Raw genomic sequence first — 57,671 nt, 5'->3', positions numbered from 1 at the left:
CTTGGCAGGCCCATATGGCGGGTCGACCCTTTGCGATCTGGACCGACCGGGTGGAATCTGAGGTAACCCGCCGCACAGCGTCTAGTAACCCGCTCTGGCATCGCCGGATCAGAGCGCGGTTAGAACATCGGCCCATGTGGGAATGGGAAAAATTTATCATCCGACGCGCGGCTCTGGGCCTGTTTCACGGCAAGGAAACCTATGAGACCTATGCCCCCTATTGCCGCCAACCACAACTCGTGCACGACATCCACATCAAGGCCTCGGAACATCTCCCTCCCGAAGCTCTGAAGGCTAAGGTTGTCGCTGCGAACAATGGGCCCCTGAAGATCGTCTATACAGGAAGGGCGAGCGCGATGAAGGGTCCGCAAGACTGGGTGGAGGTTCTTGAGACACTTGCCAAGCGACAAGTGGATTTCCAAGCCACATGGCTGGGTGATGGACCGAATCTAGCAGACATGAGGGCGCGCGTCGCCAACGCAGGCCTTGAGAGCCACGTCACCTTCACAGGTTTCGTGAATGACCGCGCTGCGGTTTTCGACCACTTGCGACAGGCCCATATTTTCCTTTTCTGCCACAAGACGCCGGAATCCCCGCGATGCCTAATCGAAGCGCTGGTCTCTGGTACGCCGATCGTCGGCTATAGCAGCGCCTATCCCGAGGATCTGATTTCGACTCATGGTGGAGGACAACTCGTTTCACTGAACAATGTCGCTGCCCTGAGTGAAACAGTGCAGTCGATTGCTGGAGATCGGTTACTACTCGGAGACATGATGGCCCGAGCCTTGCGGGATGGAGAGGGTTATACCGACGATGCGGTCTTCCAGCACCGCTGCGAGGTCATTAAGAAGTATCTTTAAACAACGGATTGCCCGGGAAGGTCGTCTTGTGGTGACCTTCCCCCGCAGCCCGGATCAATGGGTAGCTTCACCGGGTTTGTGCGACAAAGCCACGAACATGTTTCATGCAAACATATCATAAGGGTTCGATATGAAGTATCTTTTATTCAATACGTTGATGAGTATGAAGAAGCCATTTTCCGATGCGGCTCGCGAACGTCGCCAAGCTCAGTTTTTGAAGCGTATGAAAATTAAAGGCGGCGAACGCATCATCGACTTAGGGGGAACGGTAGAATTTTGGAGAGGTTTCCCTGTCCCTCTGAAACTGACAATCGTAAATCTGCCAGATCCTGAGAAGACGGTTGATGCAAGTCACGAGTTGCATGAGATTGAAATTTTGGACGGAGACGCATGTGACGTAAACTTTGCCAATGACTTGTCTTATGACATAGTTTTTTCCAATAGTGTGATTGAGCATGTTGGTGCGATCGACAAGCGTAGAGCGATGGCTGAAGAGGTCTTGAGACTGGCGCCAAGCTACTGGGTTCAAACTCCTTCTATTTGGTTTCCAATTGAAGCTCATTGCAACATGCCGTTTTGGTGGGCCTATCCTGAGTGGTTAAAACGCCGATTAATTTCTCGTTGGTATAAGAAATTGCCTGCTTGGACGGACATGGTGGCCGGGACAACTGTCTTACTGAGAGCTGAAATTTTGTCTTTGTTCCCTAATTGCATACTGTGGACGGAATGGAAGTTTGGGTTCCCCAAGAGTTACGTGGCCTACAAACCTCCGTCTAACAGCAAGGGCCGGGTTTCAGAGCAGATGTAGGCGCCGAAAGCCAGTCCATTCATTGCAGCCTAGCTTGAGCTCGTACCGAGACGGAACTCAAATGGTGAAAAACGCGCTTTGGGTTAGAGTTGTGCTGGGGAAAAAGCCCGTTCGCTTAGTCGTAGTCGCCTTGGCAATCAAAATTGCTCGAACCGTTTGGGCTATATTGGCGCACGGGCGAACTTATCATCCATATCGTTCAGAATCGAACTAAATCCAGAAATTTAGAATGACAAAATAGGATTTGAGACGATGCGTCCAAAACCCGGAACATCCCTCGTTGTTCATTTCACTCCGGGGTGCGTCAAGAGTTTAGACCCAGTTTATCCCGCCGGTGCAAACCGAGGCAATGGCGGTTCAATCGCCATCAGCGCATCCAGCAGCCTTTCTTCCGCTGCTGCATCACTTTCACCTGGTCTAATCGGCGTGCTCAACCGGATGAGTGCCCCATCTGTCCGCCCTTCTCGGATGCCGTCCACCATCAGCCAGAACTTTGCTGCTAGATCCCATGCTACCTTTCGGCCTTTTTGGTCGAACCAGTAGAAAACCATCATCCGCGCCTCGCCGTGCTGAACGATTGCGCGGTTGATCATGAAGGGCGTCGCGCTGCCGACTTCTGCAGCGATGTCGGTTCGTTCTAGCCAGGCGATCTCCCAGCCGCTACCGGGCAGGCATATCTCAGGCGAATGAACGCCACCCCGACCCTGATCCGCATACCAGGCCATGAAAAGTCCGACCTCAGCGCCATCCGCTCGGGTCATATTGACCTGGCGGTAGTCGTCGGCGCCAAGCGTCTCCTCCACAACTGGGTCAAGCCGCTGATGGGGGGTTGTGCGCCAGTCGCCGAGGGTTCGGGGAAAAAGTGCAAAGCGTTCACGGGCCACTTCGATCTGGCCGCGTTCGGGGATCATCTGCCATGTTGCGACGGCCCCGACGGCCAGAATGGCGGCCGTGATTAGTGCGGCTGAAGGCTGAACCAAACGTATGCGTTTGGCTTGAGTCCAAAGCCCGTCCGTTTCCAGATCCAGAGCTTCGGTAAGGCTCATCTTCACGGGGTTAAAGAACAGCATGATCCGGGCAAGAACAAACAGAAGCAACACACAGGCAACAAAGATCACCCATCCTTCGAAGAAATGGGTAAACCCGTCCAACCAGTCGAGCCCGTAGTAGTTGACGACGGTTCCCGCGATGGCGATGCGGACCGAGTTCATGATGACGGTGATCGGCGCGGCCGCGATCAACAGTATAGCTTTGTGCCACATCGGGCCCTTGTAAAGGATGGCAAAGATGTAGCTGAAGCTGAGGATCGGAAAGAGGTATCTGAGCCCAGAGCAGGCCTCGGCCACATGCAGTTTGGTGACGCCCAAATCAATGATGTTGCCGTCAAGAAAGACCGGTACGGACAGAAGCCCTAGCATCCATACGCCCAATTCGGATGAGATCAGTTGCAGCCAGGTAGACATCTTGTAATAGAGCGTGTCGGGCAGCGGTAGCATGTAGACAAGATGCAGTACCGGCGGCCAGAAGTGTTTTCCGGTGGACCAGCCAAAGCTGATCAAAAGAATGCCGCCGACCCAAAGGATCAGCGCATAGGCGGCCATGTCGTCGATATTAGCCAGCCGTGCCAACGCACCAAAAACGAGTGCCAATGCCACGACTGCCACTCCGACCCAACGATCACCAATGGGTCCGGGCCGTTCGGGGTAGTCTTTGAGTTGGCGGAGGAAAAGAAGCCCGGACAGAACCGGGATCAACGGAGCGTGTGAGTACTCTGGCAGGCCCCAGGCAATGCGCAGCGCATCAAGTCCTGGTGATAGAAATATGAACGCCCCCACCGTCGCCACCAAAAGCCATAAAAGGCCCAAGTGCAGGCTTTTACCTACACGGTGGTTCAGAACGGTTTGGGCTGCGGATTCAGTCATGAGGATCTGTTTATCTGGTCGGGCCGGGTTGCCGTATCTTGCGGAAGCTATGTCATCCTAAGCGTAGTCATTAAAGCTTTTCAAACGCCCACCAGACAAAATCATGTCATAGATCTTCATCGTCTAGGCGGCTTTTGTGTTAGAAGTACATAGATTGACAGCATAGCCTTCGCGGCGGTGGAGAAATGTTTCAATGGCCTTGAGCTTGGTTCGAGGCTACGATTTACTCAGCACATGGCGAAATTTGTTCCTCATTGCCGGAGAGGTCACCATTGCGCGCGAGTATTTGTATCCGACCGCCGGTAATGAAGGCCATATAAAGTTACAGTCTCCTGCAAGGATCAGAACACGGGGGCGAGATATAAAAGATTTAATAAACCTATATACCTCACACATTATGGATAGGCCGGACAAAACGCTGAAAGATTTTGCAAACTGCCTGATTGTTTATGACTGACCGCACCTATGTCCTGATCTCTCCATGCCGGAACGAAGCGGCCTATATGCGGCGCACGCTCGGCAGTGTGGTGGCGCAAACCGAGACGCCGTCGCTCTGGGTGATCGTCGATGACGGCTCAACCGATGGGTCGATGGATATTCTTACCGAATATGCCGCAAAGCATGACTGGATACGCATCGTCTCCGCGTCCGACCGCGGGCATCGGGCCGTTGGTCCTGGTGTGATTGACGCGTTTTATGCAGGGTTAGACACTGTTTCGCTGGAAAATTATGCCTATCTTTGCAAGCTCGACGTCGATCTGGACCTGCCGCCGCGCTATTTCGAATTGCTGATCGAACGGATGGAGACTGACCCGCGGCTCGGCACCTGTTCGGGCAAGCCCTATATTCGTCAGGATGGCAAGCTGATCTCGGAGCGCCGTGGTGACGAGATGAGTGTCGGTATGACCAAGTTCTACCGCCGTGAATGCTTCTCCGATATCGGCGGCTTCGTACGCGAGGTCATGTGGGACGCCATCGACTGTCATAAGGCGCGCCAGTTGGGTTGGATTGCGCGTTCGTGGGATGACCCCGACCTGAGGTTTGAACATCTGAGGCCCATGGGGTCGAGCCAAACCTCAATCTATACCGGTCGCCGCCGCCACGGGTTCGGGCAGTATTTCATGGGGTCCGACCCGCTTTTCTTTTTGGCGACGGCAATCTTTCGGATGACCGACAGGCCATATGTGCTGGGCGGGTTAGCCACAGTGCGGGGTTATCTGGGGGCCTGGTTTCGGAGGGAAAAGCAGCTCGATGACCCCGAGCTGCGCGCTTTCATTCGGGCCTATCAGCGTCGGGCGTTGTTCAAAGGCAAAGCTCGGGCGATTGCAGAGCAGGAGGCCGCAAAAGCCCGGGCGTGGTCGCTCGGCTCAACTTAGTCCGCATACATCTCCAGCCAGCTCTGGAACATCAGCACATTCCACAGCTGATGACCCCAATTGTGGGTCCCAGCTTGGTGTTGGGACCAAAGCTGCCCGATCAGGACGGGGTCCAGGTATCCTTCTCGGGCCAAGCGCTCGGGGGCCAGCAGGGCAGCGGCCCAGTCCTTGAGCCCTCCGCGCAACCATAGGCCGATGGGAACTTCGAAACCCATCTTCGGGCGCTCGATCAATTCTCGGGGGACGTATCGGTGGAGCACCTGTCTGAGCAGCCATTTCGATTGGCCGCCGCGGACCTTCATGTGAAGGGGCAGCCCCCAGGCAAACTCGGCCACTCGATGATCGAGCAGGGGCGCGCGGCTTTCCAGTGCCACAGCCATGGTCGCCCGATCGACCTTGGTCAGGATGTCGTCAGGCATATAGGCCAACATATCCAACTGCATCATCCGTTCGATCACACCCAGATCGCCACGCGGAGGGAGATGATCAGCCAGGATCGAAGGCGGGTTGGAACCGCCAATGACTGCGGCCTCTGGGAAGCGCCAAACCGATACCATCTTGCGGTGCAGTTCATCTACGTTGTGGCTCGCGGCATAATTGGCCAAGCGATGCAGACGCTGACCGTTGGGTTCCTTGCCTTGCGGAGTTGCGCGGATGGGCTCGATCAACTGGTTCAGAAGCGTTGCGGGGAGAGCGCGAACGGCCCCCGCCCCAAGACGACGTAATTGGGAGGGCATCAATGCCAGCTTTCTGAGCAGCGCCGCGCCTTGCTGATAGCGGTCGTAACCGCCGAAAAGCTCATCTCCACCGTCGCCAGAAAGCGCCACCGTAACGTGTTGGCGCGCCAGTTCGGCAATTAGGAACGTCGGAATTTGAGAACTGTCGGCGAAAGGTTCGTCATAGATAGTAGGCAATCGAGGGATCACGTCGCGCAGGTCTGTGTCGCCTACATAAAGTTCTGTGTGGTGCGTGCCTAGATGTTTCGCCACATCGGCGGCGAATACGGCCTCATTATAGCGGGCTTCGTGGAAACCGATGGAAAAGGTATGTACCGGCTTGTTTGATAGGTGCTGCATCAGCGCCACGATGGTCGAACTGTCGATGCCGCCCGACAAGAAGGCTCCAAGCGGCACGTCTGACATCATCTCGTTGCCGACAGCATCCAGCAGGAGTGCTTCAAGCTGGTTGATGGCCTCAGCATCAGTTGGCACCGGGCCGCGGGGAGCGGCAGCAATGGCACCCCCGTTCCAGTAAAACTTGCGGGCGAAGCCGGGGGCTGTCAGCGAGACTTCGGCCATCTCGCCCGGACGCAGCTTCATCAGCCCTTCATAGATCGTCAGGTCTTCGGGGACATGACCGTGGCGCAGCATCGCCACCAGCGCGTCGCGGCGCACTTTGGCGCGGAACGCGGGATGCGTGCGCAGTGCTTTGAGTTCTGACCCGAACAGGAATAGTGCGTCTTTTCCAGTGCCCTGCCAGCCATAGTAAAGCGGTTTTTCCCCCAAACGGTCGCGCGCCAGCAGAAGCTTCCTCTCCTCGCGGTCCCACAGCGCGATGGCAAACATGCCTTGGGTACGCCGGATCGTTTCTTCGAACCCCCAGACCTCGAAGCCACGCAGCATGACTTCGGTATCGGATGTACCGCGCCATTCCGGCGCCTTACCTGTGTCTTCCAATTCGGTTCGCAGGGCTCGGTGGTTGTAGATCTCGCCATTGTAGACCAGTTGGTAACGCCCGGTTGACGACACCATCGGTTGGTGTCCCGCAGGTGACAGATCGACGATGGCCAGTCGCAGATGGCCCAGGGCAACGCCTACCTCCTCATCGACCCAATGGCCCTGGCTGTCAGGACCGCGATGAGCAATGGCACTCATCATCGCCTGAACGCAGGTCGGAGCGTCCTGTACCTGAGGGCGACCCGGAGGCCAGAGAAAACCGGTGATACCGCACATAACGTGGTCTTAATACCTTAACAAATTTCCCTAGTCTTAATGCCGGGGCGGAGAACATGAGGCAAGCGTACAGTCTCTTGCGCGGAAAAACTGTTTTTATGATGCTTCTTGCGCGCCGCGAGACGGGTATTGTGGTCGCTGGTTGCCAAAAAAATCATCATAAGCGATAGGTTGGGTTTCATCGGCGTCACCAAGCGCCGAGGAGCCGGGCAGGGGGGCATAAGTATCAAACATACCGGGGGTATTTAGTGTGGCCGTTTGTGCGCGAAGATCGACTGTAGATGTCTGATAGCCCCTTTCGCGAGGGCTGAAAAAGAGATTTGTGGAACTGGACAGCGGGGCGTCACCGATCATTGGGTCATCAGTTCCCGTTTGATAGACAACATTGTTGGCGACCGTGATGTTATTGAAATGGTCCTGCCAGTTCACAAATATTGCCATATTGTCAGCAACATCCCATTGATATGCGTCTCGTCGGAGCCGGTTCACGAACGTATTATTTAGAATAGAAATCGGAGCGGAGTTGTTGTCTGGGGATGTGGAAGAACCGCCATTATGTCCGTCCAATAAAATAAATGCATGAGGGTTCGTGGTTCCAAGAGATTGTTCAGAATCCGGCAGAACAAAAACGTTGTTTCGGATGGTGGTGCCCCCAAAACCGAAATTTACGAGATTGGCAGTTTGATACCCTCCAACCACGTAATTTTTTTCAAACAAAGCATTTATGGGAAGCTTTTTCTGACCTTCACCCGGCCCCATTGTCACAACATTGTAACCTCCCTCAAAGGCATTCGCCTGGCAGTTGATTTTGGCGCCTTCGAAAGAGCTTGCATTCAATCGTAAGCACGGCTGCGTCGCAATAATTTTGCCATTTCCAGACCATCCTTGTCGAATAAAGAAATCAGAATTTTGAATGATCGAAACAACAGCATTTCCCGCCAATCGAGCCCCCCATCCTCCATTGCCGGTTGAATCGATCAGAGCATTGACATCAGATATGATTGAAGAGCCGGTGATGGCAAACCCTTCAAAGCTGGCGTCTAGAATCGCCGTACCAAAGTTGGTGACAACCGTATCGTTCAAAACGACAGAATGACCACCTTCGGTTTGGCCTACAATAATTGCAGCCAGGAGACCTGAAACGGAGCACCCATCCAACAATGCCAAATGCGGTGGGTTATTAAACCAAGTGAACAGGATGGGGTGCTCTCCGCCCAGAACCGAGGTTGAATCAAACCCGGACTCAAGAACCACATTTTGCCAAACCATATCTTTGGAAGGGTTTGGGATTCTTGGGGCGATGTCGTTCCAGAAAACCCCTCCTGTACAAAAAACCAGCGGCCTGTCAGCATTGCCGTCTCCTGCGACAATATGGAAGGATGGGGTATGTCCGCCAAACCCAGGCGAAATGCCGGAGAAGGTATATTCTTCGCCCCGATTTAACACGATCCTTTTGGGTGCCGCTTCTTGCCCTGCAATATTGTCGTTAAAAACGCTGCTGATATCGCCAGTTTTAAGGCGCCGAGCCCGAGGCGGAGAATGTTCGAAATTGCCGGAGGGGCTGAGAAAAAGCGTGTTTCGGGCTGGAAATACGGCGCCAGGGTCTTCGATCACGATATCGGTTGATGCTGTGGCTGTCTTTCCCGAAGCTGGTTCGATGACGAAAACCGAAACGCGATAGCTGCCCGGAGTGCGAAACGTATGTGAGACCCAAGGGCCATATGCGACACCGGCGTTTAGGTGTTTACCAGGCAGGTTCTCTGGCGCCTGGAAATCGTATGGATCATCAAAGTCCCAAAAATAGTATAAGTCATGAAACCGGCTGTCATAGATTTGACCAGCGGTTGGCGCCACAGCGTCAAAGCCATCGACCGTCACTTCAAAAAAGACGGCATCGGGGGACACCTGCCAAACTGAGCGACGCATAACGGTAATTTCAGCTGTAGCACCTTCAGACATGTAGGGGACTCCCGGCTGGAAATTTTACCTTGTTAGCAAGCGTTAATCTGATGAGAAACACAACCCTATTTAAGTTGCGGGCTCGTATGAAGCATTTTAAGTGATCGTGTTTCTTGACGGCGCCAGTGCCTGAAATTGTGTCACAAGTTGGATTGGTGACAGACAGGATTGGTGACAGTGTCAAAATCTTCGTGTACCCACTGGGCGTTGCTTTTGAATGCTGGGCGCGGGGCGGCTCCAAAATGTTCGGATATATCGTCCTGTATACTTGGCCGCTAGTCGTATTCGCCTTTTTCCGCGTCTGGTCTCCGGCCGTCGCGTTATTGGCGGCAATCATCGGTGGATATCTGTTCCTACCGACGGGATTGTCTCTTGACTTGCCCGGCTTACCAGCCCTGAACAAAGATACGATACCAGCAACTGCGGCTTTTATAGCTGCAATGATAACTTCAGGAACGACTACACCAACGAGCCTGCCGGGCTGGCTCCCCAAAAAACGTTTGCCAATACTTTTGATCGTTATTCTGATTTTGGGTACATGCTTGACAGTTTTAGCCAACAGACACCCATTGTTCTATGGGCCTCTCGTCTTTCCGGCTCTCCGAGTCTGGGACATTCTTTCGACATTGCTTTCAGCTGTAATGATGCTTCTACCTTTCATTCTCGGACGGAAATACTTAGCACATCCGGAGAAGCAATGGCTTTTTCTGAAGGCGCTTGTCATTGCTGGAACTGGATATTCGCTACTGGCTCTATATGAAATTCGGATGTCGCCGCAGCTTAATTTCATGATTTATGGGTATTTCCCGCACGCATGGGAACAACATATTCGCCCGGGCGGTTATCGCCCACTTGTTTTCGTGCAGCACGGCCTTTGGTTGGCGATGTTCTTCGCTATGTGTGTCTTGGCTGCCGGCGGACTTGCCAAATACGTCAAAGAGAAAAGAGGGCGTGTCTACCTCCTGCTTTGCGTTTGGTTATTGATGACGTTGTTTCTATCAAATTCTCTTGGGGCGTTTTTAATCGCAGCGATCCTGATAGTTGTGATGTTTGTTCTGAACGTCAGATTGCACTTTGCGATTGCTGCAGTGTTTTCTGGCATTGCTCTGCTTTATCCGATGCTTCGTGGTGCTGATCTTGTACCTGTCAATACTATCATTGAATGGGTTACAACCTTGAGCGTTGATCGAGCAGATTCCTTGGAATTTCGGGTAGTTAACGAAAATTATCTGTTGGAGAAGGCGCGCGAACGACCGCTGTTTGGATGGGGCGGGTGGGGTCGCAGTTTTGTGTATGATCCAGCCACCGGTGAAGGCATCAGTCTAATTGCTGATGGGTATTGGGTGGGGGTAATTGGTGTAGGTGGATGGGCGCGATACTTATCCGAGTTTGGATTGCTTTGTCTCCCGGCCCTAGTACTTTTTTTCAGAGCCCGGAGATTGGGTCTGGGACCAGAGACGGCTATTCTTTCGTTGGTTTTGGTCGCAAATGTGATCGACTTGCTTCCCAATGCGACAGTAACGCCAATTACCTGGCTTATAACCGGGGCGCTGTGGGGTAGACTAGAACTCGGCCGTGTCGCAACATCCGACACTGAAATGGCACCAGTAGCTGAGCCCAAGCATGCCCTTGCCCGTGCCCGCCCACGGGCACCCCTGCCACCATCATCACCTGTGCCGGGACCGTCGGCCATGAAATCACGACCTACCAGCCGCTACACCCGGCAAACCAACCGGATCATCCGGAACGGTCGCGGAAGGAAAGGAACTGACGCATGACAGGGCAACCGACGGTTGGGGCCGTCGTCATAGGCCGTAATGAAGGGGATCGATTGGTGCGGTGCCTGGCCTCAGCCACTGAACAAGCAGATAGGGTTGTTTATGTGGACAGCGGTTCAACTGATGGCAGTCAACAGGCCGCGAAAGCCGTAGGCGCAACATGTGTCGAATTGGACCAAAGCCAACCCTTCACAGCGGCGCGCGCACGTAATGCCGGGTTCGATATCTTGCAAAAAGACCCGGTGCCGGTGCAATTTGTGCAATTCATCGACGGAGATTGCGAATTGCAACCAAGTTGGATCGAAGCCGCACGATCCTTTCTGGCGGAAACGCCGACTGCGGCCGTCGCCTGTGGTCGCCGCCGTGAACGCTTTCCCGAAGCGTCGGTTTACAATCGGCTTATTGACCAGGAGTGGGATACGCCGGTGGGACAGACCAGAGCCTGTGGTGGAGATGCGCTGATGCGCAGCAAAGCCTTGTCGGCTGTTGGCGGTTTTGATCCGGCCCTCATAGCGGGGGAAGAGCCTGAATTATGTGTCCGCCTGCGCGCAGCGGGTTGGTCGATCTGGCGGCTTGATGAGGAAATGACGTTGCACGACGCGGCTCTGACCCGGTTTGCGCAATGGTGGAATCGGAACCGGCGTGCGGGCCACGCATATGGGGAAGGGGCGGCCATGCACGGGTCTCCGCCCGAACGCCACTGTGTGCGGGAGACCCGATCAGCTCTCGCCTGGGGGGCTGTGTTTCCCCTGCTTGTTGTGACGGGTACACTTGTGACATCTTGGTCGCTCGCGTTACTTTTAGTCTGGCCCGCTCAGGTGCTGCGCCTGGTATCGCGTGGTATGGACCCGACCCGTGCCCTGTTTATAACACTGGGTAAGATCCCTGAGGCACAAGGTGTCCTGGGCTATTGGTGGGACCGGTTCCGCGGACGCCGGGCAAAGTTGATAGAGTACAAATAGGATCTTACCGCCCGGCAAAGGGCAGAATGTCAAAAACGCTTGGGTTCATCCAGATTGTAGCCATTACAATTCCACAGGAAGCAATCAGAAAAGCGAGGTCTTGTTTGGGGTACCACCCACTGTAAGGCCGGATAAAATAGACCAGAAATGGATAGGAAAAAATATCAACGATAACAGGAGCCAAAGCTGCACCGATCAGACCAAACTTGCTGACCATAGGCAACAACACCAAGATACGAGCAATTGCGGTGCCTGTTGTAAATATGGTGAAATCGCGCGAGTTTCCATTCGCCAATAGTATCTTATCGTAGCTCATGATGACCTGCCTTGGGATCATCGCCAGACTAAGAAGCACCAGAATTGGCCCTGCAGCGTGGTAACGGGGATCATAGAGAAAAGTTACAGCTAAAACGCCAACCATAGCCAATACTGCAGCCATTCCAAGTGTTCCCATGGTCAGTAGCATTCGCGCACGTCCAATACTCTTTCGGTTTGCGTCATTGTCTGCGGGCGGTCGGGTACGATAAAGCGGGAACAATATCCGCTCTAGCAATTGCGTGCTGAGTGTGAGCGGGACAGCGGCGAGCATGAAAGCGATGGTGTAGACTGCAAGATCTTCAAGGCTTACATATTTCCCGAGTACCATTCGGTCACCTTGCTGCACAAAGAAGCCTGCAGCAGTCCCAAGGATAATATACTTTCCGAAATGAAAGATTTCCCTAAAAGCGTCGCGCTCCCAAGCAAGTCTGTTTGCGGGCCCGGGCAAGATTGTATGTGAAAGAACAACACGAACGCTGACCCCAACAAGTGCGCCCATTACAAGCGCCCAAACCGAGTTTAGCCAAAGCGCCATAACAATCATGAATACTGTACCAGAAGTTTGTGACGCTAGTTCCATCGCCGTCAAACGGCCTAACGTGAGATGTCGATTAGCGAGATACATTTTCGTCGACTGGAAACCCTGGATGAATGTTGACATCGCCAAAACCGGAATGATGAGACCAAGTTCAGGTTGTTCATAAAATGCGGCAATCGGATTTGAGATAAGACACGCCACAACCCAAAGCACAGCACCTCGAATGACTTGTAACGTCCAGGCGGTGTTCAGGTACTTGGGATCATCGCCTCGCGGACTCCGTACAACGGACGCACCTATGGCCACGTCAGAAAACATTTCGAGCCCGGCGATGACAACCTGCACCAGGGCCATCAGGCCGAACGCTTCAGGAAAAAGAATGCGCGTCAGGATCAGGTTCGACCCCAGGCGGATCAACTGGCTGCTGCCGAAGCCCATGACACTCAGGGCTGTTCCGCGGATTGCCCGCACCTTCAAACCATCACCGCTGAGAACGGACCGGAGCGCTGCTTTCATGATGGCAGCATCCGGAAATCGGGTTGATTTACCATGCCTTAACCGGTTAGCCGTGTCAGATTGATGGATTCCATGAACCGCAGGTCCAGCGCCTGTTCATACTTTTGTGCAGCCTCTGGCAGCACCTGCCCTGAGTGCAGAAGCACCCAATCTGCAAAGGTTAGCTCGTTGCGGGTCCAGATTGTGTCATAGATGTTGATGAACTCGCGGAAAGTTCCTGTCTGTACTTTGTGCCAGAAGAAATCCGTTGTTGCGTAATCGACGAAGGCAAAGCAGTCGCGATAAGCCGTCCAGCTGTCTTCCAGCGTCCAGTTCAACGGACGTCCAATACGTGTGAGGAACGTTGAAGCGATGTAGCTCTCCGCAGCTCCAATCTGGCAAAGCTCACCGATGGGGATTTGGGCATAGATGTCCGACAACGCCTCGGGCCAGTGTTTGGGCAATGGGTCGGTTCGCAGACCGGGCGTCCAGTAGCGCAACATATCCTCCGCATGACCAAAGACGGTCTGATCTGTGACGTGATAGGGCGCGAATTTGAGCGTTCCGTGACCTACGCCGATGATCCGGTGCAGCTGTTCAAATCCGCCTCCGGCCGGAAAGCTGCGCGCAATGGCCGCGAGGAATCCCATGACATTGGGCCGGTACAGCCGCTGATCAGTGCGGGTTTTCATGATCCAGATTGCACCATTCTTATGCGCCTGGATGATCCCGGCACCGGCGCTGACCAGTTGCATGTTGATGTTGAAGAGCCCCGGGGCCGCGGGCTTTTCGGATAACACCACATCGACCCCTTCGGCACGGATGGGGGCAAGATCGGCCTCAGGCGTGTCGTTCCAGGTCGACAGGATTAGCCGCACACCAGGCATGTTGCGGCGATAAATCCGCAGGGTTTCGACAGTGAAATCATCCTGTATGGAGATCGGCCCCTGCATGACGATTGCCATCGGTTCATCCGTGGATTCAGGTTCGGACTGATTGGCGATCTGCCGGCTCAGCTTGGGGCGCTGCGTATATGTCAGAAAATGATCTGATGACCGGGTGATTTGCTCCAGGCTCCACATCAGCAGGCGCCGGGCGACTTTGACCATCACGGTATCGGTCGTATCCATGATGTTTATCCCGCTAGGCCATTGATGGCCTTTTGCGACACTGGTGCCGCGAGGAAGGCATCAAGATCATCCGGTACGCCGATGCCGTGCATCCCGGCGCCAACTCGACCAATGGAATGACAGGCAATCGCCGCACCTTGTTCGATCATTTTCGTGTAAGCAGGAGCCACATAGAACTCTCCGTTCACGCGGATATTGGCGGCGATCATCGCATCTGCGGCAGCCACAAAATCGCGGCCGTGCGCAAAGTTATATATGCCTACCGTCGCCTCGTTCGAAACGACTTCCTTTTCGACCACCTCGGTAACGCGACCGCTGTCATCTCGGCGTATGAAGGACCATTTGTCATCATCAGCCCACATCGTCATAATCAGCCCATCGGCTGTGCCCATATCGACCAAATAGGCATCAATGTCGGCATCAATGTATTGGTCACAATTGGCGATCATCAGCGCATCGTCATTGTTGATGGCAGCACGATTGAGAAGAACGGTGCAGGCCGCCCCTTCAGTCACCGCATCGACATAGGTGATCGTGCAGCCCGGTGCCCAGCCCCGCAGTTTGCCGGCCAAACCATATTCGCTGTCGTGCTCGCGCAGGATCAGGAAATGGAACTGGTGTGGCACAGACGGCGTCAAGTTGGCGATCACAACCTGGATCATTGGAAACCCGTGGATTGGGATCAGGGGCTTGGGCAGATCATAGCCTACATCAGCAAACCGGCTTCCCCGACCGGCCATTGGGACTACAATGTTCAGCATTCGTATTTGTCTCCGGTCACGCTTGGGGTCTTGACGACAACGGTGGTCACATCGGTGAGAGCCTCAAAATCGGTCGCCTCACCCGGTTCGATCAGGATGATGTCGCCAGCGCCGTATTCTATGCCGTTCATTCGGACCCGACCTGTGGCAATCAACGTCACCTCGGGGGCAATCTTGTGCATATGACGAGCTTCTTTCGCGCCTGCTTCGTAGGATTTCATTGCCACTTCGGCATCTCGAGTACGCAGCACCACAGGATCAAAATCGCCGACAAACCACCCCTTGGTCATGTTTTCCAGACGAAATATCTTCATGAAGCTGCCTCTCGCCGGCGGGCGATCAGTTCCTGTTCATAGTCTTCGACCGCCTGCGGTGTTGCCAACGAAATGTATTGCGCGCGATCGACCTGATAGGTGCCGACCGATTTCTGTAACAGGATCAGCTCGTTAAAGGTTGGGCAGACGAAATAGCCTCCGTTCACATCGGCTCCTTTCATGATCATGGTCTGCGCTGCATCCACGAAATCCTGTCCGCGCCTGAAATAATACACCCCCGCCGTGGCATTGCGGCTGATCGGGCGTTTTTCCGCCGCTTCAATGACCATGCCGTTTTCATCGGTTTTCACGAAAGACCAACGGGGATGAACACTGTCGAACACGACCGTCCCGGCGTCCAGCTTGCGCTTGCGGAAATCAGAGATTGCAGCGGCCACGTCGAATGCCAGTATCTGGTCGGCATTGGCGATCAGAAGCTCATCATCATTGGCCACGTGCTCAACCGCCAGCAGTGCCGTGCAAGCCGCTCCAGCGGTGTCACCTTCCGTGCGGACGATATGACAATTGGAGTGCAAAAGCTGCAAAACCTCGCGCAAGTGAAAGCGCAGATCATCTTCCTTGCGAACGATAAAGACAAACTCCACGCCATCGATCACATTCAGGCAGTCAGTGGCATGTTCGATCATCGGGCGTCCGTCGATCTCGATCACCGGCTTGGCAAAAGGAAAACCGTGATTGCGAAACCGCTCATCGCTGCCGGCCATGGGAACCACGATTTTCATACCTCGCCCTCCTCTACACGAGCAATGGCATCCAGGATGCGATCCAGTTGTACATCATAGACGCTTTGTACCACCAGCAGATGGCAACCTGCATCCTCGGCTGCTTTGATGCCGTTTTGATTGTCCTCAACCACTAAACACTGGTCGGGGTGCAGTCCCAACTTGGCAGAAGCCGTCAAATACATGTCAGGATCGGGTTTCGGCTTGGAGACATCTTCGTTCGAAAGCATCACATCAAGATAACCGTCCAGTGCGCTTTTCTGCATCATCAATTCGACGCTGTTCCGCACCGAATTCGAGGCCAGACCCAGTTTGTAGCCACGGGCTTTGAGGTTTGATAGCGCATATTCATGCACAAAGACCGGATGGCAGTTTACATGCACCTGATCGACGGTAAATTTCTGCTTCAGCGTGTTCAGAAACCCGTGCAGTCCTCGCGGCAAACCACGTTCTTTGGACAGCATCTCCAGCTTGGTACGCGTTGGCAATCCGTCAAAGGTCGACAGGTGATCGGCCCGTGAAATCGTGTAGCCAAAATGCTCTAGCGCGCGGTTTAAAGCATGATAATGCCATTCTTTAGCGTCTATCAACACGCCATCCATATCAAATATAACCGCCTCAATTTTCATGATTAAAATACTCCTTGGCCGCTTCCGGGTAATCAGTGCAAATCAGAACATCTTCATGTCTGGAGACATCCCATACTGCGAGGCGCTCCCATACTGGTTCATAGGTGCGTTTGTGTAAGTCAGGTGAAACAACACACACGCGTTTTCCCGCATCCAAATGTCGTGAGATGTCATCGCGATCCCACCAGTCGGTCCAGAATGCGTCCAGCCAGACGCCTGCGGCCTCTGAATAAAGAGGTGGTTCCGGTTCGGCATCAGAATGGCGGGTGAAAACCGGGACCCCGGCGTTGAGCCAGTGCAGCGTGTCCGGTACCGACATGTCGAAGACGAAAGCATCGCGCACTTCAAATTGATCCAGTAGATCCCGGACCATCACCTGCAGACCGTCCGCCTTAATGTTTAGCGCCAGTGTCAGTCTCGGGTCTGCCTTAGCGTGGATCGCGAACATCTCTTCGGCCTGCATGGCACCGGCCTTTGGCGGATCGTGCGCAATGGCCAGATCGCCGCCCAAATCGCGGAGGTCGGTTTCGGTACCGAATCCCAGTTCGAATGATCGGGTGAAGGCCACCGGTGCATTCTTTTCCGCCTCGGTCTTCCAATAACCTCTATGACTTAAAATTTGCATGTCCTACTCGGATTTCACATGAAAACAAGTCTCTGTCTCGACCTGCGTGGGAGGGGACGCGTTTTTCAGACCAGCGCGCCGTAGCATCCGTGTCATTGCACTCCTTCCTGGGTAAATCGGGCGAGAGGTGGAAAATCTGTTGCGCGCTGGCACAACCCGCTGCCCCAGCCAGGAATAGCTCAGCGTGTTAAGCGTCGTAATCGTCAGACCTTTCAGCTTTCTCGGATTGGAGGGAAGCTCTGCGACAGTTCCAAAGAAATAAGACCAAAGCGTGCCCCCAATGATGATGGCCTCTCCACTGGAAGCTAGCACACGGTTGATCTCGGCAAAAGCTGGCGCCAGATCGAAATATTGATGGGCCGACACGCACAGGACGAGGTCGAACTCACCATCATCAAATGGTAAAGCCTCGGCCGAACCCTGTTGCACTTCCGGCGGGTCCATACCTTCGCGTTCACAGAAGATGGCACCCATCTGAACATAAGCCTCGATAGGTTCGACGCCCATTACCTTGGCCCCCTGCAATGCAAAGGACATCAGGTTTGTCCCCATGCCGGACCCAATCTCGAGCACGCGGCGCCCGCGAAAGCGCTCAATGGCAAGCTGAGGAGCGACCCCTTCGAAAGGCAGTGCCCTTTGGCGTTCGGTCCAAAATTGGTATTCGCGACAAGAATCTTCAGCGCAAATGCCAAGCTCTGTCCTGTGCCCGTCCGATCCGACCCATTCTAACTCACGGGCCTTGGCCCGGGACTCTGCCCCGTGATCCTCTGAGGCCTTTCCGAGCGCGAGATCGTGCATAAAGCGGATCAGATCATCGCCCTCGTGACCCAAAAGTGCTTCGCGGATATTTTCAATCGCTTGCACGTCGAATTTCATTTGATACGCCCCAGAACACCCAAGTTTAGGGCTGTATCGTGCACGAGCACCTCAAAAGTATAGGAAAAGGTCGTGGCTCCCTGATTTTCGATTTCCAGCCAGGTCAATATTCCCTGCCAATCTGCCAATACTTCAATTGGGCTCTCAAGTACGTAGTTTAGCACATGGCCTTCTGTCAGGATCGCCTGAAGTGCCGCAGGATTGACCTTGCCATCCAGATTGATCGTTCGATCGTGCCAGTATCCCAGTGTCCCTGTTTGCACCGCGCCAACCCATGTTTCGGCATGCACGTTTGCAGTCACCCAGTCGACAACCTGAAAATGCCCCTGATCGCGCACTCCCGGTACAAGGGCACGGCCCAGAAGGCCTAAGCAAAGTGCCAAAGCTGCCAAGCAAAAAAAACTGAACATTGAAGCATGCCGCTCAGGAGTAATACGTCCCACCACTGTCAACAGAACTGATGCCGCAGCGATAATCGTGAAAGGCGCAAAAGGAGCCAGATAGCGACTTAAAAACCAGCCTGCACCGAAATATAGTCCGTAATAGATGCTGAGTACGGTGGCGAATATTAGGAATGCCACGGTCACATACCGCGCCGGACCTCCGCGTTTCCAGGTTTGGATCACAAACACTGCAACGATGAGCAACACCAACAGCAACGCAATGACTTGAAACGCCGGTATAGATTGCAATACCGCCGGGATTGGAAACATCGGAAAAGTATTTTCAAACAGGATAGCGGGCAACAAATCAACGTTCTTGGCAAAGCCGCCACTCAGAGCCTGCGCAGTGCCGCTGACAGGCACGATGGAACCGAAGTTGACATAGTTGTTGATCAGCCACGGTGCCGCAATGATCAGGCTCAGCACACCGGGTGGAAGCAGGTCGGCGACAACTTTAACGAACCTGTCTCGCTGCACGATCAGGTTATGCAGGCCCCAGACAAGGAAGATAGCAGTCACCAGGAAGGCACCGTCATTACGGGCCAGGAAAGTCACGCCGCAGGCCGCGCCCAAGATCATTCGGTCCGCAAAGGTTGCTCCCGGACCCTTTGCCAACACTTCGCCGAACAGAACGAGCGTCAGCGCAATCATAGCGGTGTAAAGTCCGGTCTCCAGCCCGTTCATCGTATGAAACAGCAACAATGGCCCGAGAAACCAAAGGGCCGCCACGAACCAGGGCCAAAGTGGATTGTCGTCTTGCCCCCGCAACAGATCTCGCGCCAATGCGCGAACTGCAAAAAGTCCACCTACCGATATGGCTGCCGCGATCAGGTGCACGCCAGTCAATCCCAAAACCTTGTCGCCGTTGGTCAGCAGATAAGGAACCGAAAACAGGAACGTGGCCAAAGGCTGCACACCATTGCTCGCGGTTGTGCCGTCTGAGACCGACATCCCCAGGCCGATCGCCATATTGCGGGCGATGGTCAGCATCAGATAGCCGTCTTCAGTCATGAAGAATTGGGCCAGCGCTGGGGTGCCCGCCACAACCGGCCACAATCTATAGGCCGTGCCCAGGATCAGAGACGCCACAATAAGGCGAAATGTGGTTTTTTCGGTTAGAATAGTCATGGCCTAGCGCTATTGCCTGAAAAATGTGTCATCAATATTGCTATTGCTTATAACAAACCCAATTTGCGCGAAACCTCACATCCCCACCATCCGCAATCGAAATCTAGCTGCCCCATCATACCGGCCTATACCGATCCGGGGCAGAGCCTGCTGCGGATCGTCAGGCGTCATATGCCTATCCTCCAGGATCGTGGCGCTGACAAAACCCAGATCATAAAGCATTTTCATTAAGTCGGGCGTGTAATTGCCATTGGGGTAGGCGAAATGACGGATCTCTTGCCCGGTCCAGCCCTGCAGCAGATCGCGCGATCGCGCGACGCTGGCGCCTGCGTCATCAAGTGATATCTGGTCCAGCAATTCATGGCTGTGGGTGTGTGATCCGATGGTTACGAGAGGTTCCGCCGAAAGTTCCTGCAACTGTGGGAGGCTCATGGGTTGAAGCGGAGTGAAGCCTTTGGTCTCCTGACCTGTCTGCGCGATAATTTTGTCGGCTAACGCGTTTCTGTCTCTGGTATTTACCGCCTTCAAAGCTTCTAATACCGGGCCGATCTGAGCCCAACGCAGCTTACTGCGGTCAGGTCCGATCTGCCAGGATCCAATGCCATCCAGTTTGATCTTTGTGGTGCCCGCACTCTGCAATGCATTCATCACACGATCGAACCAGAAGGCCCGGCCGGTTTCGATCTGTTTGGTGGCAACATAGACAGTCACCGGCAGGGCTTCAGCTCGGACAATCGGCAACAGGTGCTCGTAGAGCCCCAATTCCCCGTCATCGAAAGTCAGCACCACACGGCAGCGGTCGCTAGTGGTAGGAGCCAATGCATCGTCCAGAGATACGATATCATAGTCCTGCCGCAGCAGATCGATTTGCGCACGAAACGCATCAACCGACAGCGCAGTCCATGCATCCAACTTCTCGCTGGCCGGCCGGAGTGTGTGATAGCACAGGATTGTCACGGGATTTCCGTGAAACGCCCGACGACGTAGCAACCCATAGACTGGTGGCGTGGTCAGCGCCCAAAGCGCTCCCCGTTTCAAAACCGCCTTCATGACCCGAGGGCCTTGAACAAGGCTTTCAACTTGGCAGCTTCGACAGACGCATCGTGGCGCGCACGCACCCGGTCGAATCCGGCTTGACCCATTGCCTCAAGCTTTTCAGCGGGCATGTCTGCGCAGGCCAGCATCGCCATGGTTAGATCCTTCACTTGCCCGGCCGGTACCAACCAACCTGTTTGCCCATCCTGAACCAGTTCCGGAATGCCCGCTATATAAGTCGAAATGACTGGTCGGTACTCGGCCATGGCTTCCATGATCACAACGGGCAAGCCCTCGGTAAAGCTTGGATGCACCAACGCACGGGCACCGCGCAATTCCGCACGCACCTGATCTGATGTCACCCAGCCGGTGATCCTCACCGCTTGCTCAAGGTTCAGCTGTGCAATGTGATCTTCCAGCATCGCGCGCATCGGCCCGTCGCCTGCCAACACCAGCCGCGCCCCGGGGTGAGCGGCATGTACAGCGGCAAAGGCTTCAATCAGCAGTAAATGTCCCTTTTCAGGGCTGAAACGTCCGACGCTCAGGAAAATCGGCGCATCCGGCAAAGGTGTTGCATCGTTGGCAAAGGCCGTGGCCGCCAACCCGCAATGCACAACATTAACTTTTGACCAGAGCGCGGGTGGCACATTGTACATCATCTGGCTGCCAATGTATGCGCAAGAAGTCACCGCAAACCGCGCCCGGTCTACTTTCAGCGGTAGGGCATGGCGTTTGGGATCATCAAAAACTTCTGACCCGTGCGTTGTGAAGCTGAAGCCCGGGCCGCTCAAAGCCTCTACTAAGGCGGCGATTTCCGCTGAATTAGAGCCGAAATGCGCATGCAAATGGCTCACTTCCTTCCCCTCGAGCCAGGTCATGATTCGGCAAGCATGGGCGAGGTAGATCAGGTGATAGGGCCAGGGGCGAATGGCCCCCTTCGACATCAAAAACGCCAACTTCAGGCCGCGCAAGAATGCCTGCGGATGACGCAGGCCCCAGACAAGCGCCCCCAGTATCAGCCGGGCGGTTCCATCTTTCAGTGTGTGACGGGTCCGGGCCATCTCTTCGCGGTCCAGCGTATCAACAACATCGCTGTCCCAGCCCCTGAGCGCAAAACGTTCGACCTCGACTCCCATGTCCTCCAGGGCCCGGATCTCGCGACGGATGAAGGTATGGCTGATCGCAGGGTATTGGTTAATCAGGTAGGCTACGCGCATCTGGGACTACACCTTGCCGTGGCCGGAAAGGCCCCGAATGCTTTTGCTTATGGACCGAAACCCATGCTTCATTGCGAATTCCAGGAGCTCCCAGGTTGGGGAGAAGTCAGCAAAGGATACCGTAGCTCTACCTGACCGACTGTAGATACGCTTTGCCAAAGGTCTTCGTACGGGCATTGGTGTGCAAGTCCAAAACCTGTTCCCCTAATTAAAAGAATGTGTCTGTTCATGATCTATTGTCTTCAAAAATTGCCGGCAAAGCCTGGCGTTGGACCATGCATAGAATGAAGCCTCTGAATCCAGAACCCTTTCAAGACAGAAATTTTGCAACTGATGTTACCTTGCTTTGCAAAGCCTCTGCCATTGCGTCAAAATTGGTCACGACACCGGCCCGAATTCGATCCTCGCACAAAGGTCCTCGCTTGATCCGCTCCAGTCAATTTGATTTCTGTCTATGTGGATGTGAAAATGACCGCTATTTGATGTTTAGGTTAGGTCATGAAACCACCAGCTGATTCCCCTTATGTCGATATCACTATTATTAGTATCGCCGTGCGCATCCCGGGAGTGATCTCGATTGACACCTATTGACAAACCCGCAAGGCGGGATCGAGCCGAGCACGTGTTAGATGAAAAGGTTAGCGGCACTACATGACTGATTTGACTGAATTTAAGCCGCTGAGCTGGGGCCTGTTGATTGCAACTAACAAACGCCCTGATATTCTCCGGACATGTATAGAGTTGGCGCTGGCGCAAACACGGGCGCCATGTGAAATCATTGTCATTGACACCAGCCCTGACTGGGAAACCCACGCAAGTGCAATCAAAGCATTGATCGAACCAGATTCAGGCATCCGGATGGTTTATAGGACATGTGACATTGGCTCGACAGCGGTGCAACGTAACACAGCAGTATCAGAGGCGCGGGCCGACATTGTGTTTCTTATTGACGACGACTCCCTGATGTATCCGACTTGTGCTTCAGAAATCATGAAGATCTATGAGGCGGATACAAAGGAGCAGATAGGCGGCGTGCAGGCCGCGCTGTCAGACGCGCCTCCTCATCTAATGGAGAGTAGGGGTCCGCAAAAGCAAGACAATCGACAGGAAGCAATAAAAAGCCGCTGGTTCTGGGTGGGGCGGATAAAGTACTTCATCTGGCGTAAGGTCTTCCTGATGCATCAGGAAGAAGTATTCATTCCATATGAAGGAAAATTTCCTGACCTACCGATACCTGTTGAGGTTCAGGGAATGTCGGTTTGGCCCGAGCGGCTCTTTCACGGCTGTCGCATGACCTTCCGTCGTGAAAGCATTCTTCGTGAACCTTTTGAGAACCTGTTGCGTTCTTATAGCCCCGGCGAGGATCTTGATGCGAGCTACCGGATTTCCCGAACGCAAAGTCTGGTCACGGCAGAAAAGGCGCTTCTTAATCATTATAATATCGCGACGGGGCGAATTGACCGCTACAAGACAACTGTTCTGAGCAATATGAACCAGGCATTGCTGGTCACAAAACACGGAAACGCATTGGCAAAACGGCGCTTCCGCCCACTTCTCCGACGAAAACTGCTGGCCGAGTTCTTGAAAGATATTCTTCAAAAGCGGCTGACCCTCCCGCAGGCCAGAGGTATCCTGAGCGCAATACGCCAGTCCCGCCAAATTCCGAATATGCCCCCTGGTGAACTGGAAGCATGGTATCCGGTGTGTCAACAGCGCATACTCGAGACTTAAATTTGCTGTGGCCTCTTGCTAGAAATTTGGAACGCAACCTAGATTGCTCTCTGTTCTGAAGTTCATAACTCGGATTTTCTGCCCGAGTTTTCCGCCGTCAGTTTTTCGGAAAGCTGAGGCTGTTTCCTGACGGACACCTCGGCTTGAATCCGGGAATGTCTGCCACCAGCTTTCGAACTGATATATTAGGCAACTTAAATTAGAAGAGCATTAAAGGTCGTAAGCCATCGCCTCCAAATTCCCGGTCAAAATGTACGAGTCATCGGGACCATTGAGAAAGCCATTCTATAAACTGGAAAACGACAGCGTCTATAGCACTGAAAGCAAACGTCTGATATATGTAACATCCTGAAAACAAATAAATCATAGCGCCCAATGACAGAAAAAGTGGTTAGCCTCCAATGGCTTCGAGCTCTAGCAGCCTGGATGGTCGTTTTTCATCATTACATTCAGGTATATCGAGACTTTGAGCCTGAAAACAAAATAGAGGCGTTCTTTACTTATCACGGAAGCCTCGGCGTCGACATTTTTTTTGTTCTCAGCGGTTTAGTTATGGCCATGTCCATTTCTCGCGGCCATGTCTCAGCGGCACGGTTTTGTCGGGATAGAGCGACCCGCATCATACCGGCCTATTGGCTGGCGACAGTGGTCTTTTTGGCGGTTCTCCCGTTCGCGAATTGGGACGCCGTAAGTTTCCTGCATGGGTCAACCTTGAGGGACGTTTTGTTTTCAATGCTCTTTATCCCTCATGAACACGCATCTGGGATAGGTTACATCCCAGTTCTTACAGTGGGCTGGACACTTAATTTCGAGATGTTTTTTTACGCAATCCTGGCCGTTGCCTTATTGATTAACAAAAAATGGTCTTTGGTGATCGCCGTAGCTGTAGTTTTAGCGTTGCCAATTGGCGGCCGTTTCGGACTTCCAGTCGGACCAATTGCATCTAACATCGTACTCTTTAATTTTGCTTTTGGTGTTTTGATATATTTGGTTGGAATTAAACTCTTCCGTATGCAGGAATGGCCAAGAACGCGTCGCTATACCATCGCTGCTATATGCGCCAGCGTCGCTTTAGCGTCGTTAGAGTTAAGGTTCCCTTGGTACAAAGAGGCTTTTTCAGTCGCGATGGTTGTTGGCTTTTTTCTCACTGAGGATGTGTTTCTTAAACTGTCGTCAGGTGTAGGCAAAATTGGGCCTCACTTGGGTGATCTATCGTATAGCACCTACCTGTTTCACGTGCCCGTTTTGCTGTTGGTTGGAGCCCTAATGGATTTTTCACGTGGTAACGATTTTTGGCTGGTCATCGCTGTTTGTACTATAACGTACATTACATCTTTGCTGAGTTATTACATTGTCGAAATGCGTTTCAGAAGGTGGCTAACGACAACCATCGGAAACGTGCACTTTAAAAGTGGTTTTCGTTCTCTAAAATAGCCCGAACCGTCGTCGCGCACAATTTGTTACCCCCCTGCGGTCTTGATCCCGCGCGTATTCACTTTTGCTAAATCTAGAGAAGCGGAGCGGACCCACCAAGGGCTTTTGCTGGCGCGAACTGCACGTGCACAGCGCGTCAAATATCCATCTTCTTAAATACGCCTTCCGGGATCGCACCAATAATCGCCATGATCACAAACCAGATGCGGCGCACGTAGATGATGTTCCGGCCTTTGCGTAAGCCCTTGAAGATCGCATCAGCCACCTCTTCGGGTTCTGCCGTCAGTTTTTCGGGCAGGTCCATACCTGCGGTCATCTGCGTATTCACGAACCCTGGCAGCACCGTCATTACGTGGATCCCGCGTTTGGCCATCCGGTTGCGCAGGCCGGAGAGATAGGCGGTAAAGCCTGCCTTGGCAGAGCCATAGACATAATTCTTGGCCCGTCCGCGATTGCCCGCCACGGAACTGATGCCCACGATCTGCCCGGAACCCCGCGCATCGAACCGCTCCGCCAGAAGACCCAGAATGTGCGCCGGACCCTCATAGGTGCTCCGCATCACGCGGGTAGCAGCCTCGATGTCACGTTCATTCTCGATCTGATCCCCCATCAGTCCGATGGCGCAGATCACCACGTCCGGCAAGACAGGCAGAGCGTCGACGAACCCGGTATGCGCGGCACTGTCCAGCACGTCAAAGTCGTGTAGGCTTACCTCCACGTTGTGACGCAAAGCCATATCCGTCCGGGTCTTTTCCAGCGCGGTACTATCGCGTGCAGCAAGTTGGATGTCATAGCCTTCTTTGGCAAAGCGATGCGCTGTTGCACGACCGATATCGGAGCGCGCGCCGAGAAGCAGGACTGTTCCTTTGCTCATAGATCCAGCCTTTGTGATTGATGTGACTGAAATGCCTCCGCTGCACCAAGTTGCGTTCGCATCTGCCGGAATTGCTCAGTACGGGGATCGGAGGCATGCAATGTCTGTGCGCTCATGCGGCTGTCCTTGGCGAGATAAAAACGCCCGCCATGTTCCAACGTGATCTCGTCCAGCTTGCACATCAACGCGATCATCTTAGGCGTGGCGGGGAAGTCGAGGGCCAGTGTATAACCCAGCATGGGAAAGGAGAAGGCGCTATCCTGCGGCCCAAACCGTTTGAGTACGGCAAGAAAGGAACCGGCTTTTTCCTGCGAGGTAGTCTTGAGCAGCGCGTGAAGTCCCTTGCGCGATGTCTCCAGCGGCAGAACGCACTGGAACTGCATGAAGCCGCGTCTCCCATAGATCCTGTTCCAGCCGTGGATGGCATCGAGCGGGTAGAAATAGCTGTCATAATCGAGAAAGCTGGTCCCGGATTTGCGGCATCCATTCCAGTAATAAAGCGCGTTAAAAGCCCGAACCGTGAGGCCGTTTAACGGGCTGAAGGGCGGCGCGAAGGGGACGCTGCGCCGCATCTTTTTCGGGATTTCGAACGGGTAGCGTGCCGCGTCATCAGACAACTCTTCCGGTATGGCATGCTCCCCCAGCATCAGAATGGCTCGCCCAAGGGCATCACCAGATTGCAGGCAATCGATCCAGGCAACCGAATAGGTGGCCTCATGTGCCGCTTCAAAAGCAGTGATGACGGCGTCGAGATTGGGAAGGGCCTGCGCGGTCTGCCGGATCCATGCAGAGGGTACCGCTCTCAACCGGATTCCGGCGCGCAAGATAATACCCGTGAGCCCCATGCCACCTATTGTCCACTCGAACAGCTCGGGTTTCTCATTGCGGCTGCAGCGATGCACGACGCCTTCGGTATCCATCACGTCCAGCCAGTCCACGAAGTTGCGGAAACTGCCATCTTTGTGATGGTTTTTGCCATGAACATCCGCTGCGATCATGCCTCCGAGGGTGACAAATTTCGTCCCCGGCGTGACCGGGGGGAACCATCCATGAGGCAAAAACGCCGGGATGATATCACTGAGCAGAACGCCCGCCTCAGCCACCAGAATTCCGCTTTGCCGGTCAAAGCTGAGCATGTGGTTGAACCTGTGCATATTGACCGTGCTGCGCAAGCCAATCGCGCTGTCACCATAGGCCCGCCCATTGCCGCGCGCGATCACCGCCCCAGCCGTGACAGCTTCGACCAATGCAGTCTCGTTCTCAGGCTCTGTTGCCACCCCGTAATGTTTGGGAAAACCGCCCCAGCCCGAAAGCTCTGTCATACCGCCGCCGCCTTTTGGGTATTCTGAAAGACAAAGCGTCGATCGAGGAAATATTTGACGACATAACCCACCGAGAGCCCCAACACAGCGCCAAGTTCACGCATCATATCCGTGTCCCAGATCAGCCAAAACGCTGTTTCCGTACCCCAAAAGATCGCTGTCGTGACAATTCCCATGATCGTGTAGAGCGTAAATTTCTGGCCGTGCGCTTTGAAACCTGTACTGAAATCGGCAAAAATCCAGCGTTTGTCGAGGGTATATTTGACGACGAGGCCCGCGAGCGTGCCGCAAAAGACCGCCAGCGCAAAGCCAGTTGCGTCACTGTTCCACGACAGAACCAGCCTCTGGACGCCGAGGTTGATCACTGTCGCGATCACGGCAAACAAGGCATAGAGAACCGCTATACGTATGATGCTCACAACAGCGTCCCACCAGCGGCGACGAGGATGATCAATATAGCACAGATCCGACTTTGCCGATCTCGTGCAGCAAAGACGACCGGGTCCTCGTGCATTTGGCCACGATGCGCCAACAGGATGACCCGGGAGATCCAGTAGAGCAGGATGCCGCAGATGGCGCCCAAAAATTTGGGGTTTGTGTAAAGCTCCGAAACCGAAGGCGACTGGATGTAGAGCGCCATAACCAGGACGGCCACATAGCCGGACGCTACAGCCATCATGACCAGAACAGGTAGGTCATCGACAACATAGCCTCTCCCGGCAGCTTTGAGCTTGCCGCGCGCAGCACTGTCCATCAATTCCGCCTGCCGTTTCACGATGGCCAGCGACAGGAAGAAGAAAATCGAGAAGGCCAGAAGCCACATCGACAGCGTAATACCCGTTGCCACGGCGCCTGCGATGATCCGCGTGGTATAGAGCGCAGCCAATGTGCCGATATCCATGATCGCTTTGCGTTTCAGCCAGAGCGAATAGAGCGTAGTGACAACGACATAGAGCAGCATAATCCCAATGAAGGCTCCACCGAGAAACAGGGACAGGATCAGGCCCAGTCCCATCAACGCGGCGATCAGGTAGGTGGCATGAGCGATCGGGATTGTGCCCGCCGCGAAGGGGCGCTTGCATTTCGTGGGATGCGCCCGGTCGGAGCGCAAGTCGAGCAAGTCATTGAGAACATAGATGCTGGAGGCCACGATAGAGAAGACCACGAAGGCCAGAAGGCTTTGCAGAAAGGTCTCGGCGTCGAGCTGGTGGGCCGCCAACATCGGCAGAAAGACCAAAAGGTTCTTCAGCCATTGATGCACCCGGATCGCCTTGAGATAATCCCGCAGGCCGGGTTGGGCGGTGGACAAATGTTCAACTTCCAACCCCAAACCGTCAACACGTTGGCGCAGGGGCGCAGGTAGGTTGACCGTGACCGCCCTATTTGCGCTCTCCCAGACCGGCAGATCCGCCTCCGCATCCCCCATATAGGCATAGCCACCGCGCCCGAATTGGTCGGTCAAAAAGGCGGCTTTTTCACTGGATTTGAGATTGCGGACCCCGTTCGAGCCGTAGACGCCATCAAAAATATCAAGATGCTGGGCAATCTCTTGGGCAATCGTCTCGTCGGACGCCGTGACCAGAAAAACTGTTCCCCCCTCCGACCGCCATGCATTGATATAATCGATGACCTGCGGGTCATAAGGCAGCGTCGTGACATCTATATCCATCCGCCCCGCGAGACTGCGTTTGAGCGCCGCCCGCCCTCCAGCCAGCGCAAATGCAGCACCCAGAGGCGCGTGCCAGTCCCGGCTGGTCGCTGACCAGAAACTTTCAAACAACATGTCAGACCGCAGAAGCGTGCCGTCGAGATCGACAGCAAGTATGCGCTGGTCTTTCAACTGGTCCAGTTCCATACTGTTAATCTCCTGAATACGCCACGAGAACAAGCCTCCATATTAAAGTGACACGAGGTGGTATCTCAGACAAACGGAGCATTCTTGGTATCCGGTACAGAATGAGGCAAAAGAACCTATACTAAGAGAAATGGGGGGCTGGACGCGATCGCGTAATTCCGCAAATGCCTGTAGTATCGCAATGTTTCCCGTAATTTAAACCCAATCATTGTATAGGCCATGCCTTGAAGTCCTGCAAGATTGCGTCCTTTATCATCGCCATACTTCATGACGCTCGCAAAAGACCTCCAGCGCCACGACTCGCGCTCCATTGTGGGCGAGAACATGGTCGATGGGTGCGCCCAAGCGCCCCAAGACGGCAAAGCCCCAAGCGGAAGACGGCCATTACAAGCAGAAGCGCTAACACAAACCACCCGCGGGTGAGATTGTCGAATAAACGTGCTCCAGCGCTCCATACACTATGTTGAGAGGCAAGTTTCAGAACTGTTCCGACGATCAGACCGAGTATCGATAAAGCCGCCATGGCACCAGTCCAGACCGTCAAATGAAATGTGGCTTTGGAAGTGGAACATACTTCTGAAGCGCCACAAAAGCCAGCTTGTGAAGTGCGCTGGCTTTCAATCAGAATATTGCGCTTTTGGTCAGGCGAATTGACGGCGACGATGCATAAACCCGAGCCCACATAACCCTGTCAAAAGCAGTGCGAGACCAGTAGGCAAGGGCACCGCAGACAACACATTGAACGTGATGCTTTGTAGTGCGAAGTTATCACGCCAGCTGTCAGCGCCGAACCCGATGAGCGAGCCTGTGACCTCTCCTGCGCCAAAGTAATGTGTGTAAGGATTAGAGTTTCCGTCACCTAAGTTTTCTTCGTAAATCACGGCTGTGGCCGGAAGCACAGAGCTGTCATAGGTGCCGAATGCGAACGTATCGCGGCGGTCCCAGTAAGAGAAGGTGACCGATGTCACTTCAACTGTCAGGTCGCCGAAATCAATCAGCGCGAATTCGTCCGGGCCCCGCCCGTCGATCAAATGATTGTCCAAGCACCGGTTTTGCCAGCGGCAGTCATAAACGCCCAATCCACTGCGATTGCTGGCCCCATCCCAGCTTGCAGTCCAGAAATTAGAAGTATTGATGATTGTGCCTGAGTTGTTGACCCGAACACCATCCACGCCGACGGTTACTGATCCATCCGTACTGGTATAATTATTAGAGCCATTGGTATAGCTGCGGTCAACGTTGAAATTTATCGTTGCTGCGCCCGCAGACGTTGCGCACAACAGAACGATAGCGGCGGCGAATCCCGCCCCGATCTGTTTTGTAAACATTTCAATCATTACCCCCTAAAAAACTAGGTACCAGTCGTGAGTTATGTCATTTCGACATTATTATCCTACTATACTGAATGAAATTAGCTTTTTTACGATCATTTTACAAGCCAGTAGGCTTTGTCGGGTTTTATTGCACAAATGGCCTGAGGTGACACATCTTGCGAAACCAGCGTGATGGCTGGAGCGCATGAGCAGCTGGGGGGCCACAAAGTACAAGACTACGAATTGGTCGTCTTACAATGACGCGTCGAAGCACCGAGGATCGTTGTCGATCTTTAATCATTTCGCTCTGCTTCGGAACTATCGGAAAACATCATCCAATTAACCAAAAACTTGTTTGCGTGCGGCTTGGGAACAATTGAGAATCGTAGCCGATATTCTCAACTCTCCTTTTGTCTCCGCTCGAGCATCAAAAATCGCCAGACGGCCATAAGAGTAGCGAAACCAGAAACATTCATCGCGCCTGGAACTTAGGATTGTTGGAGCGCCGTAAGATTTTTTGATTTGTGGACAATGACTATTTGTGGACCCGAGTTAAAATGTGTTAACGTTGTGGCGTGGCAGAATTTTCGCCATAATTGGGGTCTTTATTGATTTTTTGCGGCCTCGGTTCGATGTGAGTGCTGGTAAGCGTGTTGTAACGAGTATGAATCCACCGTGATTCATGTGTTTGTGAGTTAAAAAGTGACAGTTCAATACACTGATATTCCGAGAGAATCGCAACCTGTTATTATTCAGGTCGAACATGGAGTATATCGCTTTCCGCAGGTGGGCGTTTACTCAAACTTCTTTAAACGCATCCTTGATATTGCTCTGATTCTTCTGGCCTTGCCGATCGTCCTGCCGACTCTGTTGTTTTTGGCATTGCTTGTCGCGCGAGATGGAAGCAATCCATTCTACGGACAAACGCGTATTGGCCGTGATGGCAAAGAATTCACCATGTGGAAACTACGCAGCATGGTTCCCAATGCGCATGTTTTGCTGGCAGATCACCTGACGCGAGACCCAACTGCCAAGCGTGAATGGGACGAAACCCAGAAGCTCAAAAACGATCCGCGCGTCACAAAAATCGGTCAATTGATGCGTAAGGCATCATTGGATGAGTTGCCGCAGCTCTGGAATGTTCTGGCCGGTGAAATGAGCCTTGTTGGTCCACGCCCGATGATGCCGGAGCAAAAAAATTTATATCCGGGTAAAGCTTACTATTCTATGCGCCCCGGGCTGACTGGCCTGTGGCAGGTATCTCAGCGTAATGCCAGCAGCTTTGCCAGCCGTGCCGATTTTGACACTTCGTATGCTGGACAACTGTCTTTACGCACTGATCTGGGCATTATATTCGCGACAGTCGGTGTTGTGTTGCGTGGTACCGGATATTGATCCGCACTATTTTTCGGACAAGTGAACCACATACAGGCTGACGTCGGCAGCATCGCGTTTGGACTGTAACTCCTGATGACGTATGATGAAGTCGTCGGTGATATTTTCCGAAGTTGTGGCGAAGTTCCAGCAAACCCGGAACCGCCTTCCCCACTAGCGCTTGAGCAAGTCCGGAAATGCCATCTGAACACGGCGGGATGAGCGCCCCTTGATCCGCTGCATGGCCTTCGACAACGCCAGATGTGGTGGTACCGTTATGAACATATAGGCATGGTCCCGTGCCAAAACGCATTCTACATTATCCACGCGGATGGATTGCAAGTAAGCGGTGCGCCGATCACACGTCTGCAGCGCAATCCCAGGACACCAGACTGCTGATGTCGGATTGCTTATGACCGTTTGCGATGGCGGTCAGGGTGCGAGTGATCCAAGCGACCATCTTCAAGGAACACGGTCAGGCGTCCCAGTGTTGGCAATAAAGCTCAGGGCTCTGCCGATGGGGGATTAGGCAGAGACGCAGGGACACTGTTTCTGAGGTTGAGTTGTAAGCCAAGCCCGCTCCGCCGGGGTGCAAATTACTTCTTCCAAATCAGGATCAAAGGGGTGTGTTGGGTTAGATATCGATACTGCGAACTACCTGATCATTAGCGACGACAGCTTTGCAGGTACCCTCATAATGAGTGATGGAGCCTACTAAGCCCGCAGGTCAGATTAAGCTGCGATCAGGGACCATCAGGACAGAGCTTTCATGGTGGCCGATCTCTGCCGTGGTTTGATGGGCCGCCGCACGACCTGCTTTATTTGGGACGGCACGATCTACAGCAGAGGCTTCTTTGGGAAATAACGCGCCTTCGGGCGCCTTGGGATCGGTGACACCGCTCCCAACATCGGGGTCGACCAAGCCACGTAATTCAGCGCGGATCAGATCAAGTTCTGTCACGCCTGCTTTTGACGTCGGGCGCGCATTTCCCGTCGGCGCGACATGGCGTCGCTGCGTTTTGCGGCCTTGTCGGATTGGACAGATCCTTCCGTTGTCGGGGTGGTTTCTGAAGTTGAACCGGTTCCAGCCGCGCCCTCTGTTTTTTCTTCGATCTTGGCAGCTAGTACACCCAACATTGGGAACCGGAAAATATCCGTGATGCTGAGACCCGGAACATTTAGCTCTTTCTTGATTTCCCGATGCGCCTGTACGGCCAGTAGTGAATGCCCGCCAAGGTCAAAGAAATTGTCGCGCGGGCCGATATCCTGAATGCCCAGAATCCGGGACCATATCGCGGCAACCTGTCGAACAGCCGTTCCACCCGATGCTGCTGCGGGTGCGGGGTCGGTGGTTTGCACCACCTGGGTCTGTGTGGTTGGAGCGGCCTTGCGGGGCCGAGGGGCTGGCAACGCCTTACGATCAATTTTCTTGTTGGGCGTCAGTGGAAAGCTGTCCAGCGTAACGAAATGTGCGGGGATCATGAATTCGGGCAGTTGTCCGGTCAGCGTATCCCGCAGCGCCCGTTCATTCAGGTCGCCATCCGCGATCAGATAGCCGACCAACTGGGTCAAGCCCGGAGTGTCTTCGCGGGCCATAACAACGGACTGGCGAATGCCTGATTGGGCATCCAGAACACTTTCGATCTCTCCCAATTCAATCCTGTATCCGCGCAGCTTGACCTGATGGTCCGCCCGCCCCAGGAAATCGAGTCGCCCGTCCGGACGCCAGCGCGCCAGATCTCCTGTCCGGTACATCCGAGCACCGGGTTGGTTGTTGAATGGGTCAGGCACAAAACGCTCGGCCGTTAAGTCTTCACGCTGCCAGTACCCACGGGCAACGCCAGCCCCGCCAATGTAAAGCTCACCCGCGACACCAGTGGGTAGTGGGTTTTGATCTTCGTCCAGAACATAAACCTGAGTATTGGCAATCGGTCGACCGATGTTGACCGTACCCAACACCGGAGTTGCAGTTTCAGTCGTCGACCAGATGGTGGTTTCGGTCGGCCCATACATGTTCTCAACATGTGCCGAGGTGATCTCGGCCAATTCCGAAACCAGTGAGCCGGGTAGCGCCTCGCCCCCGATCATCATGTGCTTGAGGCGCGCCATCGCCTGACGGGCCTCGTCATTCATAACCAGCATCTGCGCCATGCTGGGGGTACACTGCATATGCGTAACCTTGTGGCGATGAATTTGCGCTGCGATCGAGAAATCATCCTCGGCCGGTTCTGTATCCTGATTGGACAGGCGCAGAACTTCGGCCAGAGGTTTAAGCCCCTCAAGCACCTGATCCACCGGGACGCCATAGTCGATCAGACAGGCAATCTCATCCACGCCAATGCGCTTGAGCTCTTCGACGCGCGCCAAGCAGTCTTCGACCGTGCCAAAAAGACCCGAGTCTTCGAAATACCGCAGGAAGGCGAAATCAAGAATGCCCTCAAGTTCTTCTTCTTCAAGCGAGCCCAGGTCCAGTTCGAACGCATTGCTGACGCCCTCGGGTTTCTTGAAGGCGGGGAAGGCCCAGGCATATTGTTTGATCAATCCTGCAGCGGAGCGCAGGTAATCCTTCATCGGTTCGCGCGCCACTTCGCGTACCTCTTCACGATCCGCTCCGACGAATGTATGCAACATCAGGGTGACTGTGTGGTCCTTCGGGTCATGGCCTGCTTCGCGCAATGCGCTGTGGTAGAGACCGATTTTGTCAGCGACTTCATCGACGCTTTGTCCCAGAAGGTGGGTCAGGACATTTGCGCCAATGGCGCCAGCCTCTTTCCAGGTTGCCGGGTTGCCTGCTGTGGTGACCCATACTGGAAGCGTCTTCGAAACCGGCCGGGGCTGAGTGACAACAGCGTGCATTTCTCCGGACTTCTTTGGAAACTCGACGGGCTCTCCCTTCCAGAGTTTGCGCAGGATATCGATGGATTGCAGCATGGCTGGCTTGTTGTCCGGCGGGGTGTTTTCTGGGCGCAGAACGAAATCATCAGGTTGCCAGCCAGAAGCGATCGCCAGCGCCGCACGTCCGTTGGTCAGATTGTCGATGATGGCCCATTCCTCGGCGATCCGGGCCGGATGGTGCAGGGGGGCGACACAGGAGCCCGCGCGGACCGATAGGCTCTCGGTGACGGCTGCGACGGCTGCGCCAGTGACTGATGGGTTCGGATAGGGACCGCCAAAGGCGTGGAAGTGACGCTCGGGCGTCCAGACAGCGCAAAATCCGTGCTTGTCGGCGAATTTTGCCCCCTCTAGCAGGGATTTGTATTTATCGCGCCCGACGCCGTCATCATTACCCCAGTAATAGAGGCTGAAGTCCATGCCACGTCCGGTGCTTCCGCGCGCAGGGGTACTGTCGCCCGCCACAAGGGCGCGGTTATCATCATCGCTCAGAACAACCTTGAAACCGCGGGCCAGTGTCCAGAACAACTCCAGCACGGAAATATCGAAGGACAAGCTGGTGACTGCCATCCAGACACCTGCCGGGTCATGTGAAATACGCCCATCCATGCCGGTGAAGAAGTTCGATACATTGCGGTGTTCGATCATCACGCCCTTGGGTCGTCCGGTCGAACCTGACGTATAGATCACATAGGCCAGATCATCTGCCGTCACGGTGCTGTCGGGGTTGCTGTCAGCCGCAGCAGACAGGCGCGAATCCGCATCGATTGACAGTAGCTGCGCCCCGGATTCCGGCAAGTTCCGGGCGAGATCGGTCTCGGTGATGACAACGGGTGCGGCGCTATCCTGAAGATACAGCGCAGTGCGATCCGCCGGGTAAGAAGGGTCCATCGGCACATAGGCACCGCCAGCTTTGAGAATACCCAGAGCTGCGATCACAAGCTGCGGCGAGCGTTTGACATGCAACCCGACCAAAGTGCCGGGACCAACCCCCATATCCTGCAGAACATGCGCAACCCGGTTGGCCGCACGGTTCAAGGCATCGTAGCTAAAGCTTTGATCTTCGAAAGCCAGCGCAGTGGCGTCGGGCGTCCGGGCGACTTGGGTTTCAAAGTGCTGGTGAATGCAGGTCGTGTGATCATAGTCCGTGTCGGTCGCATTCCATTCCGTCAGGATTTTCACCCGCTCGGCTTCAGACATCAGGGATAGATCGCGGATGGGTTTTCCAACCGTCTCTGGGGTATCCAACTGTGCCATGATGGCCTCAAGCCGGGCGGCGATCAGGGCCAGCGCCTCGGCGCTGATATGGCCACTGTCGGCACAGAGCTGAATCTGACCCTCTACAAGCGACAGGGTCAGGCTGGTGCCGGGGATCAGCTCTGCGTTTGTATCCGTCAAGCCAAGCTGCGGCATAGCAAAATGATCATCTCTGGACCGGGACAGACGCGCGGGCAGGTCAATGGAAAACCCGCCACGTGCCCGGGCCGCAGTGATGTCCTGTGTCAGCCCGGCCTGTAGCTCTACCATGGTATTACCCGATGACACGGTGACTGGCACCCAGTCGCTGATATAGTCTGAGGCCGTTTCGGGCAGAGATAGAGCCAGATTCAGAGTATCACCTCCCCCTTGGCGCAGGAAAAGCGCGGCCAGCGCAGTGGCGGCTTTCTCGAATGTGGCGCTTCCATTTACGATATGTGTAATCACCGCGGATGCGGGCGCATTCCGCTCAATCAGTGGCAGATCGGAATGTTTCAGTGTTTCCAATGGTTTCCGCCAGTGAATATCTGCTTTGGCAGTGGGGGCGAGTGTGGCGGTAAGCTCGGCCCGGTCCGCGGCACTGAACAAGGGGAGCACATTGCAATCCGGGGCGATGTCTGCCGCCGTGATCCCTTTGCCAAAACAGTCTCTAAACTGGCTTAATCTGATGGCGTCCTGTCCGGTGGCGATGGTCAAGCTTTCCGCATCGCGGGCCAGAATTGTACCCGGTGCGGCCGGTTCCGATGATTGAACCTCGGCCTGGCCAACCAGATAGATCTGTTCTCCGGTGTCCAGCTTAGGGCAGGTCAGCGGGTTCCAGTAGTCTCCATGATCAAGGGCACGTACCAGTGTGGCAATCTGTGTGGCCGGGGCGCTGAAATCAATCTGTGCTCCGGCCCCGGGGCGCGCGTCACGGGCAAAATAACTGCGCTGGCTCAGGTCCTGAAAGTGTGGGTTGGGAACGCCCGCCTCAAGCGCTGCGATGACATCGGGAAAACTGTCCATCGCAGCGCCATAGCATTTGGTGTTGAGCGTCAATGCCGTGTCGTTTACGCCGATATCCACATGACGCTGGGTGATAATGTCGCCTTTATCCACTTCGCATGTGATCAAGTGCCAGCTGATGCCGTGCCGAACTTCTCCATTCAAAAGCGCCCAGACCGGCGCGTTCAGCCCGGCATAGCGAGGCAAGGGACCATCATGGAAATTGACCGCCCCTTTGCGGGCCTGATCCAGAAGCGTCTGCGGCAGAAGATCAAGATTGGCGATACTGAGCAGCCAGTCAAACTCGGTATCAGCGACCCGGTCAGCGAGGTCCGCACCCGGCGCGTGAACCGTCAGCGACTGGCCTTCAGCCCAATTCCGCACATCCGGATTTCGGGTTACAACACCTCGAATATTGTGACCGGCCTCAAGCAGCATTGTTCCGCATTGCACAAGTAAGGATTCATGGCCGATCAACAGGGTTGAAAAGGGCATATGTTACTCTCCAGGAATAGGATCAGGCCGATGTTCTCGCCTATTATTGGGCAGGCAAGCGTACAGGCCAGCCTTTAAATCGTGCCAAGCTAAAGTCGTTAGAAAGAAAGGCGGTACGTCGCGTTTCCTGCGGGTAATCAGACAACGTAGCCAATGCAGAAAACCGCCGCTCAGATGAGCAAGGGTCGCCCCAACCGCATAAAGAGCACCGTGGTTTTTAGTGAAATAGTATAGACGCGAGTCGAACCAATACGTTGGCACTCGGCTCCAGGACTTCATGCCAGTCGATACCGAACCGATATGCATGACGCGACTGTCTCGCAAATAGTATGTCTGATACCCGGCTTTTGCAGCGCGGCGGCATAAATCTGTTTCTTCGAAATACAGAAAGAAGGTCTCGTCAAACAAACCAATTTCATCAAGGAGGCTTTGACGCATCATCAGACTTGCCCCAGCCAGCCAATCGACTGGGCGACTGTGATCGGGGATTGGAATTGGAACAACACGATGCGCCAGAATCCGGCTAACCGGCCCAAAGCGGATTGCGCTTTCAAATTCACTGGCGATCGACGGAAAGCGGAAACTGGTCAGATGCGGATCATCATCTTCGCCGTGAATATAGCTGCCGGCAAAACCAGTTTGTGGGTTGGTATCGAGATGATCACGCAGGATACGGATGGCCTCTTTTTCGGGAAAAGCGTCAGAGTTCAGCACATAAATGTAATCAGGTGCATGCCCATTGCTGAGCTTGGCGCGAATACCAACGTTGTTGCCTGCTCCATAACCACCATTGTGCTCGGATTGCAGTACTCTGACCCTGTTGTTTTTATTCCAACCTTGCGAGGCGGCATGTGCACACATCCGCTCAAATGACCCGTCTTGTGAATTATTGTCGACAAGGATGATTTCGCCTTCGACACCTTCCATTGCCTTGAGGGCTGCTTCGGCTGAGCGCAGGCTCATCTCGGCAGTCTTATAATTCAGAATAATGGTAAGGACGGCAGAACCGGACATTTTTATTCAGCCGCCTCCTGCCGGAGTTGTCGAAGAGGGGTAGAGAGTGCGGATTTGTCTGCGGCTTCCAGACTGCGCCGCATCCGAGCCGCGAGTACTCGTACATTGGGCTCCAACACCATGGAGTCATGATCTCCGGGGACTTCATGTATCTCAAGTTTAGGAGCCCATTCGGTCCAGTCATTATCAGGGCTCAGGTAGTCGCGATCGTCATTGACCAGACGGTCTGGCGCGACCTGCCATTTACCAACAAGTGGCGGGCGGAACAGAGTCAGCGGCCCATCCCAAGGTTTGAGCGGGTAATTGGCGATACTTTCCAAAAACGCAGCTTCAATGGCGGTATCGTGGAAATTTTGACCTGCTGTCGTGGTATCGTCTTCAAGACGACGCTGTCGTTTCTCGACCTCCCAGGCGATACGGTTTTTTAGCCAAGTTATCGGGTAAGATAACCCCTTCTTCTTCAGCTCAAGCCACTGGATCACCGCTCGATCCCGCGTACTCAACGCCCGGGGGACCGGCAAAGGTGTATCCAGCATGATCAACGCCAGAACTTCCTCACCTGCTTCCGTTAACTGGCGGGCAATCTCGTAAGCGGTAATACCACCGCCGGAAAACCCACCCAACATATAGGGGCCATGTGGCTGAACCTGACGCATTTCGGCGATATAATCACATGCCGCTTCGCACAGATCACGGTGGGGCTCCTCGTCGCCGTAAAGGCCGCGAGCCTGCAGTCCATAGAAGGGTCGGTCGGATCCGATCAGATGGGCCAGATGGCGCAAGTTGAGCACATTGCCAAACATGCCCGCCACCAGGAAGAAGGGTGTCTTCGATCCACCTTCGCCCGAATGCATCGGCACCAGATGCGTAAAGCGACGTGTAGGTGCGACTGGTGCATTTGCTGGGGTCACTTCCGCAGTGCCCTCGGTGGGGACACCACGTGCGGCGATCAATTCGGCACATTTGCGAATAGTAGGCGCCTCGAACAGCACTGAAATAGGGAAGTCCACATTGTAGGTTTTCCGAATCTGCGCAAAAAGCCGGACGGCGATCAGGGAATGCCCTCCAAGGTCGAAGAAACTGTCCTCGACCCCGATCTGATCAACCCCCAGCAGCTCCTGCCAGAACCCGGCCAATCGACGTTCAATATCATTGTCCGGCGCCACATATTCCCCGTCGAGGTCTGGGCGCTGGAATTTCTGCTCGCTGTCACCGGTGGACGCGCCCGTCTCTGCGGCCTGTTCAATCAGTCCGTTCAGGTCCAATGATGAGAGAATGACCTGCGATTGGTTCAACCTTAGTGCGCGGAAGAAGAGGTCAGCGCCTTCTGTCGAGGAAATACCTTGCGACAAGTTATGACGCAGGCGCTCTTCGGCAGGCGACAGAGGTTGTGCAAGTTCCACATCACCCGTACTCGCGGTGTTTGGTGCTTCACTATGGGCAAAGTCGGCAACGGATTCTATTCGCCGAATGGTGAAGCCTTCGACTTCGACACAGACACTGCCATCAGGCAGGGCAATTATGACATCGAAACTGGCCGTTTCGCCGTCAGCCTGATTGTCACCAGCGCTGCGCACCCAGCTTACGATTTGTGGCCCAAGCGGCTGGTACACTTTCACGGAACGATACGAGACGGGTACCCACAGATGGGTAGGTTGATAGCCTTCGATCAACTCCATCGCCCAACCCGTAGCCAAATCCATCAAGCCGGGGTGCAGATCATAGCCTGCGGTCAGATCGTCAGTTAGGCTTACACGCAGGCTGAGATGGGCGATCCCTTCCTCGGCTCCAAGTGCTGTTTGGGTCAGAACCTGCCAGCGTGGGCCGAACTTCAAATGTGCTTCTTGTGCAGCTGTCAGGCGCGCATTTTCTTCGGCTTTGTACTGCGGAGCGCATCGGGCGATGATAGCAGCAATATCAAGAGGTTCTGGGTTTTCCAGCGGCAAGAGCGACAGGCTGGCCTGCGCGTTCATCTCAAAGCTCGATCCCCCTTCAGGTGCGCTCTGTATCACCAGATCATAGCCCATATCGCTGCGTGGCAGGCGCAGTTGCACTTGTTGCCCGGCATCATCGTCAACAGCCAGCGGGCGCAGAAAATAAAGGTCGCGAATTTCGAACGGGCCGGTTTCGCCTTGGGCGCGCAGGGCTTCGGAGGCAAGCTCCAGATAGCCTGTGCCCGGCACCAGCGCCTGACCCGCCTTGGTACGGTGATCATCAAGGAACCAGCGCTCCGCCACTTCATACTCTGCGGTAAAAACCCGATTTCCGGACCGGTCAAAAGTGGCGTTGTCCAACATGGGTTGGTCAATCGGTTCAACCGGCGCTTCTTCGGGCCCGATACGCGTTTCCATGGCGTCTGCGGCCATGCCCACATCGGACCAGATGCCCCAGTTTACAGCCAACACCTGTGTTTGGTCTTCCGAGCGCGCGCGCGCGTAGGCGTTGAGATACTCATTTGCGGCCACATAATCTATCTGCCCAATGGGCGCGGTTGCCGTCGAGCTCGAGGAAAACAGAACCAGCCAGTCAAGCGCCCCGTCAGGAAATACCTGATCAAGCACCTGTGTGCCGTGAATCTTGGGGGTAAAGACGTCTTCAATCTCCATCATGGACTTGGTCATAATGGGCGCGTCATCGATCAAGCCAGCGGCATGAATGACACCATGGATTTCTCCGAACTCTTGCGCGCTGCGCGCAATGATGCGCTGCATGTCTTCGACATTGCTGACGTCCCCAGCAATCGGCAGGACCTTCCCGCCAGCGGCTTCAAGTGTCTGGATGGCGCGGATGTTCCGGACGGTTCGGTCCTGCGGAGCATTCTGATGCAGTATTTGTTCCCAGCTGTCACGCGCAGGCAGAGGGCTACGGGCCATAAGAACGATGTTGGCTCCGGTTTTGCGGATCAGAGCTTCGGACAATGTGAGCCCAATACCTCCGAACCCACCGGTGATCAGATAAGTGCCCCCGTTTCGCAGAGGTAAATCTGCAATGTCAGGCTCAGGCAGAGGCTGCGACCGGTACCCCTGTACATAGCGTTTGCCGCCGCGAATGGCCGCCGTCAGCGTGGCAGGTTCTGCCAGCAGATCCTCAAGCACCTGACCCACCATGTCGCCGGGCAGCGCCGGGCGGCGGCGTTTGCCTTCGGCTTGAGGCAGATCGATATCGAGCAGGGCACATGTCAGGCCGGGAAACTCGCGCGGGATCACCCGCGTAGGACCTGTCAGCGTGGCTTTTTCCGGGTGCGGTAAATCTTCATCCCGAACCTGTAATGCGCCCGAACTCAGCACATGCATGTGCAGCGGCATTGGTAGGTCTTCTTCGCCAATCGCCTGCGCCAGGAAAAAGAGACTGTAAAAGCCTTGCTCCAGATTGCGATGGAAGAAACTGCTGCCAGGGCGGAAACTTTCACGGTCTGTCAGGGACCAGCCATGCACGATACGTGTGGGCAGGCGGCTCTGATCCGACAAATCCCTGAGCAGCATGTCATAGCCTTCGCGCCCCCGCTCCGGGGCAAGACAGTAGTGATCTTCATGGATGCGCGCAAAACCGTCGCCAGGAACCACCGTGGTGACGGCATGGCCAGCACCACGCAGGCGCTCAGCCAATTGACGACACAGCCCCGCTTCATCTTCAAAGACAAGCCAGCTTTCTGGTGGCACATCTTCCAGGCCCTGCGCCACGTCGATATCGCAAGCAGCATAGGTAGGGGTCCAGCTGACACGATACCCCCAGCCAGCGGGATCATCGCTGCGCATCAACCATTGAGTTTCAGCATCTGACTGGGCTTTGCCCGGCTCAATGAAATAAGGCGCGCGTTGGAAGGCGTAGCTGGGCAACACGACGCGATTGCGGCGCGCCTCGCCCCAATACTGGCCCCAGTCAAAATCTCCGCCCAACGCCCAGACCCGACCCAGCATCGCCAGGAAATATGCGTCATCAGCGATGTCATCCTTTGGATGGCGCAAGCTGCCGATAACTTGGTTGGCGTCAACCTTGTCATGCTGACCCGTCAACGAGGCCAGCGCTTTGCCCGGACCAACCTCGATGAAAATCCGTTCGGGGTTTTCTGCCAGTGTGGTGATGCAATCGGCGAAATGAACAGTGTTTCTGAGATGCCCAACCCAGTATTCTGGATCAGTTGCTTCCTCGGTTGTGATCCAGGTGCCGCTCCGGTTCGACGGAAAAGGAATTTGCGGAGCGTTCAGGGTGATACTGCGCAGGTAGTCCCCGAAATCCTGCAGGATCGGCTCTAACATGCGGGAATGGGCGGCGATGTCGATCTGGATACGCTGACAGTCGATGTCCTGCGCCTGCAATCGGTCTGCAAGCGCGTCAAGCGCGGCCTGAGGCCCGGTTGCAATACTCAAACCCGGAGCGTTCACCGCGCCCAAATCCAGATCATCCCCCAGCAGCGGGCGCAACTCATCTGCAGGCAGCGGTACGCTCAGCATGCCACCTGCGGGCACAGTATCAAAAAGCTGGCCGCGCAGATGTACAAGGCCGATGCAGTCTTCAAAGGACATGACACCGGCCACACAAGCAGCGGTGTTTTCCCCCATGGAATGACCGACAAGCGCGGCTGGTTCCACACCCCAACTGATCCAGAGCTGCGCCAGCGCATATTCCGTGATCATGATCAGCGGTAATTGCACCGACGGCGTGGTCAGGCGCGCGTCGGCCTCGGCTTCCTGTCCGGGTTCCGGCAGCCACAATGAACGGATGTCATAATCGATCTTGGGCTGCAAAATCTCCAATCCGCGATCCATCCAATCGGCAAAAACAGGCTCTGTTTCATAGAGATCGCGCGCCATGCCGGCATATTGTGCGCCGCCCCCGGGGAACATGAAGACATGATCGGGATTGTCGGAGATGACGGAATGCGTAAAGACCCGGCGAGGGTCGCCGCCTTCCAGAAGCGCCGCGGCTTCCTCATGGCTTTCAGCAGCAATCACACGGCGTTTTTCAAATCCCTGGCGGCCTTCTTTGAGGGTCCATGCAATATCAGCCAGATCTTCATCCTGATGCCGACGCAAATGTGCGGCCAGTGCAGCTGAATTGCCCTCAAGCGCCTTTTTGCTGTGCGCAGAAATAGTTAACAACTGGAACGGCCAATCTGATGACTCAGATGCGGCCCGTGCGGGTGCTTCCTCCAGCACCACATGAGCATTGGTACCTCCAACACCCAGCGAGTTCACTCCGGCGCGTCGTGGCCCTTTGTGAGATGCCCATGGGGTCAACTGATCATTGACGCGAAACGGGCTGTCTTCGAAATCGATCGCCGGATTGGGTTTTTCATAGCCCAGGCTTGGTGGGATTTCCTGATGATACAGGGCCAAGGATGCCTTGATCAGACTCGCCACACCGGCGGCTGTATCCAGATGGCCAATATTGGTTTTCACCGATCCAAGCTTGCAAAAACCCGTCTCATCGGTGGTGTCAGAAAAGGCCTGTGTCAGCGCAGCCACCTCGATCGGGTCACCAAGATATGTACCAGTGCCGTGGCATTCCACATAGTCGAGCGTATCTGCCGTAACATCGGCCATGACATGGGCTTCCGATATGGCGGCGGCCTGTCCTTCGACGGAAGGAGCCAGATACCCGGCCTTGTCAGCACCATCATTGTTGATCGCCGTGCCCCTGATCACACCCCAGATGTGATCGCCATCGGCAATTGCATCTGACAAGCGGCGAAGGATAACGGCCCCCGCCCCCGATCCAAAAACCGTCCCCTGCGCCCGATGATCAAAGGCATGGCAATGACCATCCGGCGACAGGACCTCACCTTCTTTGTAGATATAGCCGCGATTTTGCGGCAGCTCGATGGTGACACCCCCGGCAATCGCCATATCACACTCACCGGTCAACAGCGCTTGCGTAGCATAATGTGTTGCCACCAGTGAGGTTGAACAGGCCGTTTGCACATTCACGCTGGGGCCTTTGAGATCAAGAATATGGCTCAGCCGCGTCGAGAGGAAATCCTTGTCATTGCCGGTATGACGCAACAGGAACATGCCCACGTCGTCCACAAGGTCAGCATTCGAGCAGATGTTGAAATAAAAATAGCTGCCCATACCACAACCGGCGAAGACTCCAATCGGACCTGAAAAGCTCTCGGGTGTATGGCCGGCATTTTCCAGAGCTTCCCAAGACACCTCAAGGAATTGGCGATGCTGCGGATCCATGATGGCAGCTTCCTTGGGGGAGAGGCCAAAAAACTCGGCATCAAAACCCTCAAACCCCTCCAGAGGGGCGGCAAAAGGCACATAATCCGGTCGGTTTAGCAAATGCGGAGCTTCACCCGCTGCGCGTAGATCGTCTTCGCTAAGATGGCGGATGGATTCAATGCCGTCCCGCAGGTTGTGCCAATACTCTTCAACCGAGGCCGCCCCAGGCAAATGCGCGGCCATGCCAACAATGGCAATATCGTTTTCCCGAACGGAACTACTCACTTAAATACACCTATGACTGAACCGCATTGATCTTATGCAGTGCGAACAATGTTGCCAAACAAATCTGGCATTTTAAACACTATACAAATTTTGTGAGGATTTTTATCCCAACAGAATGAGACACATTTTTCATAAGCTAAAGGAACTCTCCAGAAAATGCCTTGGTTTGCGCGACCATAAGACGCGTGAAATCTGTTTAACTCAACGATAGACTGTCTGCAAAATGGATACAGAAAGTCGCTTTAGGGTAGTTTTGTTGCGTTATTGTCTGATGTCAGACGCAGGTTAGCAACTGTATTTCTCAAGCGGTCTGAGCGGACCATTTTTGTCTAGATTTGACGAGAACGTAACGGGCGCAACTCTTCTCTATCTCTTGGCAGATGCTGCAGAATCTTTTTCAGTCCTCCGTGGCGTTGAAGTCTTGATCGACCGTTATCTGGCCTAGACGGTATGTTACCGATAATATTCCTGATCGAGTAATAGAAGAAACATTACAACACGAAACGACCACACAGTGCTCTGGGCTACCGCCCTCCGGTCTCAGCATCCATCATCCAGATGGACCAAACGCCAGTCGTGCACTAACAATCAAATTGGACCACTAAAGTGGGGCTGATCAGATCAAAACAGCTTCTTTGAAATCCAGACACTCAGCCAATATGCAAAGAAAGACTAAGTAACATGAGTACTAAGAAACTGCGAGTGCTGGTTATTGCTGAAGCCGCAAACCCTGAGTGGGTGAGTGTCCCCCTTGTTGGATGGTCGCTGTACAACGCACTACGAGAAGTTGCGGATGTTCACCTAGTGACGCAAATACGAAATCGCGAAGCAATAGCGCGGGCGGGGCTACAAGAAGGCACCGATTTCACCGCATTAGATTCCGAGGCACTAGCACGGCCCATGTGGAAAATCGCCAGTGTTTTGCGCATGGGAGAGGGAAAGGGATGGACCACCGAGGCGGCGATTAGTGCCATCGCTTATCCCTATTTCGAAAAACTCGTCTGGAGAAAGTTCGGCAGCCGCATTCGGGAAGGATACTATGACATTGTCCATCGTATTACACCCCTTTCACCAACCGCCCCAAGTTCTTTGGCAAAACGATGTTTAAGGGCAGGCGTCCCATTTGTGCTAGGGCCACTGAACGGGGGCGTGCCTTGGCCTGACGGATTTGATGCAGAGCGAAGACGAGAACGTGAGTGGCTATCTTATGTGCGAGGAGCCTATAAACTCCTGCCCGGAAGAACTGCAACATTGGCTTCGGCAAGTGCTATTTTGACGGGATCAAGATACACTGAAAGCGAGATCCCAAAACAATTTCAAACAAAGTGCATTTATATTCCTGAAAACGCTGTCGATATGACGCGCTTTAACCAAGTCGCTTCTCATTCTGGCAATTTACCTTTGCGCGCATGCTTCATTGGACGCCTCGTACCGTACAAAGGCCCTGACATGCTAATAGAGGCCGCTGCCCCATTTCTTGCTGACGGACGAATGACACTAGATATCATCGGTGATGGCCCGATGATGCCTGATTTGATAGCGACCACTCAAAACCTTGGAGTTACAGATTCAGTATTTTTTCATGGCTGGGTTGAACACAAGGATGTCCAAGAAACCGCGAGCAAATGCCAGTTATTAACTTTTCCAAGCATCCGCGAATTTGGCGGAGGTGTGGTATTGGAAGCAATGGCAATGGGACTTGTGCCAGTTATAGTAGACTATGCTGGACCGGGCGAACTGGTAATTTCTGGCACGGGCTACAAGGTCCAGATAGGATCTCGCGACGAGATAATCGAGCGGTTTCGAGATGAGTTAGAGAGCATTTTAAGCAAATTGGATGAACTAGTGGAAGTATCAGACGTTATTAGAGAATACGTGAGAAACCACTTTACCTGGCAAGCCAAGGCACAACAGATAAGCGACGTGTACGATTGGGTTACCAAACGCTCAATCGAGAAACCCACCCCATTTCCCGTAAAATTACCCATTGTTGAGCAAAAGATGAAGAAACCTCACTTTTCTTCTTAAAGACTAATTCTCAAGTGTTGAACATCCTATCCAGTTATTCGGCTACTGGCAGAGAACCCTCTAAATGGTTAGGCAGGATCTTCCGAAAAGCACCTGTTTCATCTCCTTCCCAACTTTGGGTGACATAGTCGCGCGCGGCATAAAACGACACTCCAGCGTCGCAAAAAAGATCGTAGGTCGCACGGAATCTTTCGGTCTGGGAAATTTGATCAGAGGCCGCATCTAGATACCCGGAAAGCGGCACCCATTCGGACGGGCACGTGCTGTCGGATGGAAAAATCGGCAACACATCTGGCGGACTCTCCCAAAACACGTTGCTGTTGAACCCATGCTGATTGGGCACGTCTGATCGGTAACCATCATCGGGCGCATGGGCCATTTTCGTCCAGTTCAATCCGAGTAAATCCAGGACTTCGTGATCATAGGTCATGCGAATGGCACCAGCGGCGAACACACCTATGGAAGGTGTGCCCGGAAGTGCGTTCAGCTTGTCTCCAAGCACACGTCCCGCGTCCGCGATCGCAAATTCTATGATCATATTGCCTTTTGTTTGCACAAAACGGGCTCCAGCCACCAAGGCAATCACGACGAATGGTACAATCAGCAAGGTTGAAATCTGCCACTGCGGCCGATCTGTGGGGGTCCAACTCGCCAACCCAGCCACAATGATGGGCAAGGCCAACGGCAGGAAATACAGAAACTGCCGATGTGATCCGAAGTGATCTCCGCCAAGTACGGTATAGACCATTACACCGCCTACGATCAGATAGACCGAAAGCCAGAAGGCCCCCCTTTGCGCCCAGCCCCCACGTGACAGCACCATCGCACCAGACAGACAGAAACTGACGAACAACAAGACATTCTGCGGTTCTTGTAAGTAAGACAACACATAGCGCGCGCCGAGTTCAGCTTGCGCCAGAAGATCAGTCGAGGTTTTGGCATAGAAGGTGTTGGGAACCGGATAACCAAAATAACTCAGCCGCCACGCTGTGGCGGCGGCAAAACTCCCCGCGCCTGCCAATCCGATCACAAGCCCGGTCAACAGACCTGGCACAGCAAAAAATAGCCAGCGCAATACGTAAAACCCCGCAAGCGCCATGGTCAGTGCGATCCCTTCAGGTCGCGTCACAGGCAACAGCGCGGCCAGCACCGCTACCCCCAAAACTAGATTACCGCGCGGCCCTGCCCTGTCGATCCGGCATAAGAGCCAAACCATCACTGCGATCACCATGACCCACAGCGTGACATCCATCAGCGACCAGATCATCCAGCCGAAAAACGCCGGGAAGGCCAGAAAGGCCGCCCCGGTCAGAAGCGCGGGGATCGGCCCACTTTCAGCTGTCAACTCCCGGGTGATCCGCATGGCGCTAAAGAGTGTAACCCAGGCAAACACGGCGCTAAGCGCTGCCAGGCCTATTTCAGGCGTGCTTGAGATCCAGAAGGCCACTGCGTTGATCAGAGTCCAGATAAGCGAGGTTGAGCCTTCGACCCGCTCGCCGCCGATATTGTAGACATAGCCATGCCCCGCCGCGAGGTTGCGACCATAAACCTGCGTGATGTTGGCATCGTCAATGCCAACCGTCGGCATCAGAACCCAATATGCCAGAGCGGCACCTAGCATGGTGATCAGAAGCGCCACCAGCGCCGTCAGTCCATGATCCGAACGTGAAGAATAGGCCATATGTCAATGCTCGAGCAAAAGTTCGATATCCTTTGAAATCTCTGCATCCGTCAGAATGCTCAAATCGGGATGGGTCGGGAAATTGATCAGCCGCTCGTAAATGGCACTGACCTGTGGCAGCGGTGCAAGCGGCGGGTACTGCCGGGCGATATCCACACCAAGCTTCAGGGTGGCAAGACGTGCATGATCAATCGGACGTGGCAACAATACAGGTATGCTGTTGGTGACCGGGGCTCCATCCGTTGGCAAAAGCGATGCGGCGCCCGCGTCCGTGAAGAGGGCGGCAATGCGGGTACGCTGTTCGAGATAACCGGGTTTCCACTTAGCGACGTTTGCAAGCCGCGCAATCAGAAACGCACATGAGATGTCAGAGATTTTGCCATTGTTTAGCCAGTATTCTGGCGCCTCTGGTATCCGGTCGTAGTTGATCAGCAGGCGCAGAAACTGGGCCGCCGAAGCTGGCGATAGCACCATCCCCCCTTCACCCAATCCATAGGGTTTCGTGTGGTGCAGGCTGAAAACCTGCCACGGCCAAGGCGGAATGTTGCGCGCCATCCCTGCAGCGTTGTCTATGATGAGCTGCTTGCCAGTTTGCTTGGCAAAAGCGATGAACCGGTCAAAATCTCGTACCAGACCAAAAGGGTTGGTAACGATAATGCCATCATAGCTGTCGGCCTCCAGCGTCAGGATATCGTCGAGGTCCATGACGCCCTGTTCGTCGCAATCGACGAAAGACATGTCCGAGAAATATCCTCGCCCGAGGTTCTTGAAGCTGAAGGCAGACCCAACCCACCTCAGTTTCGGCACTCCTGTGTCAGCCGCCAAGGCTCGTGCAGCCATCTCCAGCGCGATCCCAGCATTGGCACAAGGCGTCAGCGTCAGTTCAGGACCCAGCGACATATGCGTGGAGTAATCGGCGACCAACTGGTCATAAAGAGGTCCAAAGTTGGCCCATTGGTTCATGGCCGAACAGGTTTCCAACAAGCTGGCGACCAAAGGTATGTCTGGATTCTTCGCCTCAACGAATTTCACAGCTAAGTGTGTCGTGGTGAATTTTCGGGCTTTTTTTTCAGCCTTTTCCATCCCAATTCCCTTGAGGGTATTGCTATAATTTAGCCGCTCTTCAATTGTACGTGCATCTCGAGGAATCTGCTTCAAAGCCTTTCCAATAAGCGTTTCAAACTATCCGGTTCAACTTGAAATCCGTTGTCGACCGGGTCTCCGACAAGGAAAGCGTAAGACAAGCCCATCCTGTCAGTAAACTCTTTATATACCATCGAAAAACGATCTGGTGGCTGTATGATCAAAAAGGCACCACCATCGGCAACGGAAAAAAGCGCGTGGGCGATATGGCTGCCTTCGACACCAGCAACGACACGAGCCCCCATAGACAGTCGGGTAATTTCCTCCCCATCCATTTGGTCAGGGTCGATGATCACGAAGCCCTCGGCCTTCAGTTCTTGGGCAATTTCAGCCTCATTAATCAATTCACGACGCTCGCCACCGCGCCCACGCAGGATATAAACGCCCCGTCGGTCCGGAAGAGGTCCATCAGCACACACAAACCGACGCGCCCGCGCCCGCAGCTCCTGATACCTCGCTGCCCGGAATGCATTTTGTCCGACATCTGAGTAAACGGTCAGATTCCTGACACGGCCACGCATAACCACAGGCGGTGCAGCCATACCGAAGACCTTACGATATCCCTCTTCGTGCCAGCGGGGTAACGCGCATAAGGTGATTGGATGATCATTCGGCCCGGGCAACAACTCCATGGGCAGGTTGTCCCACATGAAATGACCGAAATGCTCACTTCCGACCCTGCAGGTCACAAGTTGTGCACTGTCCAACTCCTGCCATTCTCTCTGGGGCTTCCCAAACAATCTGTCGTTGCCCGCCCCATAGCGCCCCCGCAATGCACCCTTATAAAGATACGCGCCTGAAACCAGTACATCTGACATCTCGTAAGACAAGGTCGGCCCGTGGTCCATTGGCGCGCCCTTGATCAAAACCTGTTCGATATCCCAGCTGCGCCAAGGAGCAATCCTTTGCACTTTTTCCAGGTCTACTTCCGAATACACCGCAGGCTGGCTTGAGGAGCGCTCACCTGGGGCCAGTTCGTGAACACGATCTGCCCTACTCAGAAAGTCGCCCCCGCGCCCCCGTGCCAAGCGCGCGGCCATCCAACGCATTTTGATAGTGTCGATCACCACAAAAGAATCCTCTCTGGTTGGGAAGCCGGCACTTTACAACTGTACAGACAAGGCTTGGCAAGGTCATCAAACATACAGCGATCAGGCAAGGCTCAGTCTTTGAAAAAGTGGATCGCGAGCGGATGACGTTTTAATCAAGGATTTGATCTTTTCACTCTATGAGGAAAGAGCACGCGTGGTCCGCGTCTGGTGATACCAAATTGCGTTTCATCATAAATTTCGGAGCTTATGCCGTTATTTTTGCCTTCTGGCCAGAAGGTTTTCGAAAACAGATTTCCCTCTCGCTAATTCATCCCTATTCAAAAACGGGGGAGAACAGATGTTGCAAACCCAGGGCTGTGGTTATGGTTACGTGGTTGTTGTCGTGATATGCGGCTCTTCCATCCTTCATCGCTGAACAAATGTCGCCCGTACAAAACTCCGGCCAGGTTTCCAGAAGTGTGACATTCGGGCGGCGCAGCACGGGTTCGAGCGCTCGATTAGTGTTGTACATTCGTTGTTTCAAATCTTTGCTTTGAACCAGTGTACGGGCCATAAGTTCGCTGTCATCCATGCCACGTAGCGCCGCATCGCGTGCCAAAAAATATGATAGATAGTTTGAAATTTCTGGCGGATGTTCCAATACGAACACCCTGTCAGATTTATTCTCCAGTTCATCAACGGTAAAATGAAGAGCCTTTGCAAAAAGTTGTGGCTGATCATCCCCAGAAAGCCCGCCAATTGATGGAAACAACTTGGTCGTTGTTCCTTCATCCAAGCCGACGCCCTTACCCTCAACATGATAGGCCCAGCGACTCACTAAAAGCACCGCCTTCAAATCCGGCAATTCTTCCAAGCCTTGCTGAAGAGACGTATTTGCGGTTTCGCATTTCCTGTCTTCTAATTCTGGCTGAAAGCTCTCGTCCTTTCCAATCCCGAACACAGGTGCGCAGCCAAGCTGCCAAACAACCAATGTAGGCACGCCAGCCGATCTTGCGGCAGCCTCTATACCAGCCGACAAAGCAACAAGGTGGCTGTCTCCCCAAATCAATACTTCAGGGTCACCTTCTGGGCCGATGTGGCAAACTGTGCTGCCCGGAAAGGCGTAGCTCTCGGAAAGACGGCAGGTCGGTGTATCCCATCTGAAGTCCTGTGAAGCTTCAATGTGGGTACGTACATCGTGGGGGAAGCGTTCGACTATCCCATCCCCAAGATAGATCACCGCGCCACCGCCTAGGGTGATTATCGAGGCTCCGGCAGCGCCTCCCAAAAGCGCCTGAGGTTTCAGATTGCCAAAACGAACAGGTTTTTCAATGAACCGTAAGGACGCCCAAGCCAATATCACAGAGACGCCGATCAACATCACTCGTACCAGCAGGCTCAATTCCTCACCCGAATAGTATTGGGCCAGCACGATCACCGGCCAGTGCCAAAGGTAGAGGGAATAGGAAATCAACCCGATGAAGACGAGCACCGGATGGTTCAATGCCCAATTGACGGGATTGTCATGTTTACCGTTTCCGATGATCAGAACTGCGCCCAGAACCGGCGCAAGGGGCCAGATCCCCGGGAAACTCTCGTCCGACGGGATCAGCGTCACGGACCCAACAATCAGCAGTAAGCCGATCCAGCTGACAAGCGGATGTATGGACCATCGCCAGCCATAGCGATGCCCAAAGATCGCCAGACAAACACCAGCAAGAAGCTCCCAGGCCCGGAAGGGGAACAGATAGAAAGCCGCGGGCTGAGACAGGGAGGTGAAGCCAATACATGCCACCAATGACACCAGCCCAAGACTAATCAGGATAACTGGCAGCCATTTTTGGGCACGTCGTAAAAGCAAAAGAAAAAGCGGCAATATGATGTAAAACTGCTCTTCGACCGCCAGTGACCACGTATGTAACAAAAGTTTCTCGTCCGCTGCGGTGTCGAAATATCCCGCAGACAGGTAGAAATAAACGTTGGACAAATAGACCGTAGAGGAGATCAACTCTTTGCCCAGCTCTTGAAACTCGAACGGCAGAAGGACAAACCAGCCGACCACAAGGCAACTGATCGCCATCGTGAAATAGGCTGGTGCCAGTCGCCGTATCCGGCGGAGAAAAAACTGGTCCCATCGGATCCCACCCGTCTGGGTGAGTTCCGACCAAAGCAACCCGCCAATCAGAAAACCGGAGATGACAAAGAAGATATCAACGCCAACAAACCCGCCACCCAGACCGGGGAGCGAAAAATGGAAAAACACAACCGGCAGGATCGCCAAGGCGCGCAATCCATCGATTTCACGTCTGTAGTCAGATGATGAGACCGTCATCCTTTGTCCCTAGAAGTACTCAATAATCAAATTTACCGATACACCCAACCTTTCGACACAAGATAAACCCAAGCCGCGTTCGTCTGTTATCAGAGCTTTTCAGAACACGTCGGTGGTTTCGTACAGTACGATCTGGTTCGGTTTCAGTTTAGGCGACGGCAAATCAGGGCTGCAAGCGTTGTTTTTAGGGTGTCTTTTTCTTGATCTCCTTCCATTTTTAAACTCTGCACAGTTCTGCCGTGGCAGACATCAGCGGGTGTTCGACTGGTGATGTTCTCACTGTGTCGATGAATTGCCTGCAGAAGTCGCTGAGACGAACATAACGAGCATTCGCAACACCGGATGCGCTTTGATATGCGGGCTAAAGTGATCAAATGTTCTCAACACAGAACAGTGTCTATTAGGCGCTTTGGATTTTGAACGACCGTCGCACAATTGCAGCAAGTGCGTCACGGGATCATTATTCTTGCTCCAGCGGCAAAAAAATGTCTCATCCTCTGCGGCCTTCAGCGTGGCCGCCGCTAAACATTTGGCCTAAAACCAAATCCGGCACTGGTTCTTTTGGGGTGTTTCGTAATACTAGCGGCGCAATTTGAGCGGTTATTTTGTATGCAGGCCAAAGATCTATACGACGACTATCTTGCACGAAGGCATTTCGGCTCGCTTGACGGGCTCAGGTGTCTTTGCATCGGCGCAGTACTGTGGCACCACAGCCCGCTCTTTGATCCGGGTCAGGAACCTTTACGCCTGTTGGATCGCGGCTTCCTTGGTGTGGACCTGTTCTTCGTGCTCAGTGGGTTCTTGATTACGACGCTTCTACTGCGCGAAGAGGCCCGTAAGGGGCAATTTTCTATTGCGGGCTTCTACTGGCGTCGGGCGCTGCGGATCCTGCCGGTCTATTTCCTGATCGTGACAGCCTTATCGATCTATTACATCGCGTTGAAAGGCGAGACCCAATATGTGCCGTTGGTCAAGTTCTACTATTTTTTTATGGCCAATTTCCTGACCGAAGAAATCCCGCTTCTAGCACCAACCTGGTCACTTTCGGTCGAGGAACAATACTACCTGCTCTGGCCGCTGGTCCTGCTTTTGACCCTGCATATGCGCCATATCCGCGGCTGGCTTTTGGCGGCGGCCATCGTATTTTGTGCCTATGCCCAACAATGGGGGATGTGGCCAGGCCCGCTGCGTACCGAGAACGCGGTCTGGGCACTACCGGGGGGAGCTTATGAGGCCATCTTGTTGGGCTCATTTCTGGCTGTATTGTTGAATAATCGTCGTGGCTACATGGTACTGTCACGCGGCCTTGGTGGTCGATGGAGCGCGCTGATCTGGCTCGGTGTCTTGATAGTTGCTCTGGAATTTCTACCCGTAAACCTGACAGGTTGGCCACAGCTTGTTGTGCATCTGATCATGGCGCTCCTGCTGGGGTCTTTGGTCGTGCGGGAGGACAACGCATTGTCCCCTGTTCTGTCACTACCACCCGTCGCGCGGGTAGGTGCGATCAGTTACGGCGTCTACCTGTATCATCTGATCGGGTTGGATTTCACAACCCGCGGCCTGGCATTTCTGGGCGTCTCCGCGGGTGATCCAAGCTGGTCGCTTCTGGTCACTCTGGCTTATATTCCGATCTCCATCGCAATCGCTGAAATAAGCTTCAGAACCTATGAAAACTACTTCTTGTCATTCAAGCGCCGAAAGCCATTCCTCGGCCTGCTACAGAAGCCCTGATTTCTGTAGAAAAAGGGCGGTAGAGGAATGCTCAACCGCCCTGAGGATCTGAGTGGCCGGTTCAGCCAATCATATAGACCAATTCGGCTTCGTTATAGATTTCCGTCGGCAGGGTATCGGAATGCGGATCATGACCATCTGTCAAGGCCGCCCAAAGGGCAGCGCCATGGTCGTCCATATCACCCTCTTCACCAACATAGGACATATTCACGGAGCCCGAGCCCTCTGTCACCGACAGGGTGATCGTATCATTGGTGTAATCGACCACCAGATCGGCGTCATGGTTGCCTGCCAAACCATTGAAATACACGTCGGAGAACTCCCCGATTATCTCATCGACGGACAACAGCTCATATGTGCCGACGGAAAGGCCAGAGAGGTCCAGATCAAGCGTACCCAGACCAAGGTTCGCGCCCGAAGCGACGTCCGGGTCGTCACCGAAGGCACCTGAGCGGAACTCCCCGATCCCGCCGATGTCGCCATCCTCGGCCGAGAAGGCCAACGTACCATCTTCGGCAAGGCGCAGCACGGCGGTGTCGCCTGTTTCTCCATCGAAACCGACCTTGGCATCGTTGCCTTCAACATGAAGGATCGCACCAGCCTCGACATCGTAATTGGCACCATCTGTGGCCAAAATCGCCTGACCATCCGTGACGGTGGTCTGGGCACTCCCGCTCATATCACCGGTATTGACGAAACGGCCGCCGTCGACATTGAGCACGAGTGTATCGTCGTCGCCATAGCCATTCATCCACAATTGGCCGACATTGGAGACCTGAATCGTGCCGCCATCTTCGCCGACCGTGGTGTCGCCAGTGACAGTCAGCTTGCCATTACCAACGGTCAACGTACCGCCGTCGCCCAACTCGAGGTTCGCAATGACAGTTGTGCCACCGTAACTGACCCAATTGCCGCCCAGATCGACACTGTCGCCGGCAACGCTGCCAGGCAGGTCTTCGGTCGTCCAGTTGAGCCTGTTGTCCCAGCGGATACCATCCCCCAGATCGCTGGGCACGAACCGCACGGTTTCAGCGATGACGCGCTCCTCGACGGCCAAGCCAAAGCCGGTCTGGAAGAAGTCAATGATCAGGTCGGCGTCCACATAGTGATCAAGTTCGCCGTCGGCCTGAGCCCGCAGAAACGCCACCAGATCCGGAATATCTGCATTCGGATCGCCCAGAAGTTGCTGGGTGAAATTCTGAATCGTGGTCGCGTTAAGAATGTCCGTGTTGAGACCATCAATATTCTGGTCTGGTTGCTCTTCTCTTGAACCATCCCAGTTATATACGATGGTGTCGTCATAGAAAGGGTTCTGGGTGTGACCAACAGCATAGCCTGCCCATTCCTTATAAGCTATCTCTTCCGGATTGTCGGGGTTGGCCAAGTGCGCGATGATATTGTCTATCATCGTTGTGTCCAGACCGTTGTTGTGTATCCCTATAGATGGCGCGCCAGTATGTTCTGCCACGTGATAGCCTGCCGAGGTCACGACGTTGTCTGCAAAAAGTGTATAATTGCCAATGTAGCCCGAACCGTTCCAATTGCCCCCGGCAAAGTTGCCTGCCGCGTTGCTGTTTGCGAGGACGTTGTCCTCGATGAAGCCGCCTGAGCGGATCATCATCGCATTGTTTGCCGCATTCATCACAATGTTGTCGCGGAATGTGACATCCAAGTTGTTGTAGTCAATGTAGACACCGTGACTGAACACACTCGGAGGTTGGCCACCAGAGGTCGACAAATTCGGGTCATAGTCTGGAGCAAACCCATTTTGATCAAACAGAGTATTCTGGATGAGCAGACCATCAGTATTGCTCATTAGAATTCCCGTCGCGCCCTCATAGCCAGTCCAAGACCCGCCCTCCAATGGTGACGTAAGATAAACATCTGTGACTGTTGAGTTATTCAGGGTAAATCCAACGGCACCGTCAACCAGCAGAGTATTGCTGTTGAAATCCACATTGTCGAACAACAGGTGAGATCCAGTTAGAGATTGGACCCCACCGGTCACCTCCAGATCGGAGAAGACAATATAGTCGCTTTGTTCGGCAATGATCGAGATGTTGTCATGAAGGGTTGGGCGGTCTCCGTCACCATAAGCGGTAATATGGATCGGATGCAGGGGGCTCTCACCTTGAGTGCCCCATTCGATGATGCTACCCAGCCCATCATACTCATATCCGCGCTCAAACAGGAGCCAGTGCGAGGACGGCTCGGAGCCGGAACCCGTGATCTGACGCCACAGCATCATCCCGGCCTGACTGTCCAGCGCCATACCTTCACTGCCGCCGTATTCAGGATTGTTGACAAGCCATTGCGCCGTAATCTGGTCAGCACGCAGCCCCTCAATGGCGGCGATATCCGAGATGCTCAGCGCATCATTGCTGCCCGAAACATAGACCTCACGATGATTGTCACCATGCTCGACAACGACATTCCCGTTCTCATCCTGCTCGAGCATGTAGAAGTCACCTTTTCCCCAGCCATCGCCCTGCGTGGTCGGCTGCACGTTCACAGTGCTACCATGCACTTCGGTGGCACCGCCTGCATAAGTGACTTCATAGGTAAAGTTTATCTGACCCGAAAACTCCTGCTCGTGGCTCATCACCAGCGCCAGTGTATTGTCCGGGTTCACGGTCAGGTTCCCGTGATCCGGGCCTTCCAGAATAGAAATACTTTCAACGGATTCGCTATTTTCCACCTGTAGCGTTGTCACTCGACCGCCGGCCACGGAAAAGGCCGAATCCACGTCTACGGGTGGGATTCCGCCACCATCCGAGTTGTCATCCTGATCACCTGGTGTCGGATCAACAGGTGTCGGATCAACAGGATCATCCTCAACGGGATCTTCGTTCACCGGCGTCT

Annotated in this window: 39 protein-coding genes and 1 pseudogene (1 of these 40 running past the window's edge); 11 read left to right on the top strand and 29 right to left on the bottom strand. The window is 54.2% G+C overall.

What is annotated here, in order from left to right; all coding sequences use genetic code 11:
• Both ACR0DE_RS21045 and ACR0DE_RS21040 read left to right on the top strand, forming a co-directional pair.
• Positions 1–860: the 3' portion of a glycosyltransferase gene (locus tag ACR0DE_RS21045; protein WP_480755175.1), read on the top strand. Its footprint begins 190 nt before the window's first position; only the last 860 of its 1,050 coding nucleotides appear in the window; the start codon falls outside the window, past its left edge; the stop codon is at positions 858–860.
• A gap of 130 nt (positions 861–990) precedes the next feature.
• Positions 991–1,668, top strand: a complete 678-nt coding sequence (locus ACR0DE_RS21040) for a class I SAM-dependent methyltransferase (RefSeq protein ID WP_170399542.1) — start codon at positions 991–993, stop codon at positions 1,666–1,668.
• A 323-nt stretch (positions 1,669–1,991) separates the two neighbouring features.
• Here ACR0DE_RS21040 and xrtD read toward each other — a convergent pair whose 3' ends face one another.
• Positions 1,992–3,590: a VPLPA-CTERM-specific exosortase XrtD gene (xrtD, locus tag ACR0DE_RS21035; protein ID WP_170567787.1), complete on the bottom strand. Its 1,599-nt coding sequence runs from the start codon at positions 3,588–3,590 to the stop codon at positions 1,992–1,994.
• Between the two features lie 449 nt (positions 3,591–4,039).
• Here xrtD and ACR0DE_RS21030 point away from each other — a divergent pair, with 449 nt between their 5' ends.
• On the top strand, positions 4,040–4,966 hold the full coding sequence (locus tag ACR0DE_RS21030; protein ID WP_480755172.1) for a glycosyltransferase family 2 protein: 927 nt from the start codon (positions 4,040–4,042) through the stop codon (positions 4,964–4,966).
• Here the strand turns inward: ACR0DE_RS21030 and asnB are convergent.
• Positions 4,963–6,918 carry an asparagine synthase (glutamine-hydrolyzing) gene (asnB, locus tag ACR0DE_RS21025; protein ID WP_480755170.1) on the bottom strand — a complete coding sequence of 652 codons (1,956 nt, stop codon included), beginning with the start codon at positions 6,916–6,918 and terminating at the stop codon, positions 4,963–4,965. The two genes, ACR0DE_RS21030 and asnB, sit on opposite strands and share 4 nt — an antisense overlap.
• A 96-nt stretch (positions 6,919–7,014) precedes the next feature.
• Positions 7,015–8,877, bottom strand: coding sequence for a PKD domain-containing protein (locus tag ACR0DE_RS21020; protein WP_480755168.1), 1,863 nt, complete (start codon positions 8,875–8,877; stop codon positions 7,015–7,017).
• A gap of 125 nt (positions 8,878–9,002) precedes the next feature.
• On the opposite strand from ACR0DE_RS21020, the gene ACR0DE_RS21015 reads away from it, so the two are divergent.
• Both ACR0DE_RS21015 and ACR0DE_RS21010 read left to right on the top strand, forming a co-directional pair.
• Positions 9,003–10,655: an O-antigen ligase family protein gene (locus ACR0DE_RS21015; RefSeq protein ID WP_170567793.1), complete on the top strand. Its 1,653-nt coding sequence runs from the start codon at positions 9,003–9,005 to the stop codon at positions 10,653–10,655.
• Positions 10,652–11,617, top strand: coding sequence for a glycosyltransferase family 2 protein (locus tag ACR0DE_RS21010; RefSeq protein WP_170399560.1), 966 nt, complete (start codon positions 10,652–10,654; stop codon positions 11,615–11,617). The genes ACR0DE_RS21015 and ACR0DE_RS21010 overlap by 4 nt, the downstream gene beginning before the upstream one ends.
• Before the next feature lie 4 nt (positions 11,618–11,621).
• On the opposite strand, the gene ACR0DE_RS21005 is transcribed toward ACR0DE_RS21010, so the two are convergent.
• From ACR0DE_RS21005 to ACR0DE_RS20955, 11 genes are all read right to left on the bottom strand, one after another.
• Positions 11,622–12,989, bottom strand: a complete 1,368-nt coding sequence (locus ACR0DE_RS21005; protein ID WP_170399563.1) for an oligosaccharide flippase family protein — start codon at positions 12,987–12,989, stop codon at positions 11,622–11,624.
• 38 nt (positions 12,990–13,027) lie between these two features.
• Positions 13,028–14,098, bottom strand: coding sequence for a WavE lipopolysaccharide synthesis family protein (locus ACR0DE_RS21000; protein WP_170399566.1), 1,071 nt, complete (start codon positions 14,096–14,098; stop codon positions 13,028–13,030).
• A gap of 5 nt (positions 14,099–14,103) precedes the next feature.
• Positions 14,104–14,859, bottom strand: a complete 756-nt coding sequence (locus ACR0DE_RS20995) for a glycosyltransferase family 2 protein (RefSeq protein ID WP_170399568.1) — start codon at positions 14,857–14,859, stop codon at positions 14,104–14,106.
• On the bottom strand, positions 14,853–15,173 hold the full coding sequence (locus ACR0DE_RS20990) for a cupin domain-containing protein (protein ID WP_170399572.1): 321 nt from the start codon (positions 15,171–15,173) through the stop codon (positions 14,853–14,855). Before ACR0DE_RS20990 ends, ACR0DE_RS20995 begins: the two co-directional genes overlap by 7 nt.
• Positions 15,170–15,916, bottom strand: a complete 747-nt coding sequence (locus ACR0DE_RS20985; protein ID WP_170399574.1) for a glycosyltransferase family 2 protein — start codon at positions 15,914–15,916, stop codon at positions 15,170–15,172. The genes ACR0DE_RS20990 and ACR0DE_RS20985 overlap by 4 nt, the downstream gene beginning before the upstream one ends.
• A complete protein-coding gene (locus ACR0DE_RS20980; RefSeq protein ID WP_170399577.1) occupies positions 15,913–16,545 on the bottom strand; it encodes an HAD family hydrolase in 633 nt (210 codons plus the stop codon). The genes ACR0DE_RS20985 and ACR0DE_RS20980 overlap by 4 nt, the downstream gene beginning before the upstream one ends.
• Positions 16,535–17,170, bottom strand: coding sequence for a PI-PLC domain-containing protein (locus ACR0DE_RS20975; RefSeq protein ID WP_170567797.1), 636 nt, complete (start codon positions 17,168–17,170; stop codon positions 16,535–16,537). Before ACR0DE_RS20975 ends, ACR0DE_RS20980 begins: the two co-directional genes overlap by 11 nt.
• A gap of 3 nt (positions 17,171–17,173) precedes the next feature.
• The gene (locus tag ACR0DE_RS20970; RefSeq protein ID WP_170399583.1) at positions 17,174–18,046 is read right to left on the bottom strand and encodes a class I SAM-dependent methyltransferase; all 873 of its coding nucleotides are present in this window, start codon (positions 18,044–18,046) and stop codon (positions 17,174–17,176) included.
• On the bottom strand, positions 18,043–19,617 hold the full coding sequence (locus ACR0DE_RS20965; protein WP_170598694.1) for a hypothetical protein: 1,575 nt from the start codon (positions 19,615–19,617) through the stop codon (positions 18,043–18,045). Before ACR0DE_RS20965 ends, ACR0DE_RS20970 begins: the two co-directional genes overlap by 4 nt.
• A gap of 75 nt (positions 19,618–19,692) precedes the next feature.
• Positions 19,693–20,667 (bottom strand): polysaccharide deacetylase family protein, encoded by a 975-nt coding sequence (locus tag ACR0DE_RS20960; RefSeq protein WP_480755166.1) that lies wholly within the window; start codon positions 20,665–20,667, stop codon positions 19,693–19,695.
• Positions 20,664–21,869, bottom strand: coding sequence for a glycosyltransferase family 4 protein (locus ACR0DE_RS20955; protein WP_170399594.1), 1,206 nt, complete (start codon positions 21,867–21,869; stop codon positions 20,664–20,666). Before ACR0DE_RS20955 ends, ACR0DE_RS20960 begins: the two co-directional genes overlap by 4 nt.
• 651 nt (positions 21,870–22,520) lie before the next feature.
• Here ACR0DE_RS20955 and ACR0DE_RS20950 point away from each other — a divergent pair.
• Positions 22,521–23,600, top strand: coding sequence for a glycosyltransferase (locus tag ACR0DE_RS20950; protein WP_170399597.1), 1,080 nt, complete (start codon positions 22,521–22,523; stop codon positions 23,598–23,600).
• A 375-nt stretch (positions 23,601–23,975) separates the two neighbouring features.
• Complete coding sequence (locus ACR0DE_RS20945; protein ID WP_170399600.1) at positions 23,976–25,034, top strand: acyltransferase family protein; 1,059 nt, start codon at positions 23,976–23,978, stop codon at positions 25,032–25,034.
• Positions 25,035–25,170: 136 nt separating this feature from the next.
• Here ACR0DE_RS20945 and ACR0DE_RS20940 read toward each other — a convergent pair whose 3' ends face one another.
• The 5 genes from ACR0DE_RS20940 to ACR0DE_RS20920 form a co-directional block, all read right to left on the bottom strand.
• The gene (locus ACR0DE_RS20940) at positions 25,171–25,908 is read right to left on the bottom strand and encodes an SDR family oxidoreductase (protein ID WP_170627110.1); all 738 of its coding nucleotides are present in this window, start codon (positions 25,906–25,908) and stop codon (positions 25,171–25,173) included.
• Positions 25,905–27,230 (bottom strand): FAD-binding oxidoreductase, encoded by a 1,326-nt coding sequence (locus ACR0DE_RS20935; RefSeq protein ID WP_480755164.1) that lies wholly within the window; start codon positions 27,228–27,230, stop codon positions 25,905–25,907. The genes ACR0DE_RS20940 and ACR0DE_RS20935 overlap by 4 nt, the downstream gene beginning before the upstream one ends.
• Complete coding sequence (locus ACR0DE_RS20930; RefSeq protein WP_170399609.1) at positions 27,227–27,649, bottom strand: GtrA family protein; 423 nt, start codon at positions 27,647–27,649, stop codon at positions 27,227–27,229. Before ACR0DE_RS20930 ends, ACR0DE_RS20935 begins: the two co-directional genes overlap by 4 nt.
• The gene (locus ACR0DE_RS20925; protein ID WP_170399612.1) at positions 27,646–29,085 is read right to left on the bottom strand and encodes a UbiA family prenyltransferase; all 1,440 of its coding nucleotides are present in this window, start codon (positions 29,083–29,085) and stop codon (positions 27,646–27,648) included. Before ACR0DE_RS20925 ends, ACR0DE_RS20930 begins: the two co-directional genes overlap by 4 nt.
• A 641-nt stretch (positions 29,086–29,726) precedes the next feature.
• Positions 29,727–30,422, bottom strand: coding sequence for a VPLPA-CTERM sorting domain-containing protein (locus tag ACR0DE_RS20920; RefSeq protein ID WP_480459930.1), 696 nt, complete (start codon positions 30,420–30,422; stop codon positions 29,727–29,729).
• A gap of 678 nt (positions 30,423–31,100) precedes the next feature.
• Between ACR0DE_RS20920 and ACR0DE_RS20915 the strand changes: the two genes are divergently transcribed.
• Positions 31,101–31,793 (top strand): sugar transferase, encoded by a 693-nt coding sequence (locus ACR0DE_RS20915; RefSeq protein WP_370644482.1) that lies wholly within the window; start codon positions 31,101–31,103, stop codon positions 31,791–31,793.
• A 153-nt stretch (positions 31,794–31,946) separates the two neighbouring features.
• On the opposite strand, the gene ACR0DE_RS20910 is transcribed toward ACR0DE_RS20915, so the two are convergent.
• The 5 genes from ACR0DE_RS20910 to ACR0DE_RS20890 all read right to left on the bottom strand — a co-directional run bounded on the left by ACR0DE_RS20910 (position 31,947) and on the right by ACR0DE_RS20890 (position 44,863).
• Positions 31,947–32,099, bottom strand: coding sequence for a transposase (locus tag ACR0DE_RS20910; protein ID WP_255612279.1), 153 nt, complete (start codon positions 32,097–32,099; stop codon positions 31,947–31,949).
• Between the two features lie 400 nt (positions 32,100–32,499).
• A complete protein-coding gene (locus ACR0DE_RS20905) occupies positions 32,500–32,733 on the bottom strand; it encodes a hypothetical protein (RefSeq protein WP_170399617.1) in 234 nt (77 codons plus the stop codon).
• A complete protein-coding gene (locus tag ACR0DE_RS20900; protein WP_480755161.1) occupies positions 32,730–37,400 on the bottom strand; it encodes a MupA/Atu3671 family FMN-dependent luciferase-like monooxygenase in 4,671 nt (1,556 codons plus the stop codon). The genes ACR0DE_RS20905 and ACR0DE_RS20900 overlap by 4 nt, the downstream gene beginning before the upstream one ends.
• Positions 37,401–37,403: 3 nt before the next feature.
• The gene (locus tag ACR0DE_RS20895) at positions 37,404–38,414 is read right to left on the bottom strand and encodes a glycosyltransferase family 2 protein (RefSeq protein WP_170399623.1); all 1,011 of its coding nucleotides are present in this window, start codon (positions 38,412–38,414) and stop codon (positions 37,404–37,406) included.
• A gap of 2 nt (positions 38,415–38,416) precedes the next feature.
• Positions 38,417–44,863 carry a type I polyketide synthase gene (locus ACR0DE_RS20890; protein WP_480755158.1) on the bottom strand — a complete coding sequence of 2,149 codons (6,447 nt, stop codon included), beginning with the start codon at positions 44,861–44,863 and terminating at the stop codon, positions 38,417–38,419.
• Between the two features lie 486 nt (positions 44,864–45,349).
• On the opposite strand from ACR0DE_RS20890, the pseudogene ACR0DE_RS20885 reads away from it, so the two are divergent.
• Positions 45,350–45,448 (top strand): annotated as a pseudogene (locus ACR0DE_RS20885) (integrase core domain-containing protein); the annotation flags it as partial.
• A 96-nt stretch (positions 45,449–45,544) separates the two neighbouring features.
• On the top strand, positions 45,545–46,891 hold the full coding sequence (locus tag ACR0DE_RS20880; RefSeq protein WP_170598724.1) for a glycosyltransferase: 1,347 nt from the start codon (positions 45,545–45,547) through the stop codon (positions 46,889–46,891).
• A 34-nt stretch (positions 46,892–46,925) separates the two neighbouring features.
• Here the strand turns inward: ACR0DE_RS20880 and ACR0DE_RS20875 are convergent, their stop codons facing one another.
• The 4 genes from ACR0DE_RS20875 to ACR0DE_RS20860 all read right to left on the bottom strand — a co-directional run bounded on the left by ACR0DE_RS20875 (position 46,926) and on the right by ACR0DE_RS20860 (position 53,078).
• Positions 46,926–48,572 carry a hypothetical protein gene (locus ACR0DE_RS20875; protein WP_480755155.1) on the bottom strand — a complete coding sequence of 549 codons (1,647 nt, stop codon included), beginning with the start codon at positions 48,570–48,572 and terminating at the stop codon, positions 46,926–46,928.
• 3 nt (positions 48,573–48,575) lie between these two features.
• Positions 48,576–49,655: a DegT/DnrJ/EryC1/StrS family aminotransferase gene (locus ACR0DE_RS20870; RefSeq protein ID WP_170567817.1), complete on the bottom strand. Its 1,080-nt coding sequence runs from the start codon at positions 49,653–49,655 to the stop codon at positions 48,576–48,578.
• Between the two features lie 71 nt (positions 49,656–49,726).
• A complete protein-coding gene (locus tag ACR0DE_RS20865; RefSeq protein ID WP_223118735.1) occupies positions 49,727–50,782 on the bottom strand; it encodes a glycosyltransferase 61 family protein in 1,056 nt (351 codons plus the stop codon).
• A 298-nt stretch (positions 50,783–51,080) separates the two neighbouring features.
• A complete protein-coding gene (locus tag ACR0DE_RS20860) occupies positions 51,081–53,078 on the bottom strand; it encodes an acyltransferase family protein (protein WP_480616225.1) in 1,998 nt (665 codons plus the stop codon).
• Between the two features lie 609 nt (positions 53,079–53,687).
• On the opposite strand from ACR0DE_RS20860, the gene ACR0DE_RS20855 reads away from it, so the two are divergent.
• On the top strand, positions 53,688–54,809 hold the full coding sequence (locus tag ACR0DE_RS20855; RefSeq protein WP_170567819.1) for an acyltransferase family protein: 1,122 nt from the start codon (positions 53,688–53,690) through the stop codon (positions 54,807–54,809).
• A 61-nt stretch (positions 54,810–54,870) separates the two neighbouring features.
• Here ACR0DE_RS20855 and ACR0DE_RS20850 read toward each other — a convergent pair.
• Positions 54,871–57,671: right-handed parallel beta-helix repeat-containing protein (locus ACR0DE_RS20850; RefSeq protein ID WP_480755152.1), on the bottom strand; the 2,801-nt coding region annotated here is incomplete at its 5' end.

Source organism: Ruegeria sp. C10 (assembly GCF_056537805.1).
The sequence above is the reverse complement of the archived record's forward strand: the minus strand, read 5'-3'. Positions and strand labels throughout refer to the sequence as shown.

What these genes read in the sequence shown, in the direction of transcription:
- ACR0DE_RS20955 (WP_170399594.1), bottom strand. Translation starts at nt 21,869, where the DNA reads ATGCGCGTAGCCTACCTGATTAACCAATACCCTGCGATCAGCCATACC.
- ACR0DE_RS20940 (WP_170627110.1), bottom strand. Translation starts at nt 25,908, where the DNA reads ATGAGCAAAGGAACAGTCCTGCTTCTCGGCGCGCGCTCCGATATCGGT.
- ACR0DE_RS20945 (WP_170399600.1), top strand. Translation starts at nt 23,976, where the DNA reads ATGACAGAAAAAGTGGTTAGCCTCCAATGGCTTCGAGCTCTAGCAGCC.
- ACR0DE_RS21040 (WP_170399542.1), top strand. Translation starts at nt 991, where the DNA reads ATGAAGTATCTTTTATTCAATACGTTGATGAGTATGAAGAAGCCATTT.
- ACR0DE_RS20895 (WP_170399623.1), bottom strand. Translation starts at nt 38,414, where the DNA reads ATGTCCGGTTCTGCCGTCCTTACCATTATTCTGAATTATAAGACTGCC.
- ACR0DE_RS20920 (WP_480459930.1), bottom strand. Translation starts at nt 30,422, where the DNA reads ATGATTGAAATGTTTACAAAACAGATCGGGGCGGGATTCGCCGCCGCT.
- ACR0DE_RS20870 (WP_170567817.1), bottom strand. Translation starts at nt 49,655, where the DNA reads ATGGAAAAGGCTGAAAAAAAAGCCCGAAAATTCACCACGACACACTTA.
- ACR0DE_RS20950 (WP_170399597.1), top strand. Translation starts at nt 22,521, where the DNA reads ATGACTGATTTGACTGAATTTAAGCCGCTGAGCTGGGGCCTGTTGATT.
- ACR0DE_RS20960 (WP_480755166.1), bottom strand. Translation starts at nt 20,667, where the DNA reads ATGAAGGCGGTTTTGAAACGGGGAGCGCTTTGGGCGCTGACCACGCCA.
- ACR0DE_RS20855 (WP_170567819.1), top strand. Translation starts at nt 53,688, where the DNA reads ATGCAGGCCAAAGATCTATACGACGACTATCTTGCACGAAGGCATTTC.
- xrtD (WP_170567787.1), bottom strand. Translation starts at nt 3,590, where the DNA reads ATGACTGAATCCGCAGCCCAAACCGTTCTGAACCACCGTGTAGGTAAA.
- ACR0DE_RS21000 (WP_170399566.1), bottom strand. Translation starts at nt 14,098, where the DNA reads ATGGATACGACCGATACCGTGATGGTCAAAGTCGCCCGGCGCCTGCTG.
- ACR0DE_RS20990 (WP_170399572.1), bottom strand. Translation starts at nt 15,173, where the DNA reads ATGAAGATATTTCGTCTGGAAAACATGACCAAGGGGTGGTTTGTCGGC.
- ACR0DE_RS21020 (WP_480755168.1), bottom strand. Translation starts at nt 8,877, where the DNA reads ATGTCTGAAGGTGCTACAGCTGAAATTACCGTTATGCGTCGCTCAGTT.
- ACR0DE_RS20900 (WP_480755161.1), bottom strand. Translation starts at nt 37,400, where the DNA reads ATGCCCTTTTCAACCCTGTTGATCGGCCATGAATCCTTACTTGTGCAA.
- ACR0DE_RS20875 (WP_480755155.1), bottom strand. Translation starts at nt 48,572, where the DNA reads ATGGCCTATTCTTCACGTTCGGATCATGGACTGACGGCGCTGGTGGCG.
- ACR0DE_RS20935 (WP_480755164.1), bottom strand. Translation starts at nt 27,230, where the DNA reads ATGACAGAGCTTTCGGGCTGGGGCGGTTTTCCCAAACATTACGGGGTG.
- ACR0DE_RS21030 (WP_480755172.1), top strand. Translation starts at nt 4,040, where the DNA reads ATGACTGACCGCACCTATGTCCTGATCTCTCCATGCCGGAACGAAGCG.
- ACR0DE_RS21005 (WP_170399563.1), bottom strand. Translation starts at nt 12,989, where the DNA reads ATGAAAGCAGCGCTCCGGTCCGTTCTCAGCGGTGATGGTTTGAAGGTG.
- ACR0DE_RS20970 (WP_170399583.1), bottom strand. Translation starts at nt 18,046, where the DNA reads ATGAAATTCGACGTGCAAGCGATTGAAAATATCCGCGAAGCACTTTTG.
- ACR0DE_RS20860 (WP_480616225.1), bottom strand. Translation starts at nt 53,078, where the DNA reads ATGACGGTCTCATCATCTGACTACAGACGTGAAATCGATGGATTGCGC.
- ACR0DE_RS21010 (WP_170399560.1), top strand. Translation starts at nt 10,652, where the DNA reads ATGACAGGGCAACCGACGGTTGGGGCCGTCGTCATAGGCCGTAATGAA.
- ACR0DE_RS20880 (WP_170598724.1), top strand. Translation starts at nt 45,545, where the DNA reads ATGAGTACTAAGAAACTGCGAGTGCTGGTTATTGCTGAAGCCGCAAAC.
- ACR0DE_RS20985 (WP_170399574.1), bottom strand. Translation starts at nt 15,916, where the DNA reads ATGAAAATCGTGGTTCCCATGGCCGGCAGCGATGAGCGGTTTCGCAAT.
- ACR0DE_RS20975 (WP_170567797.1), bottom strand. Translation starts at nt 17,170, where the DNA reads ATGCAAATTTTAAGTCATAGAGGTTATTGGAAGACCGAGGCGGAAAAG.
- ACR0DE_RS20925 (WP_170399612.1), bottom strand. Translation starts at nt 29,085, where the DNA reads ATGGAACTGGACCAGTTGAAAGACCAGCGCATACTTGCTGTCGATCTC.
- asnB (WP_480755170.1), bottom strand. Translation starts at nt 6,918, where the DNA reads ATGTGCGGTATCACCGGTTTTCTCTGGCCTCCGGGTCGCCCTCAGGTA.
- ACR0DE_RS20965 (WP_170598694.1), bottom strand. Translation starts at nt 19,617, where the DNA reads ATGACTATTCTAACCGAAAAAACCACATTTCGCCTTATTGTGGCGTCT.
- ACR0DE_RS20980 (WP_170399577.1), bottom strand. Translation starts at nt 16,545, where the DNA reads ATGAAAATTGAGGCGGTTATATTTGATATGGATGGCGTGTTGATAGAC.
- ACR0DE_RS20995 (WP_170399568.1), bottom strand. Translation starts at nt 14,859, where the DNA reads ATGCTGAACATTGTAGTCCCAATGGCCGGTCGGGGAAGCCGGTTTGCT.